Below are 57,243 nucleotides of genomic sequence, written 5' to 3' on the forward strand. Positions count from 1 at the left end.
CCACACCAACCAACCACAGACACACACCAAACACAAAACCACACACCCAACCCAAAAAAAAACCCCCCCACTAAAAAAACCCCCCCACAGCAGGGGTTCAGCGAAGCGAAATACCCAGCAGGGCGTCGACGGCATCGGCGAACTCGCCGGGTGCCTGCGTGTCGGATCCGCCGCCCTCGATGGCGCGCCGTGCCCAACCGTCGAGCGCGTCGAGCGCCTTCGGAGTGTCGAGATCGTCGGCCAAATGCTGACGCAACCGCGCAACAGTGTCGGTGGCTGACGGCGCGGAATCGAGAGCCGCTGCCTCGCGCCATACCTTCAGACGCGACTGAGCATCCTCGAGGACCTGATCGGTCCACGCGCGATCCTGGCGGTAGTGGCCGGAGAGCAATCCGAGACGAATTGCTGCGGGATCGACCCCTTCACCGCGCAGTTTCGAGACGAAGACGAGGTTTCCGCGACTCTTCGACATCTTCTCGCCGTCGAGGCCGATCATGCCCGTGTGCACGTAGTGCCGCGCGAAACGGCGATCACCCGTTGCCGATTCGGCATGTGCTGCCGAGAACTCGTGGTGCGGGAAGATCAGGTCGCTGCCACCGCCCTGGACGTCGAAGCCGGAGCCGATGCGGTTGAGCGCAATGGCCGCGCACTCGATGTGCCAACCGGGGCGCCCCGGCCCGAAGGGTGAGGGCCACGAAGGCTCGCCCGGACGCTCCGCCCGCCAGACGAGAGCGTCGAGCGGATTGCGCTTTCCGACGCGATCGGGATCTCCGCCGCGTTCGGCAAAGAACTTCTCCATCGTCGCGCGGTCGTAGCCCGACTCGTAGCCGAACTGCTCGGTCGCGTCGGCGCGGAAGTAGACGTCGGGGAACTCGGCGTCGTCGACAATGTACGCGGCGCCGGACGCCACGAATTTCTCCACCAACTCGACTACTTCGTTCACCGATTCGACGGCGCCGATGTAGTCCTTCGGCGGAAGCACGCGCAGCGCTTCCATGTCCTCCCGGAAGAGCGCGGTCTCACGCATGCCGAGGACGATCCAGTCCTCGCCGTCGCGATTGGCGCGCTCGAACAGCGGGTCGTCCACGTCGGTCACGTTCTGGACGTAATGGACGTCGTGTCCGGCGTCGCGCCAGATGCGGTTCACGAGGTCGAACGTGAGGTAGGTGGCCGCGTGACCGAGGTGGGTGGCGTCGTACGGGGTGATGCCGCAGACGTACATCGTCGCTTTCTTGCCCGGGGTGACGGGGCGAACCTGACGGTCGGCTGTGTCGTACAGCCGCAACGGCGGCCCCTGACCGGGAACGGACGGGAGTGCGGTATCGGACCAAGACTGCATGCTGCCGAGCCTAGTGGAGACTGCTCTGAGGCTGGGAAGGTGCTGGCTGATCCTGCTCCGGTTCGGGCGTCGACGCGAGCTTGCTCGGCCACCAGATCTTCTGACCGATGTCGTAGGTCAGGGCCGGGACCAGCAAGGATCGGACGATCAGAGCGTCGAGCAGGACACCGAACGCCACGATGAACGCGATCTGCGCGAGGAACAACAGCGGGATCACCGCCAACGCCGAGAAGGTTGCTGCCAGAACAACTCCGGCAGACGTGATCACCCCGCCGGTCACGGTGAGTCCCCGCAGCGCACCCGCCCGAGTGCCGATCTTCAGCGCTTCCTCACGCACCCTCGTCATGAGGAAGATGTTGTAGTCGATTCCCAGAGCCACGAGGAACACGAACGCAAACAGCGGGACCACTGGATCCGCGCCGGGGAACCCGAAGACGTGGTCGAACACCAGCGACGAAATGCCCAGTGTCGCAGCAAACGAGAGCACAACGGTGCCCATGAGAAGCAGCGGTGCGAGAAGCGAACGCAGCAACAGGGAGAGAATCACGAACACCACGATGATCACCACGGGAATGATGAGTGTCCGGTCCCGTGTCGAGGTGGTCTTCGTATCGAGGTCGGTCGCAGTGACGCCACCGACCAACGCGTCGGCGCCGTCCACGGAGTGAACTGCATCACGTAGTCGCACGATGGTGTCTTCGGCCTCGAGTGAGTCGGCAGCGTCAGTCAACGTCGCCTGCAGGGAGACTCGTCCGTCGACAACCAGTGGGGCTCCCCCGTTCTGTACGACGCTTACGTCGCTGACGCCCTCCACGCGACTGGCTGCCGCAACGGCGTCCACCTGGTCCGCATTCGCGATGACCACGGCCGGTGAACCCGAACCCGCGTCGAAGTGCTCGCCGAGAATCTCCTGGCCTGCAACCGAATCGACGTCGAGCAAGAAGATGTCGGACGAAGAGACGCCGCTGGCTTTGAACTGCGGCATCATCAGCGCGAAGATCACAAGCACCAGCGTCGACGCCACCCAGAAGCGGCGCGGGTGCCTACCGATTCGAGCAGCGAGCCCGGCCCAGAACCGGTGATCGTTCGCCTCGTCGTGGTGCTCGCGGTCGGCGTCGAACTTCGGCTTGGTCGGCCAGTACGCAGTCCGCCCGAACAGAACGAGGACAGCAGGTAGGAACGTCATCGATGCGAGGAAGGACGCGGCGATACCGATGGCGGCCACCGGACCGAGTCCGCGGTTCGAGTTCAGGTCGGAGAGCAACAGGCACAGAACGCCCGCGATGACCGTTCCGGCAGACGCCGCGACGGGTTCGAGCGTCGCGCGCCACGCAGTCCGCATTGCTGCGTACTTGTCCTTCTCGATCCGCAATTCTTCCCGGTAGCGAGAGACCAGAAGCAGCGCGTAGTCGGTGGCGGCACCGAACACGAGGATGAACAGGATGCCCTGGCTCTGGCCGTTCAGTGCGATGACGTCCGCGTCGGCGAGCAGATACACGAGCAAGCTCGACAATCCGAGTGCGAAGATCGCCGAAAAGATCACCACGAACGGCAGGATCGGGCTCCGGTAGACGATGATCAGGATCAGGATCACGACCGATCCGGCTACCAACAACAGCAGTCCGTCGATACCGGCGAATGCTGCCGACAGATCCGCAACCTGCCCAGCGGGGCCGGTGACCTTGACTGTCAGTCCGTCAGGGCTCGACTCCAGCGCCGCGCGCAGCGCTTTCACGCTGTCCTTGACCTCGAGGGTGCTGTCGACCGGCAGGAACATCTGCAACGCCTGGCCGTCGGCCGACGGGATCGGCGGCGATGACGCGTCACCGAATCCCTCGGTACCGACAAACGAATCGACGGTCTGGGACAGGAAGGTGGAGTCGGTGGGCTCGAGGCCACCTGGTCGTTCCGCCACGACGATGGCCGGCACGAAGCGGGTGTCCGTGAAGCTCTCTTGAAGCTTTGCCACCTCGGTGGCTTCGGCCGACGCCGGCAGGAACGACGTGTTGTCGTTCTGCTGCACGGTGCTGAGCTTTCCGGCGAACGGGCCGCCGAATCCTCCGATTGCCAGCCAGCCGATGACGAGGAGAGCTGGCACAATCCATCGAAGGCGACGAACAGGACGATTTTGTACTGGTGTGCTCACTGGGTCTCCAGGGATCGGCAGCAGAGAGGACTTGCCGACTATTTTGTTCAGCATGCTGAGTAATTGCAAACGGAAGGCAAAAACATGAGCAGCGACGGCCTGGACGACTGGCCAACCGGCCGGCTGTTGTCCACCGCTGCGCGCCTGGTAGAGCACTCATGGGAGAAGGTTCTGCGGTCTCAGGACATGACGCACGCGGGCCTGATCGTGCTCCACTCGATCGCCGGTGGGGCGGCATCTCAACGCGACATCGCGAAGAACGCCCGCGTCACCGATCAAACGATGAGCCGCACGATCGACCGTCTCGAACGAGCGGGTTACGTCACGCGTGACACCGATCCGCGGGACGAGCGCCGGCGCGTGATCGCGATAACCGACGCCGGAAGACTGACGTACGAGCGACTACTGACGCTCGAGAAGGAAGATGCGGCGTTGACCGTCGGCGTCGGGGACGTCGCCGCGCTGCGCGAACAACTACTGCGATTGGTTCGCTCACCCGGATTGAAGACGGCAACTCGCGAACAGCAGGAAACGTCTCGAGACTAGAAAGCCGGCCAGGGAATCGTTCGATGGCCGTTCGGTTCGGGCATTACCGCGGACTCGGCGAACTGCATCGCCCGGACCGCCAAGGCCACGATTTCCTCTTCGGTGATCAGTTCGGACAACTCGTCCCCGAGATCTCCATCGAGAGTTGTCGCGAATTCGGCGACGTCGGCGATCAAAGCACCGGGTACGGGCTGCCCCGCCCACCCCCACAACACGGTCCGCAGCTTGTTCTCCGAGTGAAGACAGATTCCGTGATCAACGCCGTACACCGAGCCGTCGACGCCTTCGAGGGCGTGACCACCTTTGCGGTCGGCGTTGTTGATGAGGACGTCCAGAACGGCCATTCGCTGCAGCCGTGGATCGTCCGCATGGATCAGAGAGACTGGTTCGCCCTCCGAGTCGAAGGCCTGCAGGACCTCGAACCACCCTGGCGGAACATTGCCGGGACTGCACAGGTCGACCATCTCGAGTCCGCCAGATCCATCCGCGCGGCGATCGACGGTGTCAATCCAGCGCTGCACCATGCCTGTCCCGAAAGGGCCGTCCCGCAACACTGTTCGCGGAATCACTCCCCAGCCCAGCGCCTCGGACACGCGGTACGACGCAACCTCACGCCCGGCCAGAGTGCCGTCCGGGAAATCCCACAGTGGGCGTTCACCCCGCACCGGTTTGTAGACCACACGGGTGGACTGCTCCCCCAGAGTCGACTCGCACACTAGCGTGGCGTTGCTTGCCGTGGTGATCTGGCCGATCAGGGTCAGATCTCCCTCGAGCAGAACGTCCGGCACTCCAGGTTCGGACACGACGTCAGACCTCGTCGTCGTCTGCGTCGTCGATCGCAAAACCGAAGGACTCGCCGCGCCGGTATCCGTTGGTTCGGATGCACACGTGCCCCTCGGGCGCCAGCGGCTCACCACACAGAGGGCATGGCGCGCGTCCCGCCGCGATGACGCGTTCGGATCGGAGCGAGAATTCGCGCGCTTGTTCCGGGGTCAGGAACACACGGACCGCGTCCGGACCGTCGTCGGCGTCGTCGAGGACAACCGATTCGTCGAACTCCGTCTCGCTGACGGCAAGCAACTCCACGACGACCGCACCGGCATCGGCGTCCCAACCGAGCCCCATCGTGCCGACCCGGAACTCCGCGTCGAGCGGTGTGACCAGCGGGCTGAGATCGGAGACATCGTCGGCCTGCGGCGGAACCTCGGTTCCGAAGCGTCGATGTACCTCTTCGAGGAGAAGGCCCATGCGATCGGCGAGGACCTGAACCTGCTGCTTCTCGAGCAGCACACTCACCACCCGTGAATCGTGCACGGCTTGGAGATAGAAAGACCTGTCACCGGGCTCGCCCACCGTTCCTGCGACAAATCGGTCAGGAGTGCGAAATACGTGAATCGCGCGCGACATTGCACCTCCTCGAGTTCGAGCAGAACATCACTGAATACCCATTATCCGTCACAGCTCACGCACCGACCTCTCCACCGGGGACGGACTCCTGCGCGGGAGCCGAACCGTTGGTCGCGGTCTTCGCTGCACTGATCGCTGCGAGCACGTCTCCGGTGTCGTTGACTCGAAGAACGAACGGCAGTGTGGCCGTGTAGCGAATCACGCTGACCGAGGCCGGCTCGGCGACGATCCGCTGGAACGAATCGAGGTGCATCGCAAACGCGTCGGCGAGAACCGATTTGATGACGTCACCGTGTGTGCAGGCGATCCAGACGACGTCCTTGCCGTGCTCTTCGGCCAGCCGTGCATCGTGCTCTCGGATCGCGGCAACGGCTCGCGCCTGTACCTGGGCCAGCCCTTCACCGCCGGGAAAGACTGCGCCGGAAGCGTGGCGCTGCACCACTTTCCAGAGCGGTTCTTCCAACAGCTCCTTGAGCGGGCGACCCGTCCAGTCGCCGTAATCGACCTCGATCAGGCGATCCTCGACCACCGGCGTCAGACCACGGTCGACGGCAATGGGGCCGACCGTCTGCTCGCACCGCAACAGCGGCGAGCGGACGATCTCCGCGATGTCCAGACCGACCAGCCGATCGACGACGCCTTCGGCCTGTTTCCGGCCGTGGTCGTCGAGTTCCACACCCGGCGTTCGACCGGCCAAGGTATGGGCAGTGTTGGACGTCGACCGCCCGTGCCGCAGTAGGACAACTGTCATTCCACAACCCTAATGGGGCGGTGGCCGCACGGACGGGTGGTCGACGTCGAAACGGGCTCTATGTCGCGGACACGACCCCTGTGGCCAGCAGCGCAAGGACGACTACGCCGAGAGCGATTCTGTATCCCACGAACCAGTACATGGAGTGATCGACAACAAATCGAAGCAGCCAGGCGATCGCTGCGTAACCGACCGCGAAGGCGATGACGGTTGCCACCAGCAACTGCGGACCGCTCGCGTTCAGACCCTCACCGGCCGGCTCGAAGGCATCCGGGAGGCTGAACAAACCGGAGGCGAGAACCGCCGGGATCGCCAGCAGGAACGAGTAACGAGCTGCGGCCTCACGGGTGAGTCCGAGGAAAAGACCGGCGCTGATCGTGCCACCCGAACGTGAGACACCCGGGATGAGCGCTAGCGCCTGAGCCGAACCCATGATGATGCCGTCGCGCGCTGTGAGCGATTCGATCGGGCGCGTCTTGCGTCCGTAGTACTCGGCAGCGGCGATGACGAGCGCGAACACGATCAACATCGTGGCAATCAGCCACAGATTGCGTGCGCCGGTACGGATCTGGTCTTTGAACAGAAACCCGAGGATGCCGACCGGAATGGTACCGATGATGACGTACCAGCCCATCCGGTAATCGAGATCGCCCCGGTGCTCGGCATTGAACACACCCCGGAACCAGGCAGTGATGATCCTCACGATGTCGCGAGCGAAGTAGATCAACACCGCAAGTTCGGTGCCGAGCTGCGTCACCGCGGTGAACGACGCACCGGCGTCACTGCCGAAGAATATCTCCGACACGATTCGCAAATGTCCGGAAGACGAGATGGGCAAGAACTCGGTCAATCCCTGCACGAGGCCCAGGATCACGGCCTGGAGCCAGGTCATCGCTTCGCCCATCACTCACCGATCCCGGCTGATTCGAATGGGGTTACTGCACACAGGTTTCGTGTGTCGGGTTCACGTTTCACCGGCGCCACGCTACCGGGGCCCACGGCGCCGCGCCGCGCCCGGCACGTCCGTGTCCGAATACCCCGACTCGAGGCGAGCGCCTACTAGTCTGCACGTGGTGAGATCTCTCGGGTGCCGCACTTGCGCACACGAGTCGGGCGCGAGATGCAGGCGGTTATGAAGCACAGATCTGTCGGAACGAGCGGACTTCGGGTCTCGCGACTTGGGCTCGGCACACTGACATGGGGACGCGACACCGACGGCGACGAGGCTGCGGCGCAGCTGCTCGCCTTCGCCGAGGCCGGCGGAACCTTGGTCGACACCTCGCCCGCGTACGGCGCCGGTGCGGCGCAACGGATCCTCGCCGAGTTACTCGACGACGTCGTTCCACGTGACGAACTCATCATCAGCTCGAGCGCCGGCATCGATCCCACTCCGATCGGCACCGACCGCGTCGACTGCTCGCGGCGCGGATTGCTCCGCCAGCTCGACGCGACTCTTCGTGAACTCGGAACCGACTTCCTCGACATGTGGCAGGTCGCAACCTGGGATCCGCTCACGCCCGTCGACGAGGTTGCAGCAACCCTCGACTACGCGGTCTCGAGCGGCAAGGTGCGGTATGTGGGCGTGCGCGGCTACCTCGGCTGGCAGCTCGCGACGGCCGTCGGAGCCGGTGGCGCAACAACACTCGCCGCGACGCAGGCCGAGTACTCGTTGCTCGCGCGCGGCGTCGAGGAAGAATTGTTCGCAGCGGCGGCCCACCACGGCGTCGGAGTCTTCGCCGCAGTACCCCTGGCGGGCGGTGTTCTGACCGGCAAGTACCGCGACGGCATTCCCGTCGATTCCCGCGGCGCCGACGAAGCACATTCGCAAGATGTACAGAGCTATCTGACCGATTCCTCGATCCGGGTGGTCGACGCCGTCGTTACCGCCGCCGACGGTCTGGGTACTTCCCCACTGGCGGTGGCACTGGCCTGGGCGCGCGATCGCGCCGGGGTGGCCAGCGCCGTCGTCGGCACGCGGGATCTCGCCCAGTTGACAGGAGTACTGGCAACCGAAGAATTGGAACTTCCGAAAGCGATTGCCGCGGCTCTCGACGATGTGAGCGCTTGATCTGTCCCGCTGATCGAAATACCGAAGGTATCGTGTTGGCGAGGGCAGGCTAACCTAGTAGGCAACGCTTGACTACAGCCTCAGGAGAATCAATGACCACGCTCGACGTAGACAGCCTTTCCGCAGACGCAGGCCCCGCCTTCTCCGAACGAATCAAGACCGAGACGGACGCAGCACACCGCGAGACGGAGCAGTCCCGATTCGTAGGCGCGCTTCTCGGCGGTGAGCTGACCACGGCTGGCTACGCCGCTCTTCTGGGACAGACGTACCTCGTCTACACGAGCCTCGAAGAGGCCGGCCGCACACACGCCGACAACGAGTTGGTCGCTCCGTTCCTGTCCGAGGATCTGTTGCGGGTGGCTTCGCTCGAAGCCGATCTCGAGTTCCTCGGCGGACCGAACTGGCGCGACGAACTCGTGGCCTTGCCGGCAACCGAGCGTTACATCGCCCGCCTGAAGGAAGTGGCGTTCGATTGGCCCGCCGGCTTCGTCGCACATCACTACCTGCGATACATGGGTGACCTCTCGGGCGGACAGATCATCCGCCGGATGCTCGAGCGCGCCTACGGATTCGAGACCGACGGACTTCGCTTCTACATCTTCGAAGGCATCCCCAAGCCGAAGCCTTTCAAGGACGACTACCGCTCGAATCTGGATGCGCTGCAGATTCCGGCCGAAGAACAGCAGCGTTTCATCGACGAGGTGAATCTGGCGTACCGCCTCAACGGTGACCTGTTCGCCGACCTCGAAGGCGACATCGAGAGCTACCTCGTCAAATGATGAAGCGCTTGGCCGCGGCGGCACTGGTCGCAGCAGCCGGTTTCGGTCTGGTGGCTTGCGGATCCAGCGACAACTCCACGACATCTCAGGGTGCCCGGACCGCAGTACTCGAAGATTCCAGCCCGGTTCCCGTGTCCGACAACCCGACCGCAACGCTGCCCGTGACGGTGAAGAGCTTCGACGGCGTCGACGTGACCATCACCGACAACAGCCGGATCGTTGCGGCCGACCGCTACGGGACGCTCGCAACGACAACGGTGGCGCTCGGCCTCGGTGACAACCTTGTCGGCCGCGACACCGCCGCCAAGTTCCCCGCGGTCGCGGACGTACCGGTTGTCACGGTCGGCGGCCAATCGCTCAATACCGAAGCCATCCTCGATTTGAATCCCACCGTGGTTCTCACTGACACGAGCATCGGGCCCAAGAGCGTCCAGGATCAGTTGCGCGCCGCCGGTGTTCCCGTGGTGTTCTTCGACCCGACCCGAACCCTCGAAGGTGTGCCGGGGCAGATCCAAGCAGTCGCCGACGCGCTCGGCGTTCCGGCCCAGGGCGCAGCGCTGATCGATCGAACCGAATCGGAGATCGCTGCTGCGCGCGATCTGGTTCCCAACGACGGCGATCCACTGAAGATCGCGTTCCTCTACATGCGCGGATCGGCCATCACCATGATCGGCGGTGAAGGTTCGGGTGCCGATTCCTTGATCGAGGCCCTCGGCGCCACAGATGCGGGTACCGCCTCGGGCATCACACAACAGTTCGTACCCATCACCAGCGAAGCGCTCATCGCCGCAGCGCCTGACGCCCTGCTGATGATGACGGACGGATTGGCATCGATCGGCGGAATCGACGGCCTCGAAAAGGTCCCTGGCATCGCTCAGACGCCGGCCGGAAAGAACAAACGAGTAGTCGACATGGAGGACGGTGTCCTGCTCAGCTTCGGGCCGAACACCGGACGCGTCATGGCGGCACTCGCCGAAGCGATCTACGAGCCCGGTGGATCGTGAGCAAAGATTTGTGAGTGCTGATTCGTGAGTACAGAAACAGGTAGTTCCGAAGCAGGTAAGTCTGTGTCCGCAGCCGAGGATTCACATGACGTCGGGGGCGCCGACAAGTCGGCGTCTGGCCCCGCGTCGCGGTCGCGGGTGAGTGCGGTTCTGGTCAGCTTGACTCTCGCCCTGGTGATCGTCGCAGTGCTGTCGGCGTGCATCGGTCAAGTTCCGACATCGCCTCTCGAGGTTTTGGGCAGCATCCTGCACCGCATCGGACTCGATCTCGGTCCGATGCCCGCCCATCCCAGCGGTGAAGTGACTTTGTGGGAGGTTCGTTTCCCCCGCGTCGTGCTCGCCATCTGTGTCGGCGCGGCGCTGGGATGTTCCGGTGCGCTCCTGCAGGGTGTGTTCTCCAATCCACTCGCGGAGCCCGGGGTGATCGGAGTGTCCGCGGGCGCTGCAGTTGGCGCGAGCGCTGTCATCGTCGTCGGCGGCACGTTCGTGGCCGGCTGGGCCGTTGCTGCGGCGGCGTTCGTCGCCGGGCTGTTCACCACCGCGGCGGTCTACCTGCTTGCGCGCCACGAAGGCCGAACCGAAGTAGTGACATTGGTGCTGACCGGCGTCGCGATCAATGCGTTCGCCGGCGGACTCATCGCGTTCTTCACCTTCGTCGCCAGCCCGTCCGCTCGCGATCAGATCGTGTTCTGGCAACTCGGCTCACTCAACGGAGCGTCGTGGAATGCCGTCATGATCGTGGCGCCGATGACCGTTGTCGGAATTGCCGCGACGGTCATGATCGCTCCGCGTCTGGACCTTCTCGCACTCGGTGAACATGCAGCTCGTCACCTGGGTGTCAACGTCGAACGGCTGCGCCAGTTCGCGGTTCTGATCGTCGCTCTCCTGGTCTCGGCGAGTGTTGCCTTCACCGGCATCATCCTCTTCGTCGGACTGATCGTTCCGCACCTGATGCGCATTCTTGTCGGCCCCGGCCACCGCGCGCTGATTCCGGCGAGCGCCCTTGCCGGCGCACTGGTTCTGCTTGTCGCAGATCTCGGCTCGCGGTCGCTGATCGACAACGCAGACCTGCCCCTCGGAATGCTGACCGCTCTGGTTGGCGGCCCCTTCTTCTTCTGGCTTCTCCGACGAACACGCGCGCAACAGGGCGGGTGGGCATGAGCAGCCTCGTAAGAAACTGGCGCGAACTGTTCGGCCACGTCACCCCCGAACCGGAAAGCCCTGGCGTCGGTGATGTCACCCTCGAAGCGCGCGACATCACCGTCGAACGCGGTGGTCGACACATTCTCGAAGGCGTATCCATCGAAGTCCGGGCAGGCGAGCTCGTCGTCCTCGTCGGACCGAACGGCGCCGGTAAGTCGACTCTTCTTGCGGCGTTGGCCGGTGATCAGCCCGTCATCGCTGGGCGGGTGGTCGTCGAAGGCACTGACCTCACTCAGTGGTCGCCGATCGACATGGCGCGCCGACGCGCGGTGCTCCCCCAGAAACACACCATCGGATTTTCGTTCAGCGCTCGCCAGGTCGTTCGCATGGGACGTGCGCCATGGGCCGGAACTCGCCGAGAAGACCGCGACGGCGCTGCTATCACCGCAGCGATGAAGACCTGCGATGTCGAGGGGTTCGCCAATCGGCCGTTCGCCGTGCTGTCCGGTGGCGAGCAGGCGCGGGTCGCTCTTGCCCGGGTACTGGCACAGGAAACGTCGACCATCCTGCTGGACGAGCCGACTGCAGCACTCGATCTCGGACACCAGGAAGTGGTGATGTCCGTGGCGCGCGCTCGCGCTGCGGACGGCGATGCCGTCGTCGTCGTTTTGCACGATCTCGCGTTGGCAGCGGCGTATGCCGACCGAATCGTCGTACTCGAGAATGGACGCATCGCCGCCGACGGTCCCCCGGAATCGGTGCTGCACGAAGACCTTCTGACCCGCGTCTATGGTTATCCGGTCGAGGTGTTCCCGCATCCGACAACCGGAGCAACGCTGGTCATCCCACGCCGAGAATTCACCGAACAGAATCGATGATCGATCCCAGCCTGTTCAGGACTGCTCTCACCGTCGGCAGGCTGCGACCCTCGCCCTGACGAACGCCGTCACCGACGTCCGGATGTGACCAATCAGTCTCGGTCGAGAGAACTGCGTCGCGGACCACACCGGCGATGCTTCGCTCGTCGGTCAGATCGATGTCGGTGACCGATCGCTCCGCCGTGGCGACAACGTCCGAAGGGGTCGGCACACTGTGCTCGCAGTATTCGCCGTAAACCTCGACGAACAGCACGCTCTTGCGTACGCGGAACGCGAAAGTTCGACCGTCGGACCTGCCGAAACCGTGTGCATGAGCGCCGACGGTGAGGTCCTCGATCTCGAAGCCCGACCGCGCCGGTTCGGGCGGCTGTGCGCCGGAATCGGTGGGTTCTGTGGGAATCACAATGATCTCCTCGGTGATTGCAGCGTCAACCGCAACCGCTGTTCGTACGGTATCGCGTCAAGGGTGTGAGCGGAATGGTCGGTAGTTCCTCGACGCGATGAACGGCGCCCGACTGCGATCAGGGATGATCGATGACAGTCGCACTGCGTGAAGAACAGATGACAAGAAAACGAGGAACTACACATGGCTCGCCTAGGGATCCGCACCACTGCAGCAGCAATGGGGGCGGCGGTTCTGCTGGTCACAGGATGTTCTTCCGGAGATGGCGGAGACGACCTCATCACGATCGATCCCGCTACGGCAGCGGTCTCACCGGCCACCACCAGCACCCCGGACGGCGTGGTTCACCCGTATTCAGGTCTGATCGATTCCATCACACTCGACCCGATCACGCGCAGCGCTGTTCTGGTTGCCAACGACCCACGATCGGTGCTGGTCGTTCCTTCGGACAGTTTGGCCGGCGCCGACCCCGCCTCCGCAGGTCGTCCGATAGCTCTGGATTCAGACGTACGCGACGTTTCGATCGGCTCCGACGGTAGCGCTCTGCTGGCGATGGATCGCCAGGTAGTGAAGCTGAATCTGACATCGGGCGAACAGACGTCCATACCGGTCGACGGCCAGGCGAACTCCGCGGTCGAGCTGACCGACGGCCGCATCGCGATCGGCACGGACAATGGTTCAGTTCACATCGTCGACCCGAAGACCGATCAGTCACAGACGGTTTCGGGGTTTGCATCCGTCGACGAACTTGCGGTTACCGGCGACAACCTGAGCGCCCTCGATCACCGTCAGACCTCGCTGACGGCGATCAATCTCGAAGACGGCAAACTCGGCGTCGCTCTTCGCGCCGGTGAGGGCGCAACTCATCTGGCCACCGATCGCTTCGGACGCATCCTTGTCACCGACACCACCGGCAACGAACTGCTCGTCTTCACTGCCGATCCGCTCCTGATGCACCAGCGCTACCCCGTCGGCGAGTCGCCTTACGCCGTCGCCTACGACGAGACCGCGGATCGGGTGTGGGTGACACTGACGGCGACCAACGAAGTGGTCGGCTTCGATCTGTCGTCCGGCATCCCCGTGGAGACCGGACGGTTCAAGACGGTGCGACAGCCGAATTCGTTGGCCGTAGACTCTTCCAACGGCAATCTGATCGTCGGATCAGCAACCGGTGACGGGCTGCAGGTCATCCCGTCACGGGAGAACTGATGGAAAAGCGTACGCGCGGGATCCCCGCGCAGTGGGAGACGTCGGACGACAAGTTCGACTACGTGCCGCTCCGGCTACCGCCGAACGTTTCGCGGGTCACGGCGTCGATGCGCCTGGCGATCTCCGCCGAGTTCGGCGGGTGGGAACTCTCCCGAGTCCGTCTCTACCCCGACGGCAGTCGTCGCGTGCTCCTCAAGCGAAAGAAGACGCCGCTGCACGTGACCGATCCGGACGGCATTCAGCACTGATCGTTCAACAGACGACCAGAACCCGCCGCTATCGAAACCGCTGACAAAATCACACCATCGAAGAGCTGGAGAATCGTGTACCAACTGCTGCTGAGCCTGATGTTCCGAGTCCCACCGGAACGCATCCACCACATTGCCTTCACCGCGATGAAACTGGTGACACAGTTCGCTCCCCTTCGCTGGCTGGTCGCAAAAGTCCTTGTCGTCGACGACCCGGTTCTGCGCAGTCAGGCTTTCGGTCTGACGTTCCCGGCACCTCTCGGCCTTGCCGCAGGATTCGACAAGGACGCCACCGGAGTCGACGCCTGGGGCCCGTTGGGATTCGGTTTCGCCGAGGTCGGAACAGTGACGGCCCAAGCTCAGCCCGGTAACCCCGCGCCGCGTCTCTTCCGACTTCCGGCCGACCGCGCTCTGATCAACCGAATGGGCTTCAACAACCACGGCGCTGGTCACGCGGCGAATTTCCTGCGACAGCGCCGCGTCACGGTGCCGATCGGTGCCAACATCGGCAAGACCAAGATCGTCGAAGCTGCCGACGCCGCTGCCGATTACACCGCCAGCGCCCAGCTTCTGGGTCCGCTGGCCGACTTCATGGTCGTGAATGTCAGCTCGCCGAACACGCCCGGACTCCGTGATCTGCAGGCCGTCGAATCTCTGCGCCCGATCCTGCAGGCCGTGCTCGACACCGTCAGCGTGCCGGTACTGGTGAAGATCGCGCCCGATCTCTCGGACGAGGACGTCGACGCTGTCGCCGATCTGGCAGTCGAACTCGGGCTTGCCGGAATCGTCGCGACCAACACCACGATCCGCCGCGACGGTTTGAAGACCCCGGATGCCGAGGTAGCTGCACTCGGCGCTGGCGGGCTGTCCGGTGCACCGGTGGCCGACCGCTCGCTCGAGGTGCTCCGGCGCCTGTACGCCCGAGTCGGCGACAAGATGACCATCATCTCGGTCGGCGGTATCGAGACAGCCGACCAGGCGTGGGAACGCATCCTCGCCGGCGCGACGCTGGTGCAGGGGTACACCGGCTTCATCTACGGCGGACCGTTCTGGGCTCGCAGCATCCACAAGGGCATAGCCAAGCGGGTCCGCGCAGCCGGTTTCTCGTCGATCGCCCAGGCAGTGGGAGCTGAAAATCCTCGCTAGAGAGTGCTGTGCGCCTTTATTAACCGCCCGCGGTTAATAAAGGCGCACAGCAAAGTGACTATTCGACCTCGAACGTCCCGGTCAGGGTTGCACGCGCGATCGCGTGATGGAACACGTTGAAACCGAGGAACGCCGGCGACGAGTCAGGGGTGACTCCGTCGAGCGTCTCCACGTCGAGGGCATGCACCGCCACGATGTAGCGATGCGGACCGTGCCCGGGAGGCGGGCCTGCGCCGATGAAACCGAACCCGCCACCGTCGTGGCGGAGGGTGACGGTTCCGGCAGGCAGGACATCGCTGTCCGCCGCGCCGGCACCGGCCGGGAGTTCGGTGAAGGAAGCGGGGATGTTCGCCACGGCCCAGTGCCAGAATCCTGACGCCGTCGGTGCGTCCGGATCGAACACCGTCACCACGAAGCTCTTCGTCTCGGCCGGAAAGCCGGACCACGAGAGCTGCGGTGAGATGTCTTCGCCACCGGGAACACCGAAAGCTCCACTGGCCTGAGCAAGCTTCAGCGGCTGGCCCGCAGTGATGTCGTCACTGGTCAGCTCGAAACTCGGCAACTTCGGCAATGGTTCGTACGGATCGTGCGCCATGCGAATCCTTTCTGTGACAAGAGAGCTCGATGTGCGTCGAGCTCACGGATCTATCTACGTGCTCGTCAGGAATTGAGCAGGAAATGTTCCAGAACACGTGTCCCGAACAGTAGTGCGTCCACCGGAACTCGCTCGTCGACGCCGTGGAACAGCGCACTGAAATCGAGCTCGGGCGGCAACTGCAAAGGTGCGAAGCCGAAGCAGCGAATGCCCAGTTTCGCGAATGCCTTCGCGTCGGTTCCGCCGGAGAGCATGTACGGAACTGTGCGAGCCTCCGGATCGTGGGCGAGGATCGCCTCGTTCATGGCGTCGACGAGGTGGCCGTCGAACGTTGTTTCGTACGAATCCAGCTTGGTGATCCACTCGCGGGTCACGTCGGGGCCGATCAGCTGGTCCACCGTGCGCTCGAATTCGGCCTGACGTCCCGGCAGCACGCGGCAGTCGAAGACTGCCTCGGCAGTCTGCGGAATGACGTTCGCCTTGTATCCAGCCTTGAGCATCGTCGGGTTCGCCGTGTCACGGAACGTCGCCCCGATGATGTTGGCGATCGTCCCCAGCTTCGCGAGAGTCCCGTCGATGTCGGGTGATCCCGGATCGAAGTCCAATCCGGTCTCTTCGCCGACGGCGGTGAGGAACTCGGCAACCGAATCCGAGATCACGATCGGGAACTGATGAGCAGCGAGTCTCGAGACCGCGCCGGCGAGTGTCGCGACTGCGTTGTCGTCGTGGAGGAAGGAGCCGTGCCCGGCACGTCCCTTGGCCGTCAGACGCATCCAACCGAGGCCCTTTTCCGCAGTCTCCACGAGGTAGAGCCTGCGGTCGGTTCCGTCGGGCCGCGGAACCGTCAGCGAGAAACCGCCCACCTCACCGACGGCTTCGGTCACTCCCTCGAACAGATCCGGGCGGTGCTCGACCAGCCACTGGCATCCGTACTTGCCGCCCGCTTCCTCGTCCGCCACGAAGGCGAACACCAGATCACGCGGCGGTACGACGCCTTCCGCCTTGAACTGTCTGGCGAGGGCCAGGATCATCCCGACCATGTCCTTCATGTCCACGGCTCCGCGCCCCCAGACGTAACCGTCCTGGACAGTGCCGGCAAAGGGATGGACGCTCCAGTCGGCGGGCTCGGCCGGAACGACATCGAGGTGACCGTGAAGCATCAATGCACCTCGACCCGACTCAGCTCCCTTCAAGCGAGCAAAGACGTTCCCGCGGCCGGGCGCACCGGACTCGACGTATTCCGTCTCGTAGCCGACTTCTTGAAGCTGCGCGGCAACCCACTCCGCGCACGCACGCTCACCCTTGGTGGTTTCGAGTTCTCCCGTGTTCGAGGTGTCGAAGCGGATGAGAGAACTGACCAGTTCGACTACTTCTGCTTCGGCTCTGCTCGGATTCGGATTATTCGGGGTTGTGGTCATTCCACTTTCCTACCATCGAATCAAGCGACGCGGGCGACCGGAATGCCCCGCAACCTGGCGATTTGGGGCAGCACACCTAATCGGATACTCTTTCCCAGCACCGAGAAATCGGGGCCGAGTCCGAGTGGCGGAATGGCAGACGCGCTAGCTTGAGGTGCTAGTGTCCTATTAACGGACGTGGGGGTTCAAGTCCCCCCTCGGACACTCTGTGTTGAGACAGACAGGAAAAGCTCCGGTTCATCGAACCGGAGCTTTTCTCGTAATTGGCGAAGTTCCCGCACCAGGGAACAGTCCGCGCGAGCGGCGATCGAGATGGAACAGAAGTTCGAAGTGGATACAGACACCAAGAAGTCGGATGCACTGCAGGCAGATTCGCTGGAAACAGCCGATTCAGAATCTGCTCGAGCCGAACTCACCGGCCTCGACCCCGCAGAACTCGAAATCTGCCTGAAGGTCCTTTCCGAAGCCGCCGAACTCGACGACGAGCATCCCGATTCGATCACCATGCAGCGCGCTGTCGGCCATCTGTTCAAGCGACTCAAGAAGAAGCGCCGCCTCGCCTCGCGCGCAGCCGTCAACGAAGCGGACCGCCAAGTAGTCGCCGCGACTGCCACAGGTTCACCCGATCGCATCGACGACGAGACCGCAGGCATTCCGATCAAGTCGAACACCGCGGGCGCTTCCGCCGGCACACTCATCAAGGCGCGACCGTGCTACATCTGCAAGCAGCGCTACACCGCAGTCGACGCCTTCTACCACCAACTGTGCCCCGATTGCGCTGCCACCAGCCGCAGCAAACGTGATGCGAGCACTGATCTGACCGGCCGACGCGCACTTCTGACCGGCGGCCGCGCGAAGATCGGTATGTACATCGCGCTGCGCCTGCTGCGTGACGGCGCGCATCTGACCATCACGACGCGATTCCCCAACGACGCGATCCGCCGATTCAAGGCGATGGAAGACAGCAACGACTGGATTCACCGTCTGCGCATCGTCGGCATCGACCTCCGCGACCCCGCCCAGGTTGTTGCACTCGCGGATTCCGTTGCCGCACAGGGTCCGCTCGACATCCTGATCAACAACGCCGCGCAGACCGTCCGACGCTCCCCCGGTGCCTACGGCGCTCTGGTTGACGCCGAGTCCGGAGCACTGCCCGCCGGTGAACTCCCTGATGTCCTGACCTTCGGCAAGACGAGCGACGCCCACCCCGCGGCTCTGGCCGGATCGCTGTCGGACGTCGCAAGCATCACCTCCGGAAATCTCTCCGCCGACGCGGTCAGTTCACTCGCACTCGTCGCCAAGTCGGCTTCACCCGATCGCATCGAGCAAGGCATCGCCATCGACGCCGGCGGGCTGCTGCCGGACCTCGCGCACACCAACAGTTGGGTCCAGACCGTCGAGGAAGTCGATCCGATCGAGCTTCTCGAAGTCCAGCTCTGCAACTCGGTCGCGCCCTTCATCCTCGTTTCACGCCTGCGCCCGTCGATGGCCGCGGCAGCTGCGCGACGCAAGTACGTCGTGAATGTCTCCGCCATGGAAGGCCAGTTCAGCCGCGCATACAAGGGCCCTGGCCACCCGCACACCAACATGGCCAAGGCAGCACTGAACATGCTGACCCGCACCAGCTCCAAGGAAATGCTCGACGACGGCATCCTCATGACCGCCGTCGACACCGGCTGGATCACCGACGAACGCCCGCACTTCACCAAGATGCGGTTGGCCGACGAAGGTTTCCACGCGCCGCTCGACCTTGTCGACGGTGCAGCCCGCGTCTACGACCCCATCGTTCAGGGCGAGTTGGGCGTCGACCTGCACGGCTGCTTCCTCAAGGATTACAAACCCTCGCCGTGGTGATGGGCGGCACCCCGTAGTGGTGACAGGCAGCACCTAGGCGCCCCGATGTGGCGATCTCGTCACCGCCAAACCCCCGTGTCGAGTAGCTCAATTCAGGTAGGGCACAGCATTGCAGGCGATAATGGACTGCGAACCTGCTCACCGACTCGGAGGAACCATGACGATCGCCGTCGTACACAAGGACAGCCCGGAAGGCCGCGCCGCAATCGTGGCCGCCGCACGGGAATCCGTGGGTCGAAGCGAGGAACTGCTGGTTCTGCACGTCCTGGACGATGTCAACATCGGGGACACGGCCGACACCGGAGACACCGAGGACGATCGGGCCGCTCTTCGCGGCGAGATTCAGTCAGCGCTCGACGCCGGTGGATTCTCGGAGACGAAGTGGGATCTGCGCACCACCGAGCACGACGGCGATCCGGTGACCGCGCTCGTGAACCTGGTCCACGGCGCGGGTGTCGATCTCCTGATCGTCGGAACACGCCGGATGTCCCCCATCGGCAAGTTCCTCCTCGAACGCCCGCTGCAGCGTCTCCTGCTCGAAGTGGAGGCTCCGATCCTCGTCGTCAAGGAACCCCTCCCTGCTGAGTGACCTCGGTCACATAACTTTCGAGTGCGCGTTTGTAGGCTGGCTCCATGACTGGAACCTCGCCCGCCCGAGAACTCGACATCATCGTCTACGGAGCGAGCGGCTTCGTCGGAAAGCTACTCGCCGACTACCTCGTCAAACATGCTCCCGAAGGCACGAAAATCGGCCTCGGTGGCCGCTCCCTCGCGAAGTTGGCAGCCACTCGCGCCGATCTGGGTACCGCCGCGGCCGATCTCCCCCTGATCATCGCCGACGCCGACGACGCCACCGCATTGAAGGCGCTCGCGCAGCGAACTCGGGTCGTCGCCACCACGGTCGGCCCGTACGCCAAGTACGGTCACACCCTTGTTCACGAATGCGCCTCCGCCGGAACTCATTACGTCGACCTCACCGGTGAGGTGCTGTTCCACCGCGAGAGCATCGACGCCAACCATGAGCTGGCGGTCTCGACCGGCGCAAAGATCGTCCATTCCTGCGGATTCGATTCCATCCCTTCCGATCTCGGAGTTCACGTCCTCCACGAGAAGGTCACTGCCGACGGCGCCGGTGAGCTCACCGACACAACGCTGGTGGTCACGGCGCTGCGCGGCGGCGTGAGCGGTGGCACGATCGATTCGCTTCGCAATCAGATCGACGTGTCGAAAGACGATGCGCGCCTGCGGAAACTCGCGGCCTCGCCGTATTCATTGAGCCCCGATCGTGACCGGGAGCCCGACCTCGGACGACAGAGCGACGTGAGCGTGGTCGACGGCAAGAAGATCGATCCGTCGTTGAAGGGTTGGAAGGCACCGTTCGTGATGGCGTCGTACAACACACGAGTCGTCCGTCGCAGCAATGCGCTCCGAGAGTGGGCGTACGGCAAGAAGTTCAAGTACAGCGAGGTGATGAGTGTCGGTTCCTCGGTGGTGTCACCGGTAATCGCGGGCGGTGTCGCAGTCGGCCTCGGCGCGCTGGTCGCCGGACTCGCTCTTCCTCCGACGCGTTTCCTTCTCGACAAGGTATTGCCTGCGCCCGGCGAGGGCCCGAGCGAGAGCACCCAGAAGAAGGGGCACTTCACGCTCGATGTGTTCACCACGACCACGACCGGCGCTCGATACACCTCACGAGTGAAGGCGAAGGGCGACCCGGGATACAGCGCGACGGCGGTAATGCTCGGCGAATCTGCGTTGTCATTGGCGAAGGACCACAAGGATCTCCCCGCGGCCACCGGCGTATTGACTCCATCGACAGCGCTCGGCGACGTCCTGGTCGAGCGTCTAACCAAGGCCGGTTTCGAGATTTCCGCGCGCAAACTCTAGACAGAACGAATTTCACTTGATCGTTTCAGCTCTTCGCGCCCGATTATCGCAGCTCAGGGCGCGGACAGCGGTGGGAATACTCCCAGGTAACATTGATGTTGGTTCATGGCATCCATATGTGGTGCTCCGCTTTCGGAAAAGTGAGGCTATTCATGACTGAGCGCGTTCAGGTCGGCAGTCTTCAGGTTGCCAAGGTTCTCTACGACTTCGTGGTCGAGGAGGCTCTTCCCGGCACCGGTGTAGACGCCGAGACGTTCTGGGCCGGCGCCGACAAGGTCATCACCGAGCTCGCACCGAAGAACCGCGATTTGCTTGCCAAGCGTGACGATCTGCAGGCTCAGATCGATCAGTGGCATCGCGATCATGCCGGCGCTCCCATCGACGCTGCCGCATACAAGGCGTTCCTGCAGGAGATCGGCTACCTCTTGCCGACGCCTGCCGAGTTCTCGGTCACCACCGCGAACGTCGACACCGAGATCACCTCGACGGCCGGCCCGCAGTTGGTCGTGCCGATCCTCAACGCGCGCTTCGCTCTCAACGCGTCCAACGCCCGCTGGGGTTCGTTGTACGACGCGCTGTACGGCACCAACGCCATCTCGGAGGAGAACGGCGCCGAGAAGGGTTCCGGCTACAACAAGGTCCGAGGCGACAAGGTCATCGCCTGGGCGCGTGAATTCCTCGACGCGGCAGCACCTCTCGCGTCGGGGTCGCATGCAGATTCGACCAAGTACGTGATCGACGGCAGTGAACTGAAGATCACGTTGGCAGACGGTACGGTCACCACCCTCGCCCAGCCGGAGAAGTTCGTCGGCTACCTCGGCGAGAAGGACGCACCGACGAGCATCCTGCTGCTCAACAACGGATTGCACGCCGAGATCCAGATCGACGCGTCCTCCCCGATCGGCAGCACCGACGCCGCCGGTGTCAAGGACGTCGTTCTCGAATCGGCCGTCACCACGATCATGGACTTCGAGGACTCGGTCGCCGCTGTCGACGCCGACGACAAGGTTGTCGGTTACCGGAACTGGTTGGGCCTCAATCGCGGTGATCTGTCCGAGGAGATCAAGAAGGGCGCCAAGTCCTTCACTCGTACGCTCAACGGCGACCGTAAGTACACCGCCGTCGACGGCAGCGAACTCAGCCTGCACGGTCGTTCGCTCCTGTTCGTCCGCAACGTCGGTCACCTCATGACCAACCCCGCGATCCTCGATGCCGACGGCAACGAGGTCCCCGAGGGCATTCTCGACGCTTTGATCACGAGCACCTGTGCAGTGCACGGCCTCTCGATCAGTGACGCCAACGGCCCGCTCGACAACAGCCGCACCGGCTCGATCTACATCGTCAAGCCCAAGCAGCACGGCCCCGAGGAAGTTGCCTTCACCACCGAACTGTTCGGCCGCGTCGAGCAGGTCCTCGGGCTTCCCGAGAACACGCTCAAGGTCGGCATCATGGACGAGGAGCGTCGCACGACAGTCAACCTCGCTGCCTGCATCAAGGAAGCCGTCGACCGCGTCGTGTTCATCAACACCGGCTTCCTCGACCGCACCGGCGACGAGATCCACACCTCCATGGAAGCCGGCGCGATGGTGCGCAAGGCCGAGATGAAGAAGCAGAAGTGGATCGGTGCCTACGAGGACTGGAACGTCGACACCGGACTGGCCTGCGGCCTGCAGGGCAAGGCGCAGATCGGCAAGGGCATGTGGGCCATGACCGAGCTGATGGCAGACATGCTCGAGCAGAAGATCGGCCACCCCAAGGCCGGCGCCAACACCGCGTGGGTTCCTTCGCCGACCGGCGCAACGCTGCACGCGACGCACTACCACCGCGTCGACGTGTTCGCTGTTCAGGACAGCCTGAAGGGCAAGCCGCGTGCGAGCGTCGACGACATCCTGACCATCCCGCTCGCTCCCAGCACCGACTGGACGGACGCGGAGAAGAAGGAAGAGCTCGACAACAACTGCCAGTCCATCCTCGGCTACGTCGTCCGCTGGATCGACGCGGGTGTCGGCTGCTCCAAGGTTCCCGACATCCACGATGTCGCGCTCATGGAGGACCGCGCCACCCTGCGCATCTCGAGCCAGCTGCTCGCCAACTGGCTGCGTCACGGCATCGTCAGCGAGAGCGACGTTGTCAGTGCACTCGAGCGCATGGCCCCGGTTGTCGACCGTCAGAACGAGGGCGACGCCGAGTACCGCAACATGGCACCTGATTTCGATTCCAACATCGCGTTCCAGGCTGCCAAGGAACTCATCCTCGAAGGCGCGAAGCAGCCCAGCGGATACACGGAGCCGATCCTGCATCGCCGCCGCCGCGAGTACAAGGCTGCCAACGCCTGATTTCACCTTCTTCGAACTCGAAGCTGAACCCGAACAGCCTCGGCACCGCTACCGGTGTCGAGGCTGTTCGCGTAGGCCCCGAAGATTCGTCACTAGACTGGCCGAGGACACAGTCCGTTCAGCAGATATTCTTCGAGTGACCAAGGTAGGGCAAGGTACGTGGGCGAACATCGCGGCGGGTCAGGCGCCAGAGGTATCAGCAAGGGGCCGATTCTCGTCGTCGTGCTGATCGTCTTGATCGTTGCAGGCTTCTTCGGGTGGAAGGCCCTCAGCAACCGGATCGACGATCAGGGCCAGCAGGCAGCAGGTACGTGCGTCGAAGGCAACAAGACACTCGACGTCACCGCGGATCCGTCCATCGCCCCACAGATCGAGGAACTGGCCAAGCGGTACACCCAGACCTCTCCGGTCGTGCGCGATCACTGCATCGCCGTCGTGGTGCACGGTGCGCCGTCCGCGTCGGTCTCGACGGCACTCGAAGCCGGTCCGGCGGCATCCTGGGACGACGCAGCATTGGGACCGCGTCCCTCCCTGTGGATCCCGACGAGCTCGTTCGAACTCGCGCCGCTGGCGGGCAAGGCCGTGATCAACGGTGATCCCCGCTCGCTCGCGAGTTCCCCGATCGTTCTGGCAGCCGGTCCCGAGACCGCGGCAGCATTGGCCGGCGCCGCATCGAGTTGGAAGACATTGCCTTCCGATCTGACGGTCGCCCTGCCGGTCGGAAGTACCGAAACCTCGATGGCCGCACAGGCGATCGCTGCCGACGTCGCCGATGCGGGTGCCGGTCCGGTCACGACGGATCAGGTGAAGTCCGCGCAGGTCAACGCTGCGCTCAGTCCGCGGGCGTTGCAGTTCCAATCCTTGCCGACTCCCCCGACGTCCACCGCCGAAGCCCTCGGAGCACTGAGCGCCGGAACACCGGATTCGGTGAAAGCCGTTCCGGCCACGGAACAGTCGATAGCGCAGAGCGCGAACGCGGCGATGACGACGTACTCCCCCGCCGGCGCAACGCCAGTCGCGGACTATCCGGCGGTCATCGTCTCGGGCAGCGGGATCGACGAAACCGCCTCGCGCGCAGCGGCGCAGTTTGCCGATTTCATGCGTGAGCCGAATCAGTCACAGTTGTTCGTCGGCGCCGGTTTCCGGGTCGAGGGTCAAGATCTTCCCGATCTCGGTGCGGTGTCTCCGGCCAAGATCTCGTCCACGTTGAAACCGGCTTCGGCCGAAACCGCAGCTGCGCTCGGTGACATCGTCGCCAATCCGGTCTCTCCGCGTAGTGCCACCATCCTGATGGACACGTCGGCGTCGATGGGTACCGACGACGGTGGCACTACCCGCTTGGCGAACGTTGCCGCGGCAGTGAACACGCAATTGGGTCGCAGCCCTGACGCTTCGGACATCGGCCTTCGCGAGTTCAGCACGGGCACCGACGGAAAACCGTCCGAGCGCATCCTGGTTCCGGGCGGTTCACTGTCCGAGCCGAATCGGCGTGCCACCATCACAGATTTCCTCAACGGGCTTCGAGCCGGCGGAAAGACCTCCAAGTACCCGGCGCTTGCCAGTTCGTACAAAGCCGCGGTTGACGGTTTCGACGCGGGACGAGTCAACTCGGTGCTGCTGATCACCTCGAGTACACCTGACGAATCCACCACGACGCGAGCCGAACTGCTCAGCGCGATCGCCGCTGCGGGCAATCCGTCGCGTCCGGTACAGGTCGACGTGATCGTCGTCGGTGCGGGCGACGACGTCTCCACACTCCAAGACGTCTCGGATCGGACCGGCGGAACCTTGGTTCGCGTCGATTCGACGTCCGACCCCGCTCTCGCGGCCACAGTGACCAAGATGCTGTCCTGATGGGGCGCGTCGCGGTTTTTGCAATCCTTCTCGCCCTTCTGACCTGGTTCCTGCACCGCCGACTCGTTCGCGCCACCGGCATCCCGAGGCGATGGGCTCGTCTTGCCGACACTGCGCTTGTCGTCTTGGCGGTCTCGACGCTCATCGGGGTCGGCAGCGGCGAAATCTTCCCGACGTCCTGGGCGCGACCGATCGGATTTCTCGGATGGGTCTGGCTGGCTTCGTGGCTGTACCTGATTCCCGGACTGCTCGTGATCGGCCTGCTTGCCGGGATCAGTCGACTACGTGCACGCCGCACGGATACCACGACCGAAGTCGACCCGGCCAAGCGTCGTACGTTGCAGTTGGCTACAGCAGCAGTCACTCTCGCGGCGATCGGCACCGCCGGCTACGGCGTCTACGAGGCGTCGGGCCCCAAGATTTCACGCGTCCGCGTGCCGCTTGCTCGCCTACCTGAGGGCTTCAACGGATACCGGATCGCCTTGATCACCGACCTGCACGTGGGACCGGCCCGCGGGGTCGACTTCACCCGCAAGGTGGTCGAGATCGTGAACTCGCAGAATGTCGATATGATCGCGATCGGCGGCGATCTCGTGGACGGCACCGTCGCAAAAGTTGCTCCCGATCTTGCTCCGCTCGCCGATCTTCAGGCGCCGGACGGAATCTTCGGAGTCAGCGGAAACCACGAGTTCTACGCGGACGACGGCGGCAAATGGCTCGACGTGTGGGAAACATTGGGGATCACCACACTTCGCAACAGTCGCGCCTCGATCCAGCATGACGGCGACACCATCGACATCGTGGGCATCCACGACTACACGTCGCCGGCCCCGTACGAGCCGAACCTTACTGCCGCGCTCGCAGGTCGCGATGCGAATACTTTCGCCTTGCTTCTCGCGCACGAACCGCGTCAAGCGATCGAGGCGTCCGAGATGGGTATCGATCTGCAGCTGTCCGGGCACACTCACGGCGGTCAGATGTGGCCGCTGAGGTATCTCGTTCCGCTGCAGCAGCCTTCGGTGCAAGGCTTGGACAAGGTCGGAAACACAGTGCTGTACACGACGCGTGGCGCCGGGGCTTGGGGCCCGCCGGTACGCGTCGGCGCACCGCCGGAGATCACCGTTCTCGAACTCGTACGCGAGAGGTGATGATCTCCGGCGGGCACACGCCTTAGTTGCCTGCGAACGCTTCGATCGGCGGGCACGAGCAGACCAGGTTGCGGTCGCCATGTGCACCGTCGATACGACGCACGGACGGCCACACCTTCGGGCGAGCCTTGCCTCGCGGGAAGACGGCAATCTCACGCGAGTACGGGTGATCCCACTGCGCTGCAATGCTTCCGGCAGTGTGGGGAGCACCGCGTAGCGGGTTGTCCTCCACCGTCCACTCGCCGGCGCCGACGCGATCGATTTCGCCGCGAATAGCGATCATCGCCTCGCAGAACTCGTCGATCTCTTCGAGGTTTTCGCTCTCGGTGGGCTCGACCATCAGTGTGCCGACCACGGGGAAGCTCATGGTCGGTGCATGGAAACCGTAGTCGGCCAGACGCTTTGCCACGTCGTCGACGGTGACGCCAGTGTCCTTGGTCAACCCACGGAGGTCGAGGATGCACTCGTGCGCGACCATGCCGTTCTCGCCGGTGTAGAGAACCGGGAAGTACTCGTCGAGTCGACGTGCGATGTAGTTGGCCGACGCGATGGCGGTCAGGCTGGCGCGGCGCAGGCCCTGAGCACCCATCATCCGGATGTAGGTCCAGGTGATGGGCAGGATGGACGCACTGCCGTACGGCGCTGCCGAGATCGTTCCTCTACCACCGAGTTCGGGGGCCATCGGGTGTCCGGGCAAAAACGGCGTCAAGTGTGAGCGCACACCGATCGGGCCGACGCCGGGTCCACCGCCGCCGTGCGGAATGCAGAAGGTCTTGTGCAGATTCAGGTGGCTGACGTCGCCGCCGAATCGGCCTGGACGGGCAAGGCCGACAAGCGCATTGAGGTTGGCGCCGTCGACGTACACCTGGCCACCGGCGTCGTGTACCGCTGCGCAGATGTCGGAGATCTCGTGCTCGTAGACACCGTGCGTTGACGGGTAGGTGATCATGATCGCGGCGAGACGCTCGGCGTGATCGGCGATCTTCGCACGCAGATCGTCGACGTCGACGTCACCGTTGGGACGGCAGGCGACTACCTCGACGCGCATCCCGGCCATGACGGCAGACGCCGCGTTGGTGCCGTGAGCACTCGACGGGATGAGGCAGGTGTCTCGATGGTCGTCGCCCCGGCTGAGGTGGTAGTTGCGGATCGCGAGCAGGCCCGCGTACTCCCCTTGGCTGCCGGCGTTGGGTTGCAGGCTGACGTTGTCATAGCCGGTGACCGCGACCAACCAGTCTTCGAGATCCTTGATGATCTTCAGCAGACCGGGTGCATCCGACGTGGGCGCGAACGGATGGATCGCGTTGAACGCCGGCCAGGTGATGGATTCCATCTCGGCGGTCGCATTGAGCTTCATGGTGCACGAGCCCAGCGGGATCATGCTGCGATCGAGGGCGATGTCCTTGTCGGAGAGCGCGCGCAGGTAGCGAAGCATTGCCGTTTCCGTACGGTAACGGGTGAAGGCTTCGTGCTGCAGGTAGTCGGAGGTGCGCTCCTGAGCAGCCGGAACCGAGTTGCCCTCGGCTTCGATGGCGACAACAGCATCCTCGATCCCGAACGCGTCGAGCACGGCAAGGACGTGGTCGGCGGTGGTGGCCTCGTCGCAGGAGATACCGACATGATCGGCATCGACCAGACGCAAGTTGATCCCGGATTCCTTGGCCGCAGCGACGACGTCGGCTGCCTTGCCCGGAACCTGAGCCAGCACGGTGTCGAAGAACGAATCGTGGACTACGGTCACGCCGCCCTCGCGCAGGCCGTTTGCCAACGCGTGTGCGCGGGCAGCGACGCGCAACGCAATCGCCTTGAGCCCCTCGGCGCCGTGGTAACTCGCGTACATCGCAGCGAGGATCGCGAGGAGCACCTGCGCGGTACAGATGTTGGATGTCGCCTTCTCACGGCGAATGTGCTGCTCACGTGTCTGCAGCGCGAGGCGGTATGCCTTGTCTCCGTCGGCGTCGATGGAGACGCCGACCAAACGGCCGGGCAGCTGACGCGCGTGCTTGGAGTGCACGGCCAGGTAACCGGCGTGCGGTCCGCCGTACCCCATGGGAACACCGAAGCGCTGGGTGGTCCCGAAGCACGCGTCCGCACCGAGTTCACCCGGCGAGGTGATGAGCGTCATCGCAAGAAGGTCGGCGCCGACGGCAACCAGTGCGCCGCGCTCGTGAGCTTCCGCGATGATCGAGGTGTAGTCCACGACGCGTCCCGAAGCGCCCGGGATCTGCGCGATGACACCGAAGAAATCACCCTCGGGCAGTCCGGCAGTGAGATCTGCGGAGACGATCTCGATGCCGAGCGGCTCGGCGCGTGTCTCGATGACGGCGAGGGTCTGCGGGTACAGGTCCGCGTCGACGACAAAGCGTGGGGACTTGCTGCGGTTCGCGCGGCGCAGGAGCGTCATGGCTTCGGCAGCGGCGGTGGCCTCGTCGAGCATCGACGAGTTGGCCAGTTCCATGCCGGAGAGATCGGCGACCATGGTCTGGAAGTTGAGGAGGGCTTCGAGGCGGCCCTGGCTGATCTCCGGCTGATACGGGGTGTACGCGGTGTACCAGGCCGGGTTCTCGATGATGTTGCGCAACAACACCGGCGGCGTCAACGTGTCGAAGTAGCCGAGGCCGATCATCGACGTCGCGACAGTGTTCTGGGCTGCAAGTGCAGTCAGTTCGGCAAGTGCCTCGTGCTCTCCGACCGGAAGCGGCAGAGCGTCGAGTCCGGCCGCGATGCCGTTGGGGGCAGCGTCGAGGATGACGGAGGGAACGGCCTTGGTTGCCAGTTCGTCGAGTGAATCGACACCGACGAGTTCGAGGATGCGCGCGAGTTCCGCGGCGTTCGGACCGACATGGCGGTCGGCAAATATACGGCTTGCAGCGTCGATCACGACAACTCCCAGACAGATCGGAGGATCAGGACACACACCGAACTGCGGTGCGTTCCTCCCCCTCTGTCGCATGCTCGATTCCCGAGCGCCTGAGAGATTCGGTAGTGATCCGCCGATAGACGGAAGCCACAGCCTTTCCCCGTCGGCGGGTGGGTTGTCCCACCGCTTTCCAGAGGCGTCGGAGCCCGTACGGTCCTTGGTGCCTGAGAGATTGACGGGGAGGTATTGCTCCTTCGGCGCCCTGATCCCGCTCACGACTGACCTTTGAGACAAAGACTGAAACAAAGACAAGTTCGGTGAATCGGTATCCGAGGCTCTCCCGTACGCCGGCGACGCAGGCCCAGTCTAGTTGACCGAAACGCCTACCTGCACCGTGGCATCCTCCAAAGAGATGTGACGTGCGTTATCCGGTTTTGCGGCTGGCGCGATTCTTGCGTCGCGAAGCCAACTCGTCTTCCGGGTTGGGATCGCTTTCGCCGCCGTCAGCCCGCTCGGCTGGGAAGTCGGCGATTGTTCCGGTGAGTTCACGCATCGCTCCACTGACTGCGATGCCGAATACGCCCTGCCCACCCTGGAGGAGGTCGACGACCTCTTCGGGAGACGTGCATTCGTACACGGTGGTGCCGTCGGAGAACAGGGTGATGTTGGCAAGATCGCGGACGCCGCGCTTACGGAGGTGATCGACGGCAACGCGAATGTTCTGCAGTGAGATGCCGGTGTCGAGCAGACGCTTCACGATCTTCAGAACGAGGATGTCCTTGAAGGAGTACAGACGTTGGCTACCGGATCCGGCAGCGCCACGGATTGACGGAACAACCAACGACGTCCGTGCCCAGTAGTCGAGTTGGCGGTACGTGATCCCGGCGATCTGGCACGCACTGGGTACTCGATATCCGACGAGGTCGTCGGGGATGGAATCGTCCGGGAACAGGCCTGGCTGCAGCTCTTCGGAAGACATTTCTGCAGTCGGCTCGGCACTATCGGCTATGCCCGTTCCGCGCTCATTCGACTGTTCTTCCACTGCCGTCTCCCTCTCGCTTCGCCATCATGTAACCAACCTGTGCTATCAGCAGTCACGAGAATCCCGTGCCGACCGAACTTTCAGATGTGAATCCAAGGCAGGTAATTCCATGAGTGGACTTACCCAGAGTACGCCTCGATCGACAAGGCGAGAAGATCTCCACCGCACGCAACGGTAAGACCACGAGGGTGCTCGGTCAACGCAACACGCCGACCGAGACTCAACCTCTACTTGAGAGTTGAAGACTAAAGCCTGATTACGGACAAACAGGACTAACCGTCAGTGGCTTTGAAGTCGTCCGGCGAGATGGTGTCAAGGAATTCCTTGAACTTCTCGACCTCGTCTTCGCGCTCGTCAGGAATGACCAGACCGGCCTCGGCGAGAACAGCCTCCGACGCGAAGATCGGAACGCCGATGCGCAGGGCCAATGCAATCGAGTCCGACGGACGTGCCGAGACGGTGGTCTGCTCGTCGAAGACGAGATCCGCGTAGAAAGTGCCCTCTTGCAGGTCCACGATCCGCACTTCCTTGAGGCTCCGACCGAATGATTCGATCAAGATCTTGATCAGGTCGTGAGTCAGCGGCCGCGCCGGCTCGACTCCCTGTTGTTCGAGAACAATCGCGGTAGCTTCGGTTTGCCCGATCCAGATCGGCAGGTACCGATCGCCGTCGGACTCTCGCAGCAACAGGACCGGCTGATTCTGAGGCTGCTCGACACGAACTCCGATCACACGCATTTCGCCCATCGAGCTTGCCTCCAACCTGACGTGATCCAGCCGACCGACTCCGATGCGGTCGTACTGAAATTCTATTCGAGTGTGCCCCGCTGATCGAGGAACTCAGCGATCGAGACTTCCCCGAACCGCCGACTTGACCAGACATGTGTGCAAAGTCAGCGACAGCGCAGCCAGTTCCCGGACCATTTCCTCGGCACGATCACGTGCTCCGGCGTCACGACCCTTGGCAACCGGTCCGGCGATCTGGGTCACGAGTCCCGCTTCACGATCAGCAGCCAACTTGAACGCCCGCAGATGACGAACCTCCAAGCCGTACTCGGACATCGCCTTCGCGGTGCGCGCCAGCGTCACGGCGTCCTCGTCGAAGAAGCCCGCTGCGCCGGGAACGACCAAACCGGTACGGATCAGATCGGTCAGAAACCGATCGTCGATGTCGGCGCGAGCGAGAAGGTCCTGACGACCGACTCGAACTTCGCGATCGACCCGGAAAGCCTCGGGTGAGACATCGCCCGTAGCGATCGACAGGACGCGAGCACGACGAGGCGCAGGAACTTCTGCACTCACCGTCGCTGCGCCGCTGTCGATCGCTTCGAGTTGTTCTTTGATCACTTTGAGCGGCAGGTACTGATCACGTTGAGCGGTCAGCACGAAGCGAAGACGCTCGCAGTCCTCGACAGAGAATCTGCGGTATCCCGACGGTGTCCGTTGTGGGCTGATCAAACCCTCGGACTCGAGGAAACGGATCTTCGAAATCGTCACGTCGGGAAAATCTGGACGCAACCGATCCAGCACGGAACCAATCGACATTCCGGGCTGGCTCTGCTGCCGCACTGCCGTCATTAGCTACCCGCACCTGCTGACGACTCGCCGACCTGCGAACCGCCGGCACGAGGGCCGGTGAGGAACACCAGACGGAACTTGCCGATCTGAACCTCGTCACCGTTCGCGAGAACTGCCGAATCGACAGGCTCACGGTTGACGTAGGTGCCGTTGAGGCTTCCGACGTCGACGACGTGGAAATCCGCATCTTCCTGACGGAACTCGGCGTGACGACGGCTGACGGTCACGTCGTCGAGGAAGATGTCGCTGTCCGGGTGCCGACCTGCCGACGTCGTCGGCTGATCGAGCAAAAAGCGGGATCCTGCATTCGGTCCCCGCTTGACCACCAGAAGGGCGGCTCCGGCGGGAAGGCCTTCCACGCCCGAAACCGGCTGCTCGGCGGCCGGTGCTGCAGAGGAGGTGTTGTCGAGCTCATTGAGGAAGTCCGCACGGAAAACCGAAGTGGTCTCCGCCGGCGACTCCCCATAGCCCGCGTCGTTACCGTTCTCGCTCACTGTTTCTCCTCCTGGGTCAATCATCCAGATCATGAATCACTGGACTACGCAGTGCACTTTCTTCACGAGCATCTTTCACAGTCACGTTCGATACGGCCCTGCGCCCCGACTCGGCACATGCGTACCTAACGACCGTACCCTGCGCAGACCGCCGCGTGCAGCGAGACAGGCCGCGACACAACACGAGTTGGCCGGTCCACGCGCAGGTTTTCTACTCGGACGTGAGTCCCTTGTATGCCTCCGCGTCCAGCGTTGCCGCGAGTGCGGCGTCGAGTGTGGCCTCGTCGGCGACCTCGAGCTCGACCAACCAACCCGTGTTGTACGGATCGGTGTTGACGAGGTCAGGCTGTCCGTCCAATTCACCGTTGGCTGCAAGAACTTTCGCAGTGAACGGAGCAAAGATGTCGGAGACGCTCTTGGTCGACTCGACCTCACCGAGCGATTCACCGGCGGTCACGTCTTCGTCGACAGCGGGAAGCTGGACGAACACGACGTCACCGAGCTGCGACTGAGCAAAGTCGGTGATACCGACTCGAACTGAGGTCGGGCCGGTCCGCTTCACCCACTCGTGCTCCGCGGTGTAGCGCAGATCGGTAGGTGTATCGAGCTCACTCACAGTGGCTTCCTTTCACAGGCCGTCCGAAAGTCGGACGCAAAAGATCAATTTCCGGGTTGAGCGTATTGGCGCGGATTCAATTGTCGCAAGACGGAGATCGTGACCTGCTGCGATTGGTCGACTGAGGAAGTTCCGCCGTTGCGTGCGACGTTGTCGAAAACGCCTCCGGGAATGTTCAACGCTGCTGCCAACGTCGGTGGATCCCCGATCGCGGTCACAGTGTACGGCTGCTCGATCCGGGTTCCGTCCAATTCGATCTCGCCGCCGCGCCCACTCACCCACGAGTTCACGCCGATACGAATGGGTTCGCCGTTCGCACCTGCGATCGAGATGGCTTCGGCCCCGGCAGCACGTAGTTCCTGGATGAGATCGAGAATCACTTCGGAGCCGACGCCCCCTGCTGGATCCGTCAGGGTCATCGTCACACCCGGTCCGGTAGCAGGAGCGGTCCCCACCTGAATGGAGAGCGAGGTCAGCCGCGCCCGCGCCTCGTCGAGCGCTGCTCCGGTGTTGCCGCCGGCTTCCAAAGTGGCAAGCGATTCCTGAAGATTCGCGACTTCCTGCCTCAGCGCGGCTTCACGCCGATTCAAGTTGTCGAGAACCACCAGGAGGTCGGCAGGGCGCGCGGCGTCGAGTGAATCTCCGGCCACGGTGCTGCGTACCTGTGTGGCAATCGCGACACCGAGCACACCCAGAAGCACGGCGGCGAGGATCGCGAACACCACGTTCGTGCGATGTTTCGACGGCGAACGCAACTCGTGACGACCTTCTCCCGTAGTCGTCACCGGTGGTTCTTCGGGGTCAGTCGCTGCGTGGTCGGACATGGCTCACGCTCCGAACAGTCGTCGTCGCAATGCCGCTGCGTTGCCGAAGATCCGGATACCCAGCACGACGACGATTGCCGTCGAGAGTTGAGTACCCACACCCAACTGATCGCCGAGCCAGACGATCAACGACGCGACGAGCACGTTGAAGACGAAGGAGACCACGAACACCTTTGCGTCGAATATCTCGTCCAGATACGCGCGTAGTCCGCCGAAGACGGCGTCGAGTGCCGCAACGACAGCAATCGGAAGATAGGGCTGGATGACGTCGGGCACCTGCGGGCTGAAAACGACGCCCAAGACGATGCCGACGACCAGTGCTGCGAGTCCGTACAGGGCGGAACCGGCCTTCATCGAACTCCTTCTGTCACTTGGGTTCTGTGGGTTCTGTTGCCACCCGGACCGCACGAGGCGTCGCGGGCGGCAGTGTCAACGATTCGTCCTCGGCCACTGCGAAACCGACTCCGTACAGTTGCGAGACGCTCGACATTCTCACGTAGGCGTCGCTGACGACGAACTCTCGCTGCAGCGCGCGCGTGTCGCCGATCGCCTCGACGCGGTACGGCGAGAAGACAGGTTGGTTGTCGACGAGCATCGCGCCGCCCGCCTGACGGATGGTCACCGTCGGCCCGATTCGCACGCCGCCGACGGCGATTGCCTCCGCTCCGCCAGCCCACAGGGCGTTGACGACGGTCTGCAGATCACGATCGAGGACAACTGTCTTACCGCCGACGCTGCGCTGGGACGCATCCGAGAGGTTCGGGCGCCCGGCCGGGTCAGTCAACGTCACCACCAGCCCCTCCCCGTGAACGGCTTCGGCTCCTGCGCCGGATTCGACCGCTCGCAATTGATCGAGGACCGCGCTGCCTCTGGCATCGCCTTCGAGCGCCACGCCACGGGCGGCGTCGACGTCGCCGCCGAGTGAATCGCGGGACGCGGCCAGCGAATCGATTCGATCCTCCGCGTCACGGACCTTGGCGACCAACTCGCTTCGAACCTCCTCGGTGCCGGTCACCTGCTTGGTGGCCTGAACTGCCGAGACCGTGACGATGAACCCGATCAACAGTGCACCGAGGGCCAGCCACGGCCCCGTCTTCGAGGATCTGTTCGTCGTGTGCTCGTGTTGGCGTTCGAATGCCGTCGCTTCGTAGCCCGGATCGAGATGTTCGGTCATGAGCGACCGAAGCAGCGACGGTACCGGGTTACGACGGACGTCCTCCCCGGTCGACTTCATCGGCGCACGACCTCGTGCGTTCGCGCAACGTCAACGGCTTTGAGCACGTAGATCGCGGCAGTCCACACGTACAGGACGGTTCCCCAGATCAGGAAAGCGAAACCGAAGGCATGGGTGAACGGTCCGATGGCCCAGTCTCCGTGTCCGGCAAGAATCAAGGGCAGCGCGAACATCAGGAGGAAGGTCGCAGCCTTGCCGAGGTAGATGACCTCGGGCGGCGGCAGTCCACGCCGGCGGTAGATCGGCAGCGTCAACGCGAGTAGAAGATCACGGCCGATCAAAATCGCCGCGACCCACCAGGGAATGAAATCGCGGGCGACGAAGGTGACCAGCGTCGTCACGACGTAGAGACGGTCGACCAGCGGGTCGAGAAGCGCTCCCAGACGCGAGGTCTGTCCGAGCACTCTGGCCAACTTGCCGTCGAGCCAGTCGGTGAACCCGCTGAGCATCAGCAGCGCCAATGCCCAGCTGTCCGAGTGCGTGACGAGCAGCAGGTAGGCGAACAGCGGCAGAGCGAGTAGACGCACGATACTGAGCACGTTGGGAACAGTGAGAATCCGATCCGTGGGGACCAGTTCTTGTTCGCCAGAGTTCACTGCACACACCTCGCGTCTTTCGATTGCCGTGCGGCCAGCTTTCCACAGCACGACGGACTATTCGCCGAGGCGCCGTAGCCCGAACTGTCCCGAGCGTGTCGAGCTGACCTTATTGCCAGGCGAACACCGGCTGCTCGAGGTTGTCGATGCGCGTGTTCCGTCCGTTCAGTACTTCGCGGAACTGATAGATGACGGCGCCGGTCGGCGCATGGATCAGGCTCGTTCGGAAAGGCCACTGGATCACCGGGTTCGGTGATTCCTCGATGGTGACGAAGCGCGAGTCCACGTCGAGCTCCTCCGACGTCACGGCATACACCTGGGCCACCTCGTCGGGATTGGGTACCAGTCCCCCGATGTCCTCACCGGACCAGACGACGAACGGTCGGATCACAAATCCCGAACGGGTGACGTAGTCGTCGAGCCGGCCGATGATGTTCGACTCAGGGACGTCGACGCCCAACTCTTCGGACAGCTCCCGAACCGCTGCTTGTTCGGAAGACTCACCCGGGTCGACGCTTCCGCCTGGCAACGCGAACTGACCGGGGTGAGCGCGCATCTTGCTCGGCCGCTTCGTCACCGGGAACACGGGTGTTCCGTCCGCAGTCCGCATGACGACGATGACCACCGACGCCGAGCGCCTTCCGTCCAATTCGACCGACCGAGGTTCGAAAGCGGCAAGTGAGGCGACCAGGTGGTCCCGATTCAGTAAATCTCCGTTCACCATGGCTCGACAGTAGCGCCACGAGACTGAGACCCCCAGCCAGTCTCGTCCATTTTGACCGCTTCGCCTGATTATCGGTCTGTATTCCTGTCATGCTGAACAGGCAGAATCCACCGTGCGGCATGGCGAGAAGAGAACCTCGATGGCTGAGCAGTCCCAGACCCCCACCCCGCAGACCGACCAGAGCGCGCCAGGCGCGCCGAATCGGGCCTCTCGCTTTGCCTCCGACGCGCTGAGCGTCCTGCGGCGCGTGCCGTTCACCTCGATCGTCGTGCTCACCATCACCGTCGTCGGGATCGCGACCGGCGCCTTGTGGAATCACGTCCGTACCTACTCGTGGTTCGACGACATCGCCTACGGAGTCCCTGCCTTGCAGGAAGGTAAGTGGTGGACTCTCGTCACGGGTTGGTTCTTCGGCTTGACGCCGGGTCAGTATGTTTCGATCATCGTCGTTTTTGCCTTCGCGGTCGGCTGGTGCGAGTGGCGCCTGGGAACCAAGAACGCGGCCATCGTCACCATCAGCGGTCAGTTGGCGGGCGAACTGGGTGCATCGCTCCTCCTCTGGGCGGGCAGCCACACCGATTGGGATTGGGCTCGCAACCTCGCCACCCACCGCGACGTCGGTGTCACCACCGCCATCATCGCCGCACTCGCCGCGACCACCGCAACTCTGCGCTCGCCCTGGCGAATGCGAGTGCGCGCCATCCTGTGCGCGTACATCGCGATCGCCTTTCTCTTCGAAGGTCGCCTCGCCGACGTACAGCACCTCATCGCGGTTGCGATCTTCCTTCCGGTCGGCGAAAAGTTCTTCGGCGACGGAGAGCGCGGGTTCATCCCCCGAACGCGACGCGAGATCCGTCTGCTCGGATTCATCGGCCTGCTCCTGATCGGAGTGGTCGAGATCGCCGTGTGGTTGTTCCCCGGCAGTGGACCCTTCGGGCCGACGGAAGCCGAAACCGGTTCGGGCTGGACCGCATTGGTCGACGTGATCATCGTTGCACTGATCGCGGATCAGTTGCGACGAGGTCGCCGCTGGGCCTGGTGGGTTGCCGTGGTGTTCGGCTCTCTGACGGTCTTGGCCACCGCCCTCGTCCTCGGTTCGGTCATCTTCTTCGACTACGAAAGCGCCGGAGCCGTCACGGTCGGTACCGCGCTGCTCTGGCTTCTCGAACTCATCTTGTTGATCAAGGGCCGTCACGCTTTCCACGTGCCGATGCGGCGCAAGATTCGAGGCGGACCGCTGTCCGGGAACGATCCTCGCGCCACTGCGCGGGAACTGCTCAAACAGCACGGCGGCGGAACCATGTCGTGGATGACGACGTGGGACGGCAACAGTTACTACTTCGGCGAGTCGGGTGAGAGTGTCGTTGCATTCCAACGGCATGTCGGTGTCGTCGTGGTGCTGGCCGATCCGATAGCGAGCCCCGAGCGACTTGCCGCGGCGGTCGACGAGTTCACGACGATGTCCGAAGCCAACGGCCTCACTCCCTGCTTGTTCTCCGTAGGAAAGGAAACAGCCGATGCCGCCACACGGCGGGGGTGGCGCACCGTTCAGGTCGCCGAGGACACGATCGTCGACCTGCCGGAATTGCAGTTCACCGGAAAGTCCTGGCAGGACATCCGCTCGGCGCTCAACAAGGCCAAGAAGGACGACATCACCTTCCGGATGACAACACTGGCAGACGAGCCGTTCTCCGTATTGGCTCAGGTGCGCGCTATATCCGAGGAATGGGTGGGCGACAAGGGACTACCCGAGATGGGGTTCACCCTCGGCAGCGTCGAAGAGGCGCTCGATCGCGACGTCCGGGTCGGTTTGGCCGTCGACCCGACGGGAAGTATTCACGGCGTCACCTCGTGGTTGCCGGTGTACGGCGAAGGCGGCGTGGTCCGGGGTTGGACGCTCGACGTCATGCGTCGACGCCCGGACGGCTTCCGGCCGGTGGTCGAGTTCCTCATCGCATCGTCGGCCCTCGAATTCAAAGAACAAGGTGCCCAATTCGTCTCACTGTCCGGCGCGCCGCTGGCCCGCAGCGACGACGGCGCCGACGCCGCATCGATGGACCGCCTGCTCGACATGCTCGGAGCCGCGATGGAACCGCTCTACGGCTTCCGGTCTCTTCACGCATTCAAGAAGAAGTTCAAGCCGAGATACGAACCCGTTTTCCTGTGTTTCCGCGACGAGGCCGACCTGCCTCGAATCGGAATCGCGCTCACGCGTGCTTACCTTCCGGACGCGACAGCTCCTCAGCTGATCAAGCTCGCCACCAGCAAGAGCTGACGCCGTGCGGTCCTGGTTCGAGCACACGGTCGTCGACACCGGCAGACTCCCACTGTTCTTCCTTCTGCTCGCCTTTGTCCTGACGTTCCTGTTCATTCGGTTCAGCGTTCGAATGATCCGAGCTGAGGTCTCGTGGTGGCCAGGCAATGTCACGCCCGGTGGAATGCACATCCACCACATGGTTTTCGGTTTGATGATGATGCTCGTGTCCGGCTTTGCCTTCATCGCTCTGGCCGACTATCACACCCCGATCGCCAACTGTGTTCTTGCGTCGGTGTTCGGTATCGGCAGCGCGCTGGTCCTCGACGAGTACGCACTCGTGCTACATCTGCGCGACGTCTACTGGGCCGAAGAGGGTCGCTCGTCCATCGACGCGGTGTTCGTTGCCATCGCGATCTCGTTCCTTTTCCTTCTCGGAGTCCACCCGATCGGGTTCGCGGGAGAGTTCGACCCGTATGAGCAGGACCGTAGCCTGGCGACGTTGATCGGCGTTGTCGTCGCGATCGTGATCCAACTCGGACTCGCCGTGATCACGTTGATGAAGGGCAAACTCTGGACCGGCTTGATCGGACTGTTCTTCACCCCGCTTCTGTTGGTCGGAGCAATTCGGTTGAGTCGCCCGGGTGCGCCGTGGGCGCGTTCGCGTTACCGCGACAAGCCCGCGAAGATGAGCCGGGCAGTCGCCCGTGAGCAGCGGTATCGCGAGCCGATGATCCACGCGAAGATCTACGTTCAGGAAACGGTGTCAGGAAGTTTCGGTTCCACTCCTCCGACCCCACCACCACTCCCAGTCGTCGACACCACGACGCCTACGACGAAAGTCGGACTATCACGGCGGCTTTCGGACAGAATTCGCTGGCGCCGAACTCGCCGACGATTACGAACAGTCCCGGTCTGGCGCCTCCCCGTGATCCTCGTCGTGCTGTCCGTCGTCACCGCGAACATCCTCGTCGGGATCGACGGAGACCTGGTGAGCGACGGCGACGTCGGTACCATTTCCGAGGGCGTGGACGCCGGGGCCACCGCAACGCTGCTCAGCGTCATCGCCGGCGGGATGATCACTCTCACCGGTCTGGTGTTCACCGCCATCACCCTCGCAATGCAGTTCGGCGCCTCGCAGATTTCGGTGCGGGTGGTCCCGATGCTTGCGCAACAGCGAGTCATGCGGTGGTCGATCGGCATGTTTCTGGCCACGTTCGTCTTCTCCTTGATCATTGCGCTCGATCTGGCGCTCGATTCGGAGAATTCCTCACCGACCATCTCCACGGCGATCGCACTGCTTCTGGCATTGGCCAGTGCGATCCTGTTCATCGCGTTGGTGGCGAAGGTCGGGTCGATTCTCAATTCCAGTCGGTTGCTGCGTTGGATAGCGGCCCAGGGTCGCAGCGCGACGATTCGTGCCTATCCGCTGTACGAGGACTTACCTTCCGGCGCACCGAAACCCAGTCAGCCGCTCCCCCTCCCCCAACCGCGCGAGTCCGAAACCTCCGAGAGCGCCGACGCACTGGTGATTCGCCTGCGCCACCTCTCACCCGACGGCCGGATTCTGCTGGCGATCGATCTCGCACGACTGCAGCGGTTGGCCAGCCGCTGGGACGTCTCGGTCGAGGTCGTCCCCAGCATCGGCGAGTTCGTCGCCCAGAACGCGCCCCTCTTCGAGGTACGCGGACCGTCGCTGAAGGTACGTCCTGACACCTTGATGTCGTGCTTGATCTTCGGTGACACGCACAGCCCGGTCGTCAGCCCCGGTGCAGCGCTTCAGTCGATCGTGGACATCGCGCTCAAGGCACTGTCACCCGCCATCAACGACCCGGGCCGAGCCGTGCAGGCTCTCGACCACATCGAAGATCTTCTGGTACTTCTCGCCCCGCGGGTCCGCTTCGACACGTCAACCTCGGATCTCACGCTGATCCGAGGGCAGCAACGCACCTGGACCGATTACGTGTCCGTCGCCACCGACGAGATCCGGCACTTCAGTACCAATTCCGCGCAGGTCCAGCGCCGTCTACGCGCGGTATTCGCGACCTTGCTCGAAGCCTGCCCGCCGGACCAGCACCCTCCGCTACTCGAGCGCGTCGACGCACTCGATGCGCAATTGACCCGAGAATGGACCGGCGCACTCGACCTTCGGCTCGCGAGTGTGGCAGATCCGCAGGGATTGGGCTCCGAAGCCGGGGCGACCGGAAGAATTCACCCGCTGATCATCGGGTCTTCGGAACTTCCAGACGAACGTTCATCCGGGCAGGCCGAGTCGCGTTCCCAGCCAACCTAATTGACTCGCCAATCCAGCCGACCACACCTGGAAGCTGTGTCCGCCGTCGACCTCGGCGTACTGGACGTCCATCCCTGCGGCTTTTGCGGCTTCGTAGAGCGTTTGAAGACCTGGGCGGTAGTCGTTGTCCTGTTTGCCGACCACGAACACTCCTGCGCTGTCGGGGAACTTCTTCTCCCGGAGCAGATCCTGCGGATTCACTGCCACGAACGCGGCTTCGTTACCGCCGAACGCTGCATCGACCGTCTGCTTCCGATCACCGAGGGTGGGTTCGATCTGACCGGACAGATCCAGGAACGTCGGATACACCGCGGGGAAGTTCGTTGCCATCTGGAACGCGCAGGTACCGCCGTAGGAAAGTCCCCCGATCGCCCACTTCCTCGGGTCGGGATCCACCTGGAGGTTCCCGCGCACCCAGTCGGGAACATCGCGCGAAAGGTACGTTGCGACGTTCCCGAGTTGGGAATCGACGCAGAGCGGATTCGCCAGTTCCGACCCGGTCCCGTCAGCAACGACGACAACGGGAGCCAAGCCCGAATGCGCAGCGGCGTAGGCGTCCATGGTCTGGACGAGACGTCCGCCCTGTAGCCAGTCCTCGGGCGCGCCTGGTTGGCCGGCAAGCAGTACCAACACCGGCAACTCCGGCCGTGGGTTGGTGAAATACGCGGGCGGTAGATAGATCTCGGCGTCGCGGGCGCTGAATCCGGAGACCGTCCCCGCAATCGTGACCGTGCTGACCTTGCCGGCCGACGGCATGTCCGCTGGAACCTTCCATTGCGAAACCGGTACCGCCCCGTCCTTGCCGTCGTCCAGGTCGGCGAGTGAAACCTTCTCCGCGTCCGAGAGTCCCAGCGCTGTTCCCAACGTCGGATACGACTGGAACTGCAGATTCACGTGAGCCGCGCTCGACACGACCACCAGGAGCACGGAGACCACGGTGAGCACGCGGCCGTCGATCCGCGTCGCCGCAAATACCCGCGAAACACCCAGCAGCACGCCGAGAATGCCCAACCCGATCCACACGTAGACCGGACGGGCAATCGGATCGGGGAACGGGTGCCACACCTTCTCGATCAGCCAGTACAGCACGAGAGTGATCGCGATTGCCGCGACGATGCAGACCGGAATCGAGATCAGCACGTGACGCCTCGATCTCGAGAAGATCAGCCACAGAAGTGCCAGAATTCCGAGCACCGTCACCACGGGCGGAACCGGGCCCGTGACCAGCGACAGATCCGTGATCGTGTGCACGTCGTCTCCCGTCGCAGCCCTGTTTAGACAATATCCAAGAACAGGACATTTCGGAGCTGATGGCGTCAGATCACTGCGTTCGACGCCTGGGCACGTAGGTCTCGGGCCAGGTGATCCCGACGTTCGAGAACAAGCCTCCGCAGCGACGCGGGAGCCTCCGCATTGGCCTGGATCCAGGAATCGACAGCAGAGGTGTCTTCAGCTGCCGGGAAGAGTCCGTTCACCAACCGTCGCGCGATCTCGATGCTGCGTTCGGACCACCACTTCCCCAGGGACGAGAAGTACTCGACCGCATATCCCTCGATCAACGACGGGTCCGTGCCCGAACGGAATCCGGCGATCGTCGCATCCAGGCGGTCGTTCGAGAGTGAGGCATCGGTGGTCGCCGACGCCCAGGCAGCCGCCTTGGTCTCGGCATCGGGAATCGACGCCGCGGCGCGGACGTACGCCGTTCGACCCGCTGACGTGCTGTCCTTGCTCAGCTCACCGTCGAAGTCGCTTACACTCGCATGGCCGGTCGCGGACAGGGCGATCCACAATGCCCACCGCAGATCAGGATCGAGAGCCAGTCCGACCGGTCCCGGGCACGTGCCGTCGAGTATCGACCGCAACTCGCCGGCGCGAGCATCGTTGACCGCTGCGGCGGCCGACAGAGCCCGTGCCCATGCCAGCTGTCTTCCGGACTCCGGTTCGGCTTCGAACAACGCCTTCCAGGTCGTTTCCAACCAGCCCGCACTGACATTGGGCCGCAAGCTTTTCGGAACGTAGTGAAGAACCGCGTATTGGGCATCGGTCAGGATCGCGCTGAGAATCGCAAGATCTGTCTCTGCGGGAGCGAATCGTTCCACCATGTCGAGGTATCGGAACACCGAGAGCTGCGCATCGCGCACCGAGTTCCACAGCGACGACCAGATCACACCGCGCGCAAGCGGATCGCTCACGCGGTCCAGGGATGCCTCGACCGTGGACAGAGATTCCGCGTCCAATCGCACCTTCGCGTAGGTGAGGTCTTCGTCGTTGAGCAGTGTGAGCGCTCCGGGCGGAAGGTCGACCGACGTGCGGGATTCGGTGATGTCGAGTTCGACGCGTTCGGTGCGAACAAGATCTCCGGACTCGTTGTAGTCGTAGATTCCGACTGCGAGCCGATGCGGCCTCGGGTCCGTCTGGACCAGGTCTGTTCCGTCGAGCGACAGCGTAGACACTCCGGTGGTCTGCAACCAGATTCGGGCCCATTCGCGCACATCACGTCCGGAAGTCTCCGCGAGCACATCGAGCAGATCAACAAGCGTGGTGTTCCCGAATGCGTGGGCCTTGAAGTACCGTCGTGCCGCTTCGAAGAACGCGTCACGGCCGACGAACGCCACGAGTTGCTTGAGGACACTGGCGCCCTTGGCGTAGGTGATTCCGTCGAAGTTCAGCTTTGCAGCTTCGAGATCGACGATGTCGGCGACGATGGGATGCGTGGTCGGCAGCTGATCTTGGAGGTACGCCCACGCCTTTCGCTTGATGGCAAATGCTACCCAGGCATCGGTGAAGCGAGTGGCTTCGGCGCTGACCAGCGATCCCATGAAGTCGGCGAAGGATTCCTTGAGCCACAAGTCATCCCACCAGACCATGGTCACGAGATCGCCGAACCACATGTGCGCCATTTCGTGCAGGATCGTGTTGGCGCGACGCTGATGCTGCTCGTCGGTTGCGGTGCCGCGGAACACATACGCCTCGGTGAAGGTCACCAGTCCCGGGTTCTCCATGGCGCCGAGGTTGTACTCGGGGACGAAGATCTGGTCGTACTTGCCGAACGGATACGGATAGTCGAAGTGCTCGGCGTAGAAGTCCAACCCCTGACGGGTGATGTCGAAAACGTTGTCCGCATCGAGGTGTGGAGCCAACGACGCCCGGCACAAAGCGCCCAACTCGACAGTGAGTTCGCCGCGACTCCACGACGAGGCCACGCGGTGATACGGCCCGGCCGCGATCACGGTGATGTAAGTCGAGATCGGCAGCGTCGGCGCGAAAGTGACGCGTTGCGCACCGTCGACGGAGAGAGTCCGTGTCGCGGGCTGATTCGACAGGACTTCCCAGCCGTCAGGTGCTGTCACCTCGAATGTGAAGGGCGCCTTGAGGTCCGGTTGCTCGAAGCAGGCGAAAACACGCCTGGCATCGGCGGGCTCGTATTGCGTGTACAGATACGTCTGATCGTCAGCGTCGTCGACAAATCGGTGCAGCCCTTCACCGGAACGGCTGTAGTGGCCGTGAGCTGCCACTCGCACGACGTTCGATCCGCCGAGTCCGCGCAGCACAATCCGGGACCCGTCGTACTCCACCGGAATGGACGCACCGTCGACGTCCACGGAATCGACTGCAGCACCGATGAAGTCGAGCCACGTGGACTCCGCCGACGACGTCAGATCAATTGTCGTGACGGTCGAAAAGGTCTTCGAGGCAGAGTCCGCCGCCGATCGCAGATCCAACTCCACCCGGTACCCGGTGACGTCGATGGTTCGAGATCGTTCGGCGACTTCGCTTCGATTCAGGTTCGCAGTACTCACGCACTCGATCCTGCCAGGCCGCACGCGGCGATGTGAGCCGCAGTGTGCCTATCCCTTGAAAGCGCCCTGCCAGACGGTGTCGAACGGCGTGTGTGCCGAGACGCGGCCTTCGATGCCCGCCGTGACGAACTTCTTGGCCAGAGCGACGGCTTCTCCCACGTCGGCGCCCTTTGCCAGTTCGGCGGTCACCGCGGCGGCCAGCGTGCAACCGGCACCCGAGACGCGCTCTTCGCCGACCTTGGGGGCGGAGAGAACCGTCACGTCGGTCCCGTCGAACAACACGTCGACGGCGTCGCCACCGGCGAGTTCGACACCACCCTTTGCGAGCACGTACTTGGGTCCGAGGTCGTGGATACGACGTGCGGCCTCGATGAGGTCGTCCACGCTTTCGATACTGTCCATTCCGGCGAGGGTGCGTGCCTCGAACAGGTTGGGTGTGACGACGGTGGCGAGCGGGAGGATCGAATCACGAAGTGCTGTATCGGTATCGAGAGCCGCGCCGGGCTCCTGGCCCTTGCAGATCAGGACCGGGTCGAGGACGACGTGGCGCCAGGACTGCCGACGCAGACCCTCTGCCACAACCTCGATCGTGGCGGGAGTGCCCAACATGCCGATCTTGACGACGTCCAGATCGTGAGCCGCAGTGGCAGCCTCGATCTGATCAGCGATCACGTCAGGAGCGATCGGCACGAAGCGATGACCCCAGTTGTTCTTGGGATCGAACGAGACGATGCATGTGGTGGTCGCTACGCCGTAGACGTCCAATGCCTGGAACGTCTTCAGGTCGACCTGCAGGCCGGCACCGCCAGTCGCTTCGGACCCAGCGATGACATAGGCGAGGTCAACCACAGCACAATCTCCTTCTTCGGACTTTCGAAACGTGCGTGGATGGCCACGAACGCGGGGCCCAGTTTATCAACCGTTCCGACGTCTGGTTTTCGGCTATGCGGGCACCGGAGTTCCCCACGCGACGTCGTTGTCCTCGTAACCGAAGGGTGGACCGACGAACTCGCCGCCGCAGGTGATCAGCGCGAGGGTTTCCGGTCCGTCGAGGCTGTTCAATCGCTCGACCGGCAGCTCGCCGTCTTTGCCATAGTGATCGACCGCGTCGATACGGTAGTTCCAGGTCTGTCCCCCGGCGCCCGCCACGGTCACGATCGAGCCGATTTCCAGTGTCGAGAACTTCTTTCCGAAACCGTCACCCTGATAGATGTCGTTGATGTGTCCGGTGATCACCACGGTGCCCGCGCCCGAACCCGGGAATGCCGAATCTGCCCACCATCCGATCTCACTGACATCCTCGGGCGGAATGAGCGAGCCGTCTGTCGTCGTCTTGATCGACAGAACGTCAGCGGTGCTGTCGACTATGCGAAGCGTGGTCGGGACATCCGGACCGTCGACCACAGCGCGAATCTCTGGCGGCAAATCTTGTTGGCCGGTCGCGAGGACGCGGGTCGGCGAGTCACCGTCGTCAGAACATCCGCCGATCAAGAGCATTGTCGCCACTACTGCGGCGGCCCATGTTCGACGGACCGTGAATCCAGGTGCCGCTGTCACGGGCGAGAAGTCGGGCCGGACGGAATCTGGGAAATTGGTACGCGGTTTCCGACGTCACGACCGGGAAGTGCGTCACCGGAATCCCCACCGTTCCCACCGGAACCGTCACCACCGCCGTTCCCGCCACCGCTTCCATTCCCGCCGCCGCCGGGGCCCGGGCCGGGGCCGGGGCATTCACCTCCCGGATCGGTGGTGTCTCCTGCCAAGACAATCTTGACTGCCGAGAGGTTGACCGTCTGGTTCTGTGCCACTTGTCCAGGAGTTGTGACGTCGAATGCAAGCTTGGCACGAACCGGAATGACCGAGCCGTCGTCGGCATCGGTGACCGTTGATCCTGAGCGACCGAGATCTTGGGTCAACGTCATTCTGGAGATCAGATCCTGATCTCCGGTCAAGCCGGCGCCGTCGATCCGAAGGGTCCCTCGGACGGGACTTCCGTGGGCTCTGATCGTCACCGCTGCGCGAAACTCGAGAATGTCTCCCGGCACTGTCCGCCAAGCCTCGATCGAGTTGATCTTCGTTCCCGGCGAACCAGTCGAGATGTCGTACCAACCGTCGATCACTGCCGGATCAAGTGACATCGAATTGTCGTTGATCTCGGGAGTGCACGCGTGGGTGAGTGCGACTGGTGCTGCCGATCCCACCGCGGGAAGTGCCGTCGATACAACAGCTGCCAAGACGAAGGCCGTCGCGGAGATGCCCGCGGAACGCCTGCCGAAGATCGTCATTCTCTCGCTACTCTTTTCCGCGGACCGTAGCTTCCGGTCAATTCAGTCAAAATACCAGTACAGCTGGATAAATAGGTCGAATTCCGTGCCGAATTCTTCTTGTTTTCTGTGAACTTCGGTTACGAGCAATTCCTCCGCACACGCGTTCCGGCAAGGGGTACATCGCATCAACAGGGGCCAGAAGTTACATTTCGCCCGCACATCGGAGCAGAACGCACTGATTTCTCACCGAACCGGACCGGCATTTCCGTTTCACGACAGTCGGCCGGTGGAACAACGATCGGTACAACGTGCCGGGCACGTGTCCGGTCACCCCTCCGAATCAAGGGAAACCGCCATGTCGGATACAACGTCAGTCAAGCAGGGTTTCGCGGTAGGAACATCGATCGGGGCAGCAGTCATCTTGGTGACGGTCGGTATCGTGCAGTTCTTCCAAGGAATCGCTGCCGTCGCCGAAAACGAAGTGTTCGTAGTCGGGATCGACTACGTCTATCAATTCGACCTGACGACGTGGGGTTGGATCCATCTCGTGCTGGGCGCGCTCGTCGCTCTCGTCGGTCTCGCATTGTTCACCGGAACGGCGTGGGCGCGGGTATCGGCAGTCGTGATCTGTGCCATCTCGATCATCGCGAACTTCTTGTGGCTGCCGTATTACCCCTGGTGGTCGACTCTCATCATCGCGCTGAACATCGTCGTGATCTGGGCTGTGTCGACATGGAAGCCCGCCCAGACGACGCACGCCGCTGCGCATGCACCGTCAACGCCGACTCAATCTGTTTGAGTTGAAAGCATGTGTAGGTGGATGGCGTATTCGGGAGAGCCGATACTGGCCCATGACTTGCTGTTCAGGCCACAGCACTCGCTGATCGACCAGAGCCTGCATTCTCAACTCGGGGCCACGACGACAAATGGCGACGGCTTCGGAATCGGTTGGTACGGGGAGGGGCCCCAACCGGCAGTTTTCAAGAGCATCGAACCCGCGTGGAACGACTCGAACCTGCGCGAGGTCACCTCTCAACTGCGCACCCCTCTCATGTTCGCCCACGTGCGCGCTTCGACGGGAACTGCAGTGCAGCGCAGCAACTGCCACCCATTTCGGCACGGCAATTGGTTGTGGATGCACAACGGTTCACTACGCGGATTCCACGACATGAAAAGGGAATTGGTGACTGCCATTGATCCGTCGCTCTTTCCGGATCTCGAAGGATCGACGGACTCGGAAACCTTGTTCTTCCTCGCGCTGACGTTCGGCCTGACCGACGATCCGTTCGAAGGTGTCGCGAGGGCCGTCGGATTTGTCGAGCACACGGCTCGCTCGCAGGGAATCGACAATCCGGTTCAGATGACCGTTGCCACGTCGGATGGCGTCTCCACCTGGATCTTTCGCTATTCGAGCGAGAACCGGTCGAGGTCACTGTTCTTCTCCACCGAGATCTCCACGTTGCGCAAGCTCCATCCTGAGGTGGATGCCCTGCACCATCTGAGTGAGGAGACCCGAATCGTCGTATCCGAGCCTCTGCGCGACCTTCCCGGAGCATGGAACGAGGTTCCCGAATCCGCCGCAGGCGTCATCCGGCCCGGACGGGACGAGATGCGGAACTTCGCGCCGATCCCACCCCGATAGGTAAAGCATGACGCAGACCTGTTGCGCCGAATTCTCCCGCGGGATGGGTCAAGATGGCTTGATGTGGAAACAGGCACTCGGGTTTGCTTTGTTCGGTGCGACCGTTGCCATCGTCACGGCGGCGCTGACACAAGGATCGTCACAGGCGTCGGCCACGATCATCCTCTTTTCGGGTGGCACGACAATCTCGGGCTTCGCGGGTGAATCGCAATGGGCCTGGCCCATCGAGGCTGCGGTGATCGGCGCCGTTCTGGGCGCGCTGACCGGGCTCGTACTCCACCTCGCGGGTGTGCGAATCTCCGGAGGTCAGGACAATCGAATGCTTCGAACTGTGGTGGCAGGCCTTGTGGGAGTCACGCTTGGGTTGACGCCCCTGTTGGTCTTGATCAGCATGGCATTCACCAGGTCGGTTGACATCGGATGGTCCCCGCTCCTGGTTTATGCCGTCAGCGGTTTCCTGGCCTACGGTCTGGCGGTCGCCGCCGTGTTCGGAGTTCTTCGCGCTGCCGGGGATCGACTTACTACGCGCACGACGCAGGCGGTGGCGGCGATGCTTCCGGTCGGGGCGTTGGCGGCGACGACTGTAGGTGTCGGTACTGCGTGGAGGCTGGGCTTTTCCACCGCCGCTCCCACCTGGATCGCGGTCGTGCTGCTGGTGGTTCTCGTATTGGCCATGACGTTCGTTGCGGCCCGGGCGTGGGCTCTACGGATTCAGCCTCGTGACTTACCAGAAGTCGCATAGGCAGTGGGACGATTGATTCGGACGGGTGCGTCGAGATGAGGGGCGAACGAATCTTCGCGGGACTCGTCGTCGGCCTCCTACTGGGGCTGTTCGGCTACCTGCCATTGGTACTCCTGTGGCAACACTTCGCGGACGTCCCGCAGCCGCAGCTGTATCCGAACCGTTCGTTCACGTCGTTCGGGCCCAACCCACCACCGCTCACCTACTGGATAAGTTGGGCGGCGCCTGCCGCCGTGTTCGTCTTGCTCGGACTTATGACTATTCCCAGTCGCACCGGCCGGCAATTCGCGTTGCCATTGGTGTTTGCGTTCCTTCCGGTCGCTGCAATGGTGGCGTGGTTCTGGATCTCGATGGAACTGTTCTTCAGCCCCGACTGATCACTCACTCGACCGCATATCGCGAACCTCACCGCGCGCACGAGCAATGGCGCCCTTGTTGCGCAATGCGATCCCCTGATGCACCGCAGCAAGTACCAATGCCAGCACTGCCGCAGGGAGGCTCCCCACCATCGAGAGCAGAGAAGGCATATCCGAGCTGAAAGCGGTAAAGAAACCCACTACTGCAGCGCAGAGCATTGTCGCCGAGACGATCCAGGAAACTAATGGTCGCGGAATCACGGCTGGAATGACGCACAGAGCCACCGGCAACGCCAGCACCAAGAAGAGCTCCCGCCCGAAATAGTCATGAATCGAGCGGTAGCAATCAGCAGAACTGAGCGGGCCTAGACCTATTTCGCAATCGGTGATCTCGTACAGCGGCCACTGTGCCGTCGCGGATCCTAGGATCCCGGTGGCAACCGCTAGTACAACCCACGCGATCCGAATCCCCGTCATACGAAGAGATCATGCCAGTAGGGAAAATTGTGCGCCGGCGCAGAAATCGGTTGCAACCCAAAATGCACGAAGGAGCGATAACGTCGACGGTAATCGAAGAAGGGACCAACGACGTTGATCGCATTGGGCGCACTGATTCTTGCTACTGCTGCCCATGTCTACGGCGCTCGCCTCGCAGCTCACGGAAACTACGGGTGGAGAATACCTCTCGCGGTGGGACCGTCCTCATCGCGAGCGGCACACCATGTTCGGCGTGCGCAACTCGCAGGTTGGGTTTTGAGCCTGATCGGGACATTCCGCGTCGTTGGCAACTATTGGGAGACAGCACCTCTTTTGAGTGCGGGTATCGCAGTCGCTGTACTCGGAATAGTTAACGGCCTGCCGAGTTTGACTGTCACCCTGATGCACAATCGACGGCCGCAACAGGCTTGAAGTTTTCGAGCATGTTTTGTGGAAGGGTGCTTGCATGGCAACACAACCGCATGGCCAGTCCATAACCCCGGCGTGGAAAGTATTCACGGCCATCGGTTTTGCAGGTGTTGTGGGCGCTGCCGTGACGTACTTCCGAGACGGGTCCACTTTGGCGATCATTGGCGGGATGGTCATCCTCGCGATTGGTCTGCCGCTTACTGTCTGGTCCTTCCTGCGAATGCTGCGTGAGAATCGAGGACATCGCCTTCATTGGTGGAGAACACCGCCGGTCAATCCGAGGAACGTCGACCTGTCTCGTGCTGTCGGCATTCCGACTACAATATTCGGTGCACTGGCCATCTGGCTGAATACAGCAGGTTCGGCGCCGTGGTGGTTGGCAGCAATCTTTACCGCCATTCTGATCGCGCTCTTCGGAGCAACCGTTGCCGTCCACAATATTCGCCTCAGTCAGCGAAACTGAGCTAGCCTTCCGCGCATGCCGGTTTCTGCGGATGTTCGCGAGCGCCTTCGGTCTTACTTGGATCCAGATGACGAGATCCGGTACGTATTTCCAGCAGACGTTCTGATGAGCGCGAAACCGAGTGTGTTTGTCGTGGTGAGCCGAAAGGCGATCACCGTGTTCTCCACGAGCTTTCGGTCCAGAAAAGTGCCGCGGACGGTCCTTACACGGTTTCCGAGAATGACCGTTCTCGGCCCGGTCGATACTGCATCCACACCGCACTTCACTGCGGCGGGCATTACGTACGAGATCGACGAAGAATATGTTGCAGTCGTGAATGCTGCCGACGCGGAGCTCACGTCACCGCAGGACTTCCCACGAGATCCGTTGCCGAACCTGTGAGGCACATACAAAAAAGGCAGTTTCTCATTTCTGAGAAACTGCCTTTTTGATCTAACTTCGGTCGGGCTGACAGGATTTGAACCTGCGACCACTTGACCCCCAGTCAAGTGCGCTACCAAGCTGCGCCACAGCCCGTCCCACGCCCTTGTTTCGGGCGCTTGGAAAGATTACATCAGGGACGGGCCGAAGTACCAATCGGCTGGTCAGAGCCTTTTCGGTACCGATCTGGACGCAGAATCAGCGGCCCTTACGGTCACGCTTCTCGCGCACTCGTACGGATACGCGGATCGGGCTGCCGTCGAAGTTGAACTCTTCACGCAGACGCCGCTCGATGAAGCGGCGGTAGCCGGCCTCGAGGAAGCCCGTGGTGAAGAGAACGAATGTCGGCGGGCGTGTGCTTGCCTGAGTCGCGAACATGATGCGAGGCAGGCGACCACCACGCATCGGAGGCGGCGTAGCCGCCACAACTTCCTTGAGCCAGGTGTTCAGGCGACCCGTGGGGATGCGCTTGTCCCAGGACTCCAGAGCCGTGTCGAGAGCCGGCACGAGCTTCGCCACGGCGCGACCGGTGTGGGCGGAGATGTTGACTCGCTGAGCCCACGGAACGCGGACCAGATCGCGGTCCACTTCCTTGTCCAGCATGAGTCGACGGTCCTCGTCCACGAGGTCCCACTTGTTGAACGCGATCACCAGTGCACGACCCGTGTCGGCCACCATGCTCAGAACACGCAGGTCCTGCTCGGTGATCGGCTCGTGTGCGTCGATGAGCAGGATCGCGACCTCAGCGGCCTCGATTGCGCTCTTCGTACGCAGCGACGCATAGAACTCCGCACCGCTGGCATGGCTGACGCGCTTGCGCAGACCAGCTGTGTCGACGAAACGCCAAGGGCGCCCGCCGAGTTCGACGATGGAGTCGACCGGGTCGACGGTGGTGCCGGCAACATTGTGCACGACGGACCGCTCGTCACCGGACAGCTTGTTGAGCAAGCTGGACTTTCCGACGTTCGGCTTTCCGACGAGAGCAACACGACGCGGGCCGCCGCCGGGGATACCTTCACGCGGGGTTTCCGGTAGCTTCTCGAGAACCTCGTCGAGCAGGTCGCCGGTACCGCGTCCGTGCGTCGCACTCACGGAGTACGGCTGACCGAGGCCCAAGGACCACAGCGCTGCAACCTCGGACTCGGTGCGTCCGTCGTCCACCTTGTTGGCAACGAGGATGACCGGAGTCTTCGAGCGGCGAAGCACTCGAGCGACAGCTTCGTCCGTCGTCGTAGCGCCGACAACGGCGTCGACGACCAGGAGAATGGCGTCAGCCGTTCCCATGGCCAATTCGGCCTGGCGGGCAACGGCCTGCTGAAGACCCTTTGCGTCGGGTTCCCATCCGCCGGTGTCCTGGACGAGGAAGCGCCGTCCGGCCCAGTTCGCCTCGTACGAGACGCGGTCACGGGTAACGCCGGGGATATCCTCGACTACCGCTTCACGACGGCCGATGATGCGGTTGACGAGCGTCGACTTGCCGACGTTCGGTCGACCGACAACAGCCAAGGTCGGGACGGCAATGTGCGCTTCGCCTTCGCCGTCCGCTTCGAGATCGGCGTAATCCCACTCCGATTCCTCGGACCAAGTTCCGTCACCGGCATATTCGGTTACCAGATCGTCGCTCACTGCACTGCTCCAGTTCTGTCGCTGACCACCAACAGCAACTTGGCGATCACATCTTCAATTCCCAATTCGCTCGTATCCACCAGGATGGAATCCTCGGCAGGGCGCAACGGCGACACTGCCCGAGTCGAATCGAGATGGTCACGGCGCTGCACATCAGCCAGCACCGCTTCGTAATTGTCTTCACGGCCTTGGCCGACGTTCTGCGTATTGCGCCGTGCTGCACGGGTTTCCGCCGATGCGGTCAAGAAGATCTTGACATCTGCATCGGGGAGTACGACGGTTCCGATGTCGCGACCTTCCACTACAATCCGCTCCGCACCGGCCGCCAACTCACGCTGAGTGGCGACCAGCAGGTCGCGAACCTCGGGCACAGCCGAGACCGCGGAGACAGCCTTGGTGACCGCGTCGCCGCGGATCTCCTCACTGACGTCCGCGCCGTCGAGATGCACCTGCTCACTGCTTGGATCGGTACCGATGGACCACGGCAATGCCGCAACGGCAGCGGTGATCGCGGCGGAATCAGCCAGATCGATTCCCTGACGAAGCACGTGCAGGGTCGCGATCCGGTAAATGGCTCCGGTGTCGAGGTAGCGAGCACCCAAACGCTGCGCCAACGCGCGAGAGACGCTGGACTTGCCGGTTCCGGACGGTCCGTCCATAGCGACTACCAGCGGCATGGACGAATCGGTCACAGGCCGACCGCCTCGTACAGTCCACCGACCTCGCTACGTCCGAGGACGCGCTGCGTTCCCGGACGCTGATCGCCGAGAGCGACAACTCCGACGTTGGTGCGAACCAGACGGACAACGGGGTGACCGACGGCATCGAGGAGGCGACGCACGATGTGCTTACGGCCCTCGTGCAGAACGAGCTTGACGAGCGTCTTGCCCTCGTTGATCTCGAGCACGGTGAACGCGTCCACCTTGGCCGGACCGTCATCGAGAGTGACACCGTCACGCAGCTGCTTGCCGGTGCTGCGCTCGACAACGCCGTGAACCGTGGCGAGGTACGTCTTCGGAACCTCGAACGACGGGTGCATCAGGCGGTGAGCCAAATCGCCGTCGTTGGTGAAGAGGAGCAAGCCTTCGGTGTCGGCGTCGAGACGGCCGACATGGAAGAGCCGCTGACCCGATTGAACGCGCTCGGAGACGATGTCACCGACGCACGGACGACCGAGATCGTCGGACATGGTGCACTGCCAGCCACGCGGCTTGTTCATCGCGAGGTAGACGAGGTCCTTCTGCACGACGACGCGGACGCCGTCGACACGAACCACTGCGTTCTCGGGGTCGACACGCAGACCCTGCTCGACCACGATGCGGCCGTCGACCTCGACGCGACCCTGGTCGATCAGTTCTTCAGCTGCACGGCGTGATGCGACGCCGGCCTGAGCCAGCACCTTCTGCAAGCGGACGCCGTCGCCCTTCGGCGGGCCGTCGTGCTTGGTGATCTCGGCATGCTGATGACGTGCCGGCTTGGCGTTGGAGACCAACGGGTTCTGAGAGACGACGCGCTGCGGCTTCTCGGTCTTCGGCTTGCCACGCTTGTTGGTCGCCGGCGGTGTGGGAGCTGCCGGGCGCTTGCGCGGAGGTCCGTCGAACTTGGATCCACGAGGTGCGTTCGACCATGCGCCGCCGCGAGGAGCGTCGGGGCGTGCGCCGCGCTGATCGTCACTACGACGGTCGGCGCCACCGCGCGGTGCCCGACGGGCGTCTACGTGGGGGGTACGGCGGTCATCGCTGCGGGGTCCGCGGCGGTCGTCAATGCGCGGTCCGCGACGATCGTCGTTGTAGCCACCACGACGGTCGTCCGTACGTGCGGGGCGACGGTCGTCGCTGCGCGGCGGGCGACGGTCATCGCTGCGCGGCGGGCGACGGTCATCGCTGCGCGGCGGGCGACGGTCATCATTGAATCCACCGCGACGGTCGTCCGTGCGGGGACGGTCGGATCCGGCGTTGCGGTCGTATCCGGAGGTACTGCGGGAAGTGTTGCTGCGTCCACCACGGGGCGCTTCGCTACGTGCGCCGCGGGGGGCGTCGCTGCGACCACCACGGGGTGCATCGCTGCGTGCGCCGCGGTTGTCGCGGGAGTTGTTACGGTCCGGTGTGCCATCTCGGCGAGCGGGATTGTTCACTTTTTTCCTGTCAGTTTTCTACTGTTTCCCGAGCGTGGTCGGGTCTTTCTCGGTGCTGACGAGCGCCGGAATTCCGGTCAGTCGTCGACTTCGGTGTCCACTACGTCAGCGGGCATGTCTGCCTTGTTCATTCTCGCAAATCGCGGATCGGATTCCAGGCTTTCGCTGATGTCGTCGATGAGATCGACATCAGGCAAGAGCGGGGCCAACTCCGGGAGCTCGCTGAGCGAGGCCAGGCCGAGCCGTTCGAGGAACAGTTCGGTCGTGGAGTACCGTGTCGCGTTGGTGTCCGGGTCAGGCCCGGCTTCCGCGATCAGTCCGCGGGCAAGGAGGGTGCGTACCACCCCGTCCACGTTGACGCCTCGTACCGCACTGATCCGCGCACGAGTCAACGGTTGACGGTATGCGACTACGGCCAAAGTTTCCAATGCCGCCCTGGTCAATTTGGTGCGTGCGCCGTCCAATAGCAGCTTTTCCACGTACGGGGCAAACTCTTGTCGCGTGTACAGACGCCATCCGTCGCCCGCGTAGCGAAGGTCCATTCCGCTGCCGCGAGCGGTCAATGCGGCCGACATCGACGTCAGGCGTTCTTCGACGCGCTCCGGCGCGGTTCCGGTGACAGATGCGAGTTGGTTCACTTCCGCCGGCGAATCCACGACAAGCAGAAGCGACTCCAGCACTGCGTCGAGTTGATCGTCGTCGAGGTCGAAATCGGGTGCAGACTCTTCGGACTCCGAGGCGTCGTCGGTAGGCTCGATAATCTCGTCTAGCTGCGAAGACTCTGATTCCGTCGGTTCGGCATTCATCCGTAGTCCTCCTCTGTGACCGGCGCGGCCGGGTCGTCTCCGGTCCAACTCACCATCAGCGGTCCGAGGGCCTCGGGTTGCTCGAACACGATGACCTGCCGGCGATACAGCTCGAGCAATGCGAGAAACCTTGCCACTATCTCGACGGTGATTTCGCACTCGGCAACGAGGTCCCCGAATGGTGTCCACTCCCCGATGCCTCGCTCGCGCAGCAACTCGAGAATTCGCTCGGCCTGTTCGGGTATCGAGATATTGGACACATGGAGGTGATCGAGGCCCACTGTCGGCACCGGACGCGGTGTGAACACCGTCGCCGCGATCTCCGCAAAACGCTGAGGGTCGACGCCCAACAACACCTCGGGCAGGAGTTCGGTGAACTGATCCTCGACGGCAACAGAGCGCGGATAGCGCCGCAGCGCTGCTTCCTCCAACTCACCGAACAGCGCCGCAACCTGTTTGTACGCCCGGTACTGCAGCAGTCTCGCGAAGAGAAGATCACGTGCTTCGAGAAGCGCCAGATCCTCCGCGTCCTCGACCTGCCCGGCGGGCAACAACCTGGCCGCTTTCAGATCCAGAAGCGTAGCTGCGACGACCAGGAATTCCGTCGTCTGATCAAGGCCCATCGCACTGCCGAGTTCCTTGGTGTACGCGATGAAATCGTCCGTGACGGTGTGAAGGGCGACTTCGGTGACGTCGAGCTGCCGTTGATTGATCAGGTTCAACAGCAGATCGAACGGGCCTTCGAAGTTCCGGAGAGTGACTCGGAAACCGGCAGCCTTGGCTGCGGTCTGAGCGTCGGTCGGGACGTTCGGATCGATCGAATCCGGCTCGACTTCGACCGGATCTTCTTGCGATGCAATCAGTTCCACTAACGACCAGACCGGTGAATGACCTCGCGGGCCAATGCTCGATATGCCTCGGCGCCAGCCGATTTCGGCGCCCACGTCGTGATCGGCTCACCGGCGACGCTGGTTTCGGGGAATCGAACGGTGCGGTTGATCACCGTGTCGTAGACGACGTCGCCGAACACCTCGACCACTCGCGCCATCACCTCACGAGCGTGCAGGGTCCGGGCGTCGAACATCGTGACGACGATGCCGGCCAACTCGAGCTTCGGATTGAGACGGTCGTGCACCTTTTCGACGGTGTCGTTGAGAAGTGCCAGGCCGCGCAGGCTGAAGTACTCGCATTCCATCGGAATGATGACCGAATCGGCGCACGCCAGCGCATTCACCGTGAGCAGGCCAAGCGACGGCTGGCAGTCGATGAGCACGTAGTCGTACCGATCGAGAACCGGGTGCAGCACGCGCCCCAAAGTCTGCTCACGCCCGACCTCGGTGACCAATTGAATCTCGGCGGCCGAAAGGTCGATGTTGCTGGGGAGCAGGTCCAGACCGTCCACCCGAGTGCG

55 protein-coding genes, 2 tRNA genes and 1 riboswitch (1 of these 58 cut by a window edge) are annotated in these 57,243 nt (G+C 63.1%); of the genes, 24 read left to right on the forward strand and 33 right to left on the reverse strand.

From position 1 onward, the window contains the following. Positions 1 to 97 precede the first annotated feature (97 nt). Both mshC and R4P70_RS23770 read right to left on the reverse strand, forming a co-directional pair. Entirely contained in the window at positions 98 to 1,339 is a 1,242-nt protein-coding gene (gene mshC / locus R4P70_RS23765) for a cysteine--1-D-myo-inosityl 2-amino-2-deoxy-alpha-D-glucopyranoside ligase (protein ID WP_020969678.1), read from the reverse strand. 10 nt (positions 1,340 to 1,349) lie between these two features. Further along, complete coding sequence (locus tag R4P70_RS23770) at positions 1,350 to 3,539, reverse strand: MMPL family transporter (RefSeq protein WP_019748535.1); 2,190 nt, start codon at positions 3,537 to 3,539, stop codon at positions 1,350 to 1,352. 30 nt (positions 3,540 to 3,569) lie between these two features. Here R4P70_RS23770 and R4P70_RS23775 point away from each other — a divergent pair, with 30 nt between their 5' ends. After that, positions 3,570 to 4,031, forward strand: a complete 462-nt coding sequence (locus R4P70_RS23775; RefSeq protein ID WP_003946187.1) for a MarR family winged helix-turn-helix transcriptional regulator — start codon at positions 3,570 to 3,572, stop codon at positions 4,029 to 4,031. Here the strand turns inward: R4P70_RS23775 and R4P70_RS23780 are convergent. The 4 genes from R4P70_RS23780 to R4P70_RS23795 are packed head-to-tail and all read right to left on the reverse strand — an operon-like array spanning position 4,028 to position 7,093. Continuing rightward, positions 4,028 to 4,834 carry an SCO1664 family protein gene (locus tag R4P70_RS23780; RefSeq protein WP_019748536.1) on the reverse strand — a complete coding sequence of 269 codons (807 nt, stop codon included), beginning with the start codon at positions 4,832 to 4,834 and terminating at the stop codon, positions 4,028 to 4,030. The genes R4P70_RS23775 and R4P70_RS23780 overlap by 4 nt on opposite strands. Before the next feature lie 4 nt (positions 4,835 to 4,838). After that, positions 4,839 to 5,438: a DUF3090 domain-containing protein gene (locus R4P70_RS23785; RefSeq protein WP_019748537.1), complete on the reverse strand. Its 600-nt coding sequence runs from the start codon at positions 5,436 to 5,438 to the stop codon at positions 4,839 to 4,841. Between the two features lie 55 nt (positions 5,439 to 5,493). Continuing rightward, positions 5,494 to 6,189, reverse strand: coding sequence for a histidine phosphatase family protein (locus R4P70_RS23790; RefSeq protein WP_019748538.1), 696 nt, complete (start codon positions 6,187 to 6,189; stop codon positions 5,494 to 5,496). 58 nt (positions 6,190 to 6,247) lie between these two features. Further along, positions 6,248 to 7,093, reverse strand: a complete 846-nt coding sequence (locus R4P70_RS23795; protein WP_019748539.1) for an undecaprenyl-diphosphate phosphatase — start codon at positions 7,091 to 7,093, stop codon at positions 6,248 to 6,250. Between the two features lie 228 nt (positions 7,094 to 7,321). Here R4P70_RS23795 and R4P70_RS23800 point away from each other — a divergent pair, with 228 nt between their 5' ends. The 5 genes from R4P70_RS23800 (at position 7,322) to R4P70_RS23820 (ending at position 12,061) form a co-directional block, all read left to right on the forward strand. Beyond that, on the forward strand, positions 7,322 to 8,257 hold the full coding sequence (locus R4P70_RS23800) for an aldo/keto reductase (protein WP_003946175.1): 936 nt from the start codon (positions 7,322 to 7,324) through the stop codon (positions 8,255 to 8,257). A 92-nt stretch (positions 8,258 to 8,349) separates the two neighbouring features. Next, positions 8,350 to 9,036 carry a heme oxygenase (biliverdin-producing) gene (locus R4P70_RS23805; RefSeq protein WP_003946162.1) on the forward strand — a complete coding sequence of 229 codons (687 nt, stop codon included), beginning with the start codon at positions 8,350 to 8,352 and terminating at the stop codon, positions 9,034 to 9,036. Next, positions 9,033 to 10,040 (forward strand): hemin ABC transporter substrate-binding protein, encoded by a 1,008-nt coding sequence (locus R4P70_RS23810; RefSeq protein ID WP_019748542.1) that lies wholly within the window; start codon positions 9,033 to 9,035, stop codon positions 10,038 to 10,040. Before R4P70_RS23805 ends, R4P70_RS23810 begins: the two co-directional genes overlap by 4 nt. Positions 10,041 to 10,103: 63 nt before the next feature. Then, entirely contained in the window at positions 10,104 to 11,201 is a 1,098-nt protein-coding gene (locus R4P70_RS23815) for a FecCD family ABC transporter permease (protein WP_020907826.1), read from the forward strand. Then, positions 11,198 to 12,061, forward strand: coding sequence for a heme ABC transporter ATP-binding protein (locus R4P70_RS23820; RefSeq protein WP_317832080.1), 864 nt, complete (start codon positions 11,198 to 11,200; stop codon positions 12,059 to 12,061). Before R4P70_RS23815 ends, R4P70_RS23820 begins: the two co-directional genes overlap by 4 nt. Here the strand turns inward: R4P70_RS23820 and R4P70_RS23825 are convergent. Next, positions 12,042 to 12,464 carry a hypothetical protein gene (locus R4P70_RS23825; protein ID WP_317832082.1) on the reverse strand — a complete coding sequence of 141 codons (423 nt, stop codon included), beginning with the start codon at positions 12,462 to 12,464 and terminating at the stop codon, positions 12,042 to 12,044. The two genes, R4P70_RS23820 and R4P70_RS23825, sit on opposite strands and share 20 nt — an antisense overlap. Positions 12,465 to 12,647: 183 nt before the next feature. Between R4P70_RS23825 and R4P70_RS23830 the strand changes: the two genes are divergently transcribed. From R4P70_RS23830 to R4P70_RS23840, 3 genes are all read left to right on the forward strand, one after another. Then, on the forward strand, positions 12,648 to 13,673 hold the full coding sequence (locus R4P70_RS23830; RefSeq protein WP_317832084.1) for a hypothetical protein: 1,026 nt from the start codon (positions 12,648 to 12,650) through the stop codon (positions 13,671 to 13,673). Beyond that, positions 13,673 to 13,921 carry a DUF5703 family protein gene (locus R4P70_RS23835; protein WP_003946171.1) on the forward strand — a complete coding sequence of 83 codons (249 nt, stop codon included), beginning with the start codon at positions 13,673 to 13,675 and terminating at the stop codon, positions 13,919 to 13,921. Before R4P70_RS23830 ends, R4P70_RS23835 begins: the two co-directional genes overlap by 1 nt. 75 nt (positions 13,922 to 13,996) lie before the next feature. Then, the gene (locus R4P70_RS23840; protein ID WP_317832086.1) at positions 13,997 to 15,067 is read left to right on the forward strand and encodes a quinone-dependent dihydroorotate dehydrogenase; all 1,071 of its coding nucleotides are present in this window, start codon (positions 13,997 to 13,999) and stop codon (positions 15,065 to 15,067) included. Positions 15,068 to 15,125: 58 nt separating this feature from the next. On the opposite strand, the gene R4P70_RS23845 is transcribed toward R4P70_RS23840, so the two are convergent. Together R4P70_RS23845 and R4P70_RS23850 are read right to left on the reverse strand one after the other, a co-directional pair. Further along, positions 15,126 to 15,662, reverse strand: a complete 537-nt coding sequence (locus R4P70_RS23845) for a YbhB/YbcL family Raf kinase inhibitor-like protein (protein ID WP_317832088.1) — start codon at positions 15,660 to 15,662, stop codon at positions 15,126 to 15,128. A 65-nt stretch (positions 15,663 to 15,727) separates the two neighbouring features. Then, positions 15,728 to 17,080 (reverse strand): M20/M25/M40 family metallo-hydrolase, encoded by a 1,353-nt coding sequence (locus R4P70_RS23850; RefSeq protein ID WP_003946170.1) that lies wholly within the window; start codon positions 17,078 to 17,080, stop codon positions 15,728 to 15,730. Between the two features lie 118 nt (positions 17,081 to 17,198). On the opposite strand from R4P70_RS23850, the gene R4P70_RS23855 reads away from it, so the two are divergent. The 7 genes from R4P70_RS23855 (at position 17,199) to R4P70_RS23885 (ending at position 26,156) form a co-directional block, all read left to right on the forward strand. Then, a tRNA-Leu gene (locus R4P70_RS23855) sits at positions 17,199 to 17,284 on the forward strand. A 108-nt stretch (positions 17,285 to 17,392) separates the two neighbouring features. Continuing rightward, positions 17,393 to 18,934: an SDR family NAD(P)-dependent oxidoreductase gene (locus R4P70_RS23860; protein WP_074447104.1), complete on the forward strand. Its 1,542-nt coding sequence runs from the start codon at positions 17,393 to 17,395 to the stop codon at positions 18,932 to 18,934. A 157-nt stretch (positions 18,935 to 19,091) separates the two neighbouring features. Further along, a complete protein-coding gene (locus R4P70_RS23865; protein ID WP_020723653.1) occupies positions 19,092 to 19,523 on the forward strand; it encodes a universal stress protein in 432 nt (143 codons plus the stop codon). Between the two features lie 44 nt (positions 19,524 to 19,567). Next, positions 19,568 to 20,818, forward strand: coding sequence for a saccharopine dehydrogenase family protein (locus R4P70_RS23870; RefSeq protein WP_317832091.1), 1,251 nt, complete (start codon positions 19,568 to 19,570; stop codon positions 20,816 to 20,818). Between the two features lie 152 nt (positions 20,819 to 20,970). Further along, entirely contained in the window at positions 20,971 to 23,154 is a 2,184-nt protein-coding gene (locus tag R4P70_RS23875; protein WP_019748551.1) for a malate synthase G, read from the forward strand. A gap of 159 nt (positions 23,155 to 23,313) precedes the next feature. Next, on the forward strand, positions 23,314 to 25,008 hold the full coding sequence (locus R4P70_RS23880) for a VWA domain-containing protein (RefSeq protein WP_317832094.1): 1,695 nt from the start codon (positions 23,314 to 23,316) through the stop codon (positions 25,006 to 25,008). Beyond that, complete coding sequence (locus tag R4P70_RS23885) at positions 25,008 to 26,156, forward strand: metallophosphoesterase (RefSeq protein ID WP_317832096.1); 1,149 nt, start codon at positions 25,008 to 25,010, stop codon at positions 26,154 to 26,156. The genes R4P70_RS23880 and R4P70_RS23885 overlap by 1 nt, the downstream gene beginning before the upstream one ends. 22 nt (positions 26,157 to 26,178) lie before the next feature. On the opposite strand, the gene gcvP is transcribed toward R4P70_RS23885, so the two are convergent. From gcvP to R4P70_RS23940, 11 genes are all read right to left on the reverse strand, one after another. Beyond that, positions 26,179 to 29,037: an aminomethyl-transferring glycine dehydrogenase gene (gene gcvP, locus R4P70_RS23890; RefSeq protein ID WP_024487228.1), complete on the reverse strand. Its 2,859-nt coding sequence runs from the start codon at positions 29,035 to 29,037 to the stop codon at positions 26,179 to 26,181. Between the two features lie 53 nt (positions 29,038 to 29,090). Beyond that, a riboswitch (glycine riboswitch) is annotated at positions 29,091 to 29,220 on the reverse strand. Positions 29,221 to 29,440: 220 nt separating this feature from the next. Then, positions 29,441 to 29,995 (reverse strand): MerR family transcriptional regulator, encoded by a 555-nt coding sequence (locus R4P70_RS23895; protein WP_021344354.1) that lies wholly within the window; start codon positions 29,993 to 29,995, stop codon positions 29,441 to 29,443. A 335-nt stretch (positions 29,996 to 30,330) separates the two neighbouring features. After that, positions 30,331 to 30,804 (reverse strand): bifunctional nuclease family protein, encoded by a 474-nt coding sequence (locus R4P70_RS23900; protein ID WP_003946194.1) that lies wholly within the window; start codon positions 30,802 to 30,804, stop codon positions 30,331 to 30,333. A gap of 93 nt (positions 30,805 to 30,897) precedes the next feature. Then, complete coding sequence (locus R4P70_RS23905) at positions 30,898 to 31,635, reverse strand: MerR family transcriptional regulator (RefSeq protein WP_003946161.1); 738 nt, start codon at positions 31,633 to 31,635, stop codon at positions 30,898 to 30,900. Beyond that, positions 31,635 to 32,129, reverse strand: a complete 495-nt coding sequence (garA, locus tag R4P70_RS23910; protein ID WP_003946166.1) for a glycogen accumulation regulator GarA — start codon at positions 32,127 to 32,129, stop codon at positions 31,635 to 31,637. Before garA ends, R4P70_RS23905 begins: the two co-directional genes overlap by 1 nt. 211 nt (positions 32,130 to 32,340) lie before the next feature. After that, entirely contained in the window at positions 32,341 to 32,745 is a 405-nt protein-coding gene (gcvH, locus tag R4P70_RS23915; protein WP_019748557.1) for a glycine cleavage system protein GcvH, read from the reverse strand. 44 nt (positions 32,746 to 32,789) lie between these two features. After that, positions 32,790 to 33,569: a DUF881 domain-containing protein gene (locus tag R4P70_RS23920; RefSeq protein WP_019748558.1), complete on the reverse strand. Its 780-nt coding sequence runs from the start codon at positions 33,567 to 33,569 to the stop codon at positions 32,790 to 32,792. A gap of 3 nt (positions 33,570 to 33,572) precedes the next feature. After that, positions 33,573 to 33,923, reverse strand: coding sequence for a small basic family protein (locus R4P70_RS23925; protein ID WP_003946178.1), 351 nt, complete (start codon positions 33,921 to 33,923; stop codon positions 33,573 to 33,575). A gap of 13 nt (positions 33,924 to 33,936) precedes the next feature. Continuing rightward, complete coding sequence (locus R4P70_RS23930) at positions 33,937 to 34,803, reverse strand: DUF881 domain-containing protein (RefSeq protein WP_092763951.1); 867 nt, start codon at positions 34,801 to 34,803, stop codon at positions 33,937 to 33,939. Then, positions 34,800 to 35,399, reverse strand: coding sequence for a CDP-alcohol phosphatidyltransferase family protein (locus R4P70_RS23935; RefSeq protein ID WP_317832100.1), 600 nt, complete (start codon positions 35,397 to 35,399; stop codon positions 34,800 to 34,802). The genes R4P70_RS23930 and R4P70_RS23935 overlap by 4 nt, the downstream gene beginning before the upstream one ends. A gap of 109 nt (positions 35,400 to 35,508) precedes the next feature. Further along, complete coding sequence (locus R4P70_RS23940; RefSeq protein WP_070797052.1) at positions 35,509 to 36,123, reverse strand: NUDIX hydrolase; 615 nt, start codon at positions 36,121 to 36,123, stop codon at positions 35,509 to 35,511. A 139-nt stretch (positions 36,124 to 36,262) separates the two neighbouring features. Here R4P70_RS23940 and R4P70_RS23945 point away from each other — a divergent pair, with 139 nt between their 5' ends. Together R4P70_RS23945 and R4P70_RS23950 are read left to right on the forward strand one after the other, a co-directional pair. After that, the gene (locus R4P70_RS23945) at positions 36,263 to 38,398 is read left to right on the forward strand and encodes a bifunctional lysylphosphatidylglycerol flippase/synthetase MprF (RefSeq protein WP_029538163.1); all 2,136 of its coding nucleotides are present in this window, start codon (positions 36,263 to 36,265) and stop codon (positions 38,396 to 38,398) included. Between the two features lie 4 nt (positions 38,399 to 38,402). Beyond that, entirely contained in the window at positions 38,403 to 40,670 is a 2,268-nt protein-coding gene (locus tag R4P70_RS23950) for a DUF2254 family protein (RefSeq protein WP_097387349.1), read from the forward strand. Here R4P70_RS23950 and R4P70_RS23955 read toward each other — a convergent pair. The 5 genes from R4P70_RS23955 to R4P70_RS23975 form a co-directional block, all read right to left on the reverse strand. Next, positions 40,632 to 41,921 carry an alpha/beta hydrolase gene (locus tag R4P70_RS23955; RefSeq protein ID WP_317832103.1) on the reverse strand — a complete coding sequence of 430 codons (1,290 nt, stop codon included), beginning with the start codon at positions 41,919 to 41,921 and terminating at the stop codon, positions 40,632 to 40,634. The genes R4P70_RS23950 and R4P70_RS23955 overlap by 39 nt on opposite strands. A 65-nt stretch (positions 41,922 to 41,986) precedes the next feature. After that, positions 41,987 to 44,470, reverse strand: a complete 2,484-nt coding sequence (pepN, locus tag R4P70_RS23960; RefSeq protein WP_317832105.1) for an aminopeptidase N — start codon at positions 44,468 to 44,470, stop codon at positions 41,987 to 41,989. A 48-nt stretch (positions 44,471 to 44,518) separates the two neighbouring features. Then, positions 44,519 to 45,319 (reverse strand): bifunctional hydroxymethylpyrimidine kinase/phosphomethylpyrimidine kinase, encoded by an 801-nt coding sequence (gene thiD, locus R4P70_RS23965; protein ID WP_003946192.1) that lies wholly within the window; start codon positions 45,317 to 45,319, stop codon positions 44,519 to 44,521. A gap of 93 nt (positions 45,320 to 45,412) precedes the next feature. Then, on the reverse strand, positions 45,413 to 46,027 hold the full coding sequence (locus R4P70_RS23970) for a class F sortase (protein ID WP_230544038.1): 615 nt from the start codon (positions 46,025 to 46,027) through the stop codon (positions 45,413 to 45,415). Beyond that, on the reverse strand, positions 46,024 to 46,755 hold the full coding sequence (locus R4P70_RS23975; protein ID WP_317832110.1) for a hypothetical protein: 732 nt from the start codon (positions 46,753 to 46,755) through the stop codon (positions 46,024 to 46,026). Before R4P70_RS23975 ends, R4P70_RS23970 begins: the two co-directional genes overlap by 4 nt. Positions 46,756 to 47,092: 337 nt before the next feature. On the opposite strand from R4P70_RS23975, the gene R4P70_RS23980 reads away from it, so the two are divergent. From R4P70_RS23980 to R4P70_RS23995, 4 genes are all read left to right on the forward strand, one after another. Further along, positions 47,093 to 47,536 (forward strand): hypothetical protein, encoded by a 444-nt coding sequence (locus R4P70_RS23980; RefSeq protein WP_317832112.1) that lies wholly within the window; start codon positions 47,093 to 47,095, stop codon positions 47,534 to 47,536. 21 nt (positions 47,537 to 47,557) lie between these two features. Continuing rightward, positions 47,558 to 48,379 carry a class II glutamine amidotransferase gene (locus R4P70_RS23985; RefSeq protein ID WP_317832114.1) on the forward strand — a complete coding sequence of 274 codons (822 nt, stop codon included), beginning with the start codon at positions 47,558 to 47,560 and terminating at the stop codon, positions 48,377 to 48,379. Between the two features lie 61 nt (positions 48,380 to 48,440). Then, positions 48,441 to 49,121, forward strand: a complete 681-nt coding sequence (locus tag R4P70_RS23990; protein ID WP_317832115.1) for a hypothetical protein — start codon at positions 48,441 to 48,443, stop codon at positions 49,119 to 49,121. A gap of 35 nt (positions 49,122 to 49,156) precedes the next feature. Next, on the forward strand, positions 49,157 to 49,498 hold the full coding sequence (locus R4P70_RS23995; RefSeq protein WP_047888127.1) for a hypothetical protein: 342 nt from the start codon (positions 49,157 to 49,159) through the stop codon (positions 49,496 to 49,498). Here R4P70_RS23995 and R4P70_RS24000 read toward each other — a convergent pair whose 3' ends face one another. Beyond that, complete coding sequence (locus R4P70_RS24000; RefSeq protein WP_279164105.1) at positions 49,499 to 49,954, reverse strand: hypothetical protein; 456 nt, start codon at positions 49,952 to 49,954, stop codon at positions 49,499 to 49,501. A 466-nt stretch (positions 49,955 to 50,420) separates the two neighbouring features. Here R4P70_RS24000 and R4P70_RS24005 point away from each other — a divergent pair, with 466 nt between their 5' ends. Together R4P70_RS24005 and R4P70_RS24010 are read left to right on the forward strand one after the other, a co-directional pair. Continuing rightward, positions 50,421 to 50,846 (forward strand): hypothetical protein, encoded by a 426-nt coding sequence (locus tag R4P70_RS24005; protein WP_046378606.1) that lies wholly within the window; start codon positions 50,421 to 50,423, stop codon positions 50,844 to 50,846. Between the two features lie 219 nt (positions 50,847 to 51,065). After that, positions 51,066 to 51,227: a hypothetical protein gene (locus R4P70_RS24010; RefSeq protein WP_198586352.1), complete on the forward strand. Its 162-nt coding sequence runs from the start codon at positions 51,066 to 51,068 to the stop codon at positions 51,225 to 51,227. Between the two features lie 61 nt (positions 51,228 to 51,288). Here the strand turns inward: R4P70_RS24010 and R4P70_RS24015 are convergent. The 7 genes from R4P70_RS24015 to R4P70_RS24045 form a co-directional block, all read right to left on the reverse strand. Next, positions 51,289 to 51,362 (reverse strand) — tRNA-Pro (locus R4P70_RS24015). A 102-nt stretch (positions 51,363 to 51,464) separates the two neighbouring features. Then, positions 51,465 to 52,892 (reverse strand): ribosome biogenesis GTPase Der, encoded by a 1,428-nt coding sequence (der, locus tag R4P70_RS24020; RefSeq protein WP_019748583.1) that lies wholly within the window; start codon positions 52,890 to 52,892, stop codon positions 51,465 to 51,467. Further along, positions 52,889 to 53,569 (reverse strand): (d)CMP kinase, encoded by a 681-nt coding sequence (gene cmk, locus R4P70_RS24025; RefSeq protein WP_029255443.1) that lies wholly within the window; start codon positions 53,567 to 53,569, stop codon positions 52,889 to 52,891. Before cmk ends, der begins: the two co-directional genes overlap by 4 nt. An 11-nt stretch (positions 53,570 to 53,580) precedes the next feature. Continuing rightward, positions 53,581 to 54,657 carry a pseudouridine synthase gene (locus tag R4P70_RS24030; RefSeq protein WP_317832152.1) on the reverse strand — a complete coding sequence of 359 codons (1,077 nt, stop codon included), beginning with the start codon at positions 54,655 to 54,657 and terminating at the stop codon, positions 53,581 to 53,583. A 446-nt stretch (positions 54,658 to 55,103) separates the two neighbouring features. Continuing rightward, positions 55,104 to 55,832 (reverse strand): SMC-Scp complex subunit ScpB, encoded by a 729-nt coding sequence (scpB, locus tag R4P70_RS24035; RefSeq protein ID WP_317832123.1) that lies wholly within the window; start codon positions 55,830 to 55,832, stop codon positions 55,104 to 55,106. Further along, the gene (locus R4P70_RS24040; protein WP_019748586.1) at positions 55,829 to 56,701 is read right to left on the reverse strand and encodes a segregation and condensation protein A; all 873 of its coding nucleotides are present in this window, start codon (positions 56,699 to 56,701) and stop codon (positions 55,829 to 55,831) included. The genes scpB and R4P70_RS24040 overlap by 4 nt, the downstream gene beginning before the upstream one ends. Beyond that, on the reverse strand, positions 56,701 to 57,243 hold the 3' portion of the coding sequence (locus R4P70_RS24045) for a ParA family protein (RefSeq protein ID WP_020969711.1). The gene runs 471 nt beyond the window's last position; 543 of the gene's 1,014 nt are visible here — the last part of the coding sequence; its start codon lies beyond the right edge, outside the window; it ends in the stop codon at positions 56,701 to 56,703. Before R4P70_RS24045 ends, R4P70_RS24040 begins: the two co-directional genes overlap by 1 nt.

Source organism: Rhodococcus sp. IEGM 1241 (assembly GCF_033142365.1).
GTDB classification, from domain to species: Bacteria; Actinomycetota; Actinomycetes; order Mycobacteriales; family Mycobacteriaceae; genus Rhodococcus_F; species Rhodococcus_F erythropolis.

Excerpts from the sequence above, each read along its gene's own strand:
- mshC (WP_020969678.1), bottom strand. The coding sequence starts at position 1,339 with ATGCAGTCTTGGTCCGATACCGCACTCCCGTCCGTTCCCGGTCAGGGG.
- R4P70_RS23770 (WP_019748535.1), bottom strand. The coding sequence starts at position 3,539 with ATGCTGAACAAAATAGTCGGCAAGTCCTCTCTGCTGCCGATCCCTGGA.
- R4P70_RS23775 (WP_003946187.1), top strand. The coding sequence starts at position 3,570 with ATGAGCAGCGACGGCCTGGACGACTGGCCAACCGGCCGGCTGTTGTCC.
- R4P70_RS23785 (WP_019748537.1), bottom strand. The coding sequence starts at position 5,438 with ATGTCGCGCGCGATTCACGTATTTCGCACTCCTGACCGATTTGTCGCA.
- R4P70_RS23790 (WP_019748538.1), bottom strand. The coding sequence starts at position 6,189 with ATGACAGTTGTCCTACTGCGGCACGGGCGGTCGACGTCCAACACTGCC.
- R4P70_RS23795 (WP_019748539.1), bottom strand. The coding sequence starts at position 7,093 with ATGGGCGAAGCGATGACCTGGCTCCAGGCCGTGATCCTGGGCCTCGTG.
- R4P70_RS23800 (WP_003946175.1), top strand. The coding sequence starts at position 7,322 with ATGAAGCACAGATCTGTCGGAACGAGCGGACTTCGGGTCTCGCGACTT.
- R4P70_RS23805 (WP_003946162.1), top strand. The coding sequence starts at position 8,350 with ATGACCACGCTCGACGTAGACAGCCTTTCCGCAGACGCAGGCCCCGCC.
- R4P70_RS23810 (WP_019748542.1), top strand. The coding sequence starts at position 9,033 with ATGATGAAGCGCTTGGCCGCGGCGGCACTGGTCGCAGCAGCCGGTTTC.
- R4P70_RS23820 (WP_317832080.1), top strand. The coding sequence starts at position 11,198 with ATGAGCAGCCTCGTAAGAAACTGGCGCGAACTGTTCGGCCACGTCACC.
- R4P70_RS23830 (WP_317832084.1), top strand. The coding sequence starts at position 12,648 with ATGGCTCGCCTAGGGATCCGCACCACTGCAGCAGCAATGGGGGCGGCG.
- R4P70_RS23835 (WP_003946171.1), top strand. The coding sequence starts at position 13,673 with ATGGAAAAGCGTACGCGCGGGATCCCCGCGCAGTGGGAGACGTCGGAC.
- R4P70_RS23845 (WP_317832088.1), bottom strand. The coding sequence starts at position 15,662 with ATGGCGCACGATCCGTACGAACCATTGCCGAAGTTGCCGAGTTTCGAG.
- R4P70_RS23850 (WP_003946170.1), bottom strand. The coding sequence starts at position 17,080 with ATGACCACAACCCCGAATAATCCGAATCCGAGCAGAGCCGAAGCAGAA.
- R4P70_RS23860 (WP_074447104.1), top strand. The coding sequence starts at position 17,393 with ATGGAACAGAAGTTCGAAGTGGATACAGACACCAAGAAGTCGGATGCA.
- R4P70_RS23865 (WP_020723653.1), top strand. The coding sequence starts at position 19,092 with ATGACGATCGCCGTCGTACACAAGGACAGCCCGGAAGGCCGCGCCGCA.
- R4P70_RS23870 (WP_317832091.1), top strand. The coding sequence starts at position 19,568 with ATGACTGGAACCTCGCCCGCCCGAGAACTCGACATCATCGTCTACGGA.
- R4P70_RS23875 (WP_019748551.1), top strand. The coding sequence starts at position 20,971 with ATGACTGAGCGCGTTCAGGTCGGCAGTCTTCAGGTTGCCAAGGTTCTC.
- R4P70_RS23885 (WP_317832096.1), top strand. The coding sequence starts at position 25,008 with ATGGGGCGCGTCGCGGTTTTTGCAATCCTTCTCGCCCTTCTGACCTGG.
- R4P70_RS23895 (WP_021344354.1), bottom strand. The coding sequence starts at position 29,995 with ATGTCTTCCGAAGAGCTGCAGCCAGGCCTGTTCCCGGACGATTCCATC.
- R4P70_RS23900 (WP_003946194.1), bottom strand. The coding sequence starts at position 30,804 with ATGGGCGAAATGCGTGTGATCGGAGTTCGTGTCGAGCAGCCTCAGAAT.
- R4P70_RS23905 (WP_003946161.1), bottom strand. The coding sequence starts at position 31,635 with ATGACGGCAGTGCGGCAGCAGAGCCAGCCCGGAATGTCGATTGGTTCC.
- R4P70_RS23920 (WP_019748558.1), bottom strand. The coding sequence starts at position 33,569 with ATGTCCGACCACGCAGCGACTGACCCCGAAGAACCACCGGTGACGACT.
- R4P70_RS23925 (WP_003946178.1), bottom strand. The coding sequence starts at position 33,923 with ATGAAGGCCGGTTCCGCCCTGTACGGACTCGCAGCACTGGTCGTCGGC.
- R4P70_RS23930 (WP_092763951.1), bottom strand. The coding sequence starts at position 34,803 with ATGAAGTCGACCGGGGAGGACGTCCGTCGTAACCCGGTACCGTCGCTG.
- R4P70_RS23940 (WP_070797052.1), bottom strand. The coding sequence starts at position 36,123 with ATGGTGAACGGAGATTTACTGAATCGGGACCACCTGGTCGCCTCACTT.
- R4P70_RS23945 (WP_029538163.1), top strand. The coding sequence starts at position 36,263 with ATGGCTGAGCAGTCCCAGACCCCCACCCCGCAGACCGACCAGAGCGCG.
- R4P70_RS23975 (WP_317832110.1), bottom strand. The coding sequence starts at position 46,755 with ATGACGATCTTCGGCAGGCGTTCCGCGGGCATCTCCGCGACGGCCTTC.
- R4P70_RS23980 (WP_317832112.1), top strand. The coding sequence starts at position 47,093 with ATGTCGGATACAACGTCAGTCAAGCAGGGTTTCGCGGTAGGAACATCG.
- R4P70_RS23985 (WP_317832114.1), top strand. The coding sequence starts at position 47,558 with ATGGCGTATTCGGGAGAGCCGATACTGGCCCATGACTTGCTGTTCAGG.
- R4P70_RS23990 (WP_317832115.1), top strand. The coding sequence starts at position 48,441 with ATGTGGAAACAGGCACTCGGGTTTGCTTTGTTCGGTGCGACCGTTGCC.
- R4P70_RS23995 (WP_047888127.1), top strand. The coding sequence starts at position 49,157 with ATGAGGGGCGAACGAATCTTCGCGGGACTCGTCGTCGGCCTCCTACTG.
- R4P70_RS24000 (WP_279164105.1), bottom strand. The coding sequence starts at position 49,954 with ATGACGGGGATTCGGATCGCGTGGGTTGTACTAGCGGTTGCCACCGGG.
- R4P70_RS24005 (WP_046378606.1), top strand. The coding sequence starts at position 50,421 with ATGGCAACACAACCGCATGGCCAGTCCATAACCCCGGCGTGGAAAGTA.
- R4P70_RS24010 (WP_198586352.1), top strand. The coding sequence starts at position 51,066 with ATGACCGTTCTCGGCCCGGTCGATACTGCATCCACACCGCACTTCACT.
- cmk (WP_029255443.1), bottom strand. The coding sequence starts at position 53,569 with ATGCCGCTGGTAGTCGCTATGGACGGACCGTCCGGAACCGGCAAGTCC.
- scpB (WP_317832123.1), bottom strand. The coding sequence starts at position 55,832 with ATGAATGCCGAACCGACGGAATCAGAGTCTTCGCAGCTAGACGAGATT.